Origin of the sequence: Pseudomonas saudiphocaensis, assembly GCF_000756775.1 — a bacterium.
Classification (GTDB): domain Bacteria; phylum Pseudomonadota; class Gammaproteobacteria; order Pseudomonadales; family Pseudomonadaceae; genus Stutzerimonas; species Stutzerimonas saudiphocaensis.
The window spans coordinates 3,399,310-3,456,214 of sequence record NZ_CCSF01000001.1 but is presented as its reverse complement, the minus strand read 5'-3'; the positions used below and the strand labels follow the sequence as shown (position 1 = coordinate 3,456,214).

Annotated in this window: 51 protein-coding genes (2 of these 51 running past the window's edge); 22 read left to right on the top strand and 29 right to left on the bottom strand. The window is 61.7% G+C overall.

Going from position 1 to position 56,905, the window contains the following annotated elements; genetic code table 11:
* From BN1079_RS16065 to BN1079_RS16055, 3 genes are all read right to left on the bottom strand, one after another.
* Positions 1–1,173, bottom strand: partial view of a 2-isopropylmalate synthase gene (locus BN1079_RS16065; protein WP_037026165.1) — the 5' portion only. Its footprint begins 372 nt before the window's first position; 1,173 of the gene's 1,545 nt are visible here — the first part of the coding sequence; its start codon is at positions 1,171–1,173; the stop codon falls past the left edge of the window.
* Positions 1,174–1,521: 348 nt separating this feature from the next.
* Positions 1,522–2,760, bottom strand: coding sequence for a saccharopine dehydrogenase family protein (locus BN1079_RS16060; protein ID WP_037026161.1), 1,239 nt, complete (start codon positions 2,758–2,760; stop codon positions 1,522–1,524).
* An 88-nt stretch (positions 2,761–2,848) separates the two neighbouring features.
* On the bottom strand, positions 2,849–3,946 hold the full coding sequence (locus tag BN1079_RS16055; RefSeq protein WP_037026159.1) for a carboxynorspermidine decarboxylase: 1,098 nt from the start codon (positions 3,944–3,946) through the stop codon (positions 2,849–2,851).
* 355 nt (positions 3,947–4,301) lie between these two features.
* On the opposite strand from BN1079_RS16055, the gene mksB reads away from it, so the two are divergent.
* The 3 genes from mksB (at position 4,302) to mksF (ending at position 9,244) form a co-directional block, all read left to right on the top strand.
* Positions 4,302–5,543, top strand: coding sequence for an Mks condensin complex protein MksB (gene mksB, locus BN1079_RS16050; RefSeq protein ID WP_052114502.1), 1,242 nt, complete (start codon positions 4,302–4,304; stop codon positions 5,541–5,543).
* Between the two features lie 180 nt (positions 5,544–5,723).
* Entirely contained in the window at positions 5,724–6,416 is a 693-nt protein-coding gene (gene mksE, locus BN1079_RS16045; RefSeq protein ID WP_037026155.1) for an Mks condensin complex protein MksE, read from the top strand.
* Positions 6,413–9,244, top strand: coding sequence for an Mks condensin complex protein MksF (gene mksF, locus BN1079_RS16040; RefSeq protein ID WP_037026153.1), 2,832 nt, complete (start codon positions 6,413–6,415; stop codon positions 9,242–9,244). The genes mksE and mksF overlap by 4 nt, the downstream gene beginning before the upstream one ends.
* A 107-nt stretch (positions 9,245–9,351) precedes the next feature.
* On the opposite strand, the gene xerD is transcribed toward mksF, so the two are convergent.
* Entirely contained in the window at positions 9,352–10,248 is an 897-nt protein-coding gene (gene xerD / locus BN1079_RS16035) for a site-specific tyrosine recombinase XerD (RefSeq protein ID WP_037026152.1), read from the bottom strand.
* A 182-nt stretch (positions 10,249–10,430) separates the two neighbouring features.
* On the opposite strand from xerD, the gene BN1079_RS16030 reads away from it, so the two are divergent.
* Together BN1079_RS16030 and BN1079_RS16025 are read left to right on the top strand one after the other, a co-directional pair.
* Positions 10,431–13,172, top strand: coding sequence for a cation-transporting P-type ATPase (locus BN1079_RS16030; RefSeq protein ID WP_037026151.1), 2,742 nt, complete (start codon positions 10,431–10,433; stop codon positions 13,170–13,172).
* A 180-nt stretch (positions 13,173–13,352) separates the two neighbouring features.
* On the top strand, positions 13,353–15,410 hold the full coding sequence (locus BN1079_RS16025; RefSeq protein WP_037026149.1) for a putative bifunctional diguanylate cyclase/phosphodiesterase: 2,058 nt from the start codon (positions 13,353–13,355) through the stop codon (positions 15,408–15,410).
* A gap of 8 nt (positions 15,411–15,418) precedes the next feature.
* Here BN1079_RS16025 and BN1079_RS16020 read toward each other — a convergent pair whose 3' ends face one another.
* Together BN1079_RS16020 and BN1079_RS16015 are read right to left on the bottom strand one after the other, a co-directional pair.
* Complete coding sequence (locus BN1079_RS16020; protein WP_037026148.1) at positions 15,419–16,303, bottom strand: GIDE domain-containing protein; 885 nt, start codon at positions 16,301–16,303, stop codon at positions 15,419–15,421.
* Between the two features lie 12 nt (positions 16,304–16,315).
* Positions 16,316–16,888 carry a LemA family protein gene (locus tag BN1079_RS16015; RefSeq protein WP_037026147.1) on the bottom strand — a complete coding sequence of 191 codons (573 nt, stop codon included), beginning with the start codon at positions 16,886–16,888 and terminating at the stop codon, positions 16,316–16,318.
* Positions 16,889–17,072: 184 nt separating this feature from the next.
* On the opposite strand from BN1079_RS16015, the gene BN1079_RS16010 reads away from it, so the two are divergent.
* The 4 genes from BN1079_RS16010 to BN1079_RS15995 all read left to right on the top strand — a co-directional run bounded on the left by BN1079_RS16010 (position 17,073) and on the right by BN1079_RS15995 (position 22,196).
* Positions 17,073–18,413, top strand: coding sequence for an imelysin family protein (locus tag BN1079_RS16010; RefSeq protein WP_037026144.1), 1,341 nt, complete (start codon positions 17,073–17,075; stop codon positions 18,411–18,413).
* Between the two features lie 169 nt (positions 18,414–18,582).
* Positions 18,583–19,998: a di-heme oxidoreductase family protein gene (locus BN1079_RS16005; protein WP_037027021.1), complete on the top strand. Its 1,416-nt coding sequence runs from the start codon at positions 18,583–18,585 to the stop codon at positions 19,996–19,998.
* Between the two features lie 29 nt (positions 19,999–20,027).
* Positions 20,028–21,101 carry an imelysin family protein gene (locus BN1079_RS16000; RefSeq protein ID WP_052114501.1) on the top strand — a complete coding sequence of 358 codons (1,074 nt, stop codon included), beginning with the start codon at positions 20,028–20,030 and terminating at the stop codon, positions 21,099–21,101.
* Complete coding sequence (locus tag BN1079_RS15995) at positions 21,102–22,196, top strand: DUF1513 domain-containing protein (protein WP_037026142.1); 1,095 nt, start codon at positions 21,102–21,104, stop codon at positions 22,194–22,196. It begins immediately after the preceding gene.
* A gap of 40 nt (positions 22,197–22,236) precedes the next feature.
* On the opposite strand, the gene BN1079_RS15990 is transcribed toward BN1079_RS15995, so the two are convergent.
* The 6 genes from BN1079_RS15990 to ffh all read right to left on the bottom strand — a co-directional run bounded on the left by BN1079_RS15990 (position 22,237) and on the right by ffh (position 26,122).
* A complete protein-coding gene (locus tag BN1079_RS15990) occupies positions 22,237–22,467 on the bottom strand; it encodes a hypothetical protein (protein WP_037026140.1) in 231 nt (76 codons plus the stop codon).
* A gap of 153 nt (positions 22,468–22,620) precedes the next feature.
* Positions 22,621–22,971 (bottom strand): 50S ribosomal protein L19, encoded by a 351-nt coding sequence (rplS, locus tag BN1079_RS15985; protein ID WP_037026139.1) that lies wholly within the window; start codon positions 22,969–22,971, stop codon positions 22,621–22,623.
* A gap of 45 nt (positions 22,972–23,016) precedes the next feature.
* Entirely contained in the window at positions 23,017–23,769 is a 753-nt protein-coding gene (trmD, locus tag BN1079_RS15980) for a tRNA (guanosine(37)-N1)-methyltransferase TrmD (protein ID WP_037026138.1), read from the bottom strand.
* Positions 23,770–23,774: 5 nt separating this feature from the next.
* Complete coding sequence (gene rimM / locus BN1079_RS15975; RefSeq protein WP_037026137.1) at positions 23,775–24,311, bottom strand: ribosome maturation factor RimM; 537 nt, start codon at positions 24,309–24,311, stop codon at positions 23,775–23,777.
* 5 nt (positions 24,312–24,316) lie between these two features.
* On the bottom strand, positions 24,317–24,568 hold the full coding sequence (gene rpsP / locus BN1079_RS15970; RefSeq protein ID WP_037026136.1) for a 30S ribosomal protein S16: 252 nt from the start codon (positions 24,566–24,568) through the stop codon (positions 24,317–24,319).
* 177 nt (positions 24,569–24,745) lie between these two features.
* Entirely contained in the window at positions 24,746–26,122 is a 1,377-nt protein-coding gene (gene ffh, locus BN1079_RS15965) for a signal recognition particle protein (protein WP_037026135.1), read from the bottom strand.
* A gap of 214 nt (positions 26,123–26,336) precedes the next feature.
* Between ffh and BN1079_RS15960 the strand changes: the two genes are divergently transcribed.
* Entirely contained in the window at positions 26,337–27,137 is an 801-nt protein-coding gene (locus BN1079_RS15960; RefSeq protein ID WP_037026134.1) for a cytochrome C assembly family protein, read from the top strand.
* Between the two features lie 96 nt (positions 27,138–27,233).
* On the opposite strand, the gene purT is transcribed toward BN1079_RS15960, so the two are convergent.
* Genes purT through BN1079_RS15940 form a run of 4 tightly spaced genes read right to left on the bottom strand, consistent with a single transcriptional unit; the run spans position 27,234 to position 29,780 of the window.
* Positions 27,234–28,415 (bottom strand): formate-dependent phosphoribosylglycinamide formyltransferase, encoded by a 1,182-nt coding sequence (gene purT, locus BN1079_RS15955; RefSeq protein ID WP_037026133.1) that lies wholly within the window; start codon positions 28,413–28,415, stop codon positions 27,234–27,236.
* A 27-nt stretch (positions 28,416–28,442) separates the two neighbouring features.
* The gene (locus BN1079_RS15950; protein WP_037026124.1) at positions 28,443–28,640 is read right to left on the bottom strand and encodes a DUF1289 domain-containing protein; all 198 of its coding nucleotides are present in this window, start codon (positions 28,638–28,640) and stop codon (positions 28,443–28,445) included.
* Complete coding sequence (locus BN1079_RS15945) at positions 28,637–29,161, bottom strand: gamma carbonic anhydrase family protein (protein ID WP_037026122.1); 525 nt, start codon at positions 29,159–29,161, stop codon at positions 28,637–28,639. Before BN1079_RS15945 ends, BN1079_RS15950 begins: the two co-directional genes overlap by 4 nt.
* 4 nt (positions 29,162–29,165) lie before the next feature.
* Positions 29,166–29,780: a CoA pyrophosphatase gene (locus BN1079_RS15940; RefSeq protein WP_037026120.1), complete on the bottom strand. Its 615-nt coding sequence runs from the start codon at positions 29,778–29,780 to the stop codon at positions 29,166–29,168.
* A gap of 251 nt (positions 29,781–30,031) precedes the next feature.
* Here BN1079_RS15940 and BN1079_RS15935 point away from each other — a divergent pair, with 251 nt between their 5' ends.
* Complete coding sequence (locus BN1079_RS15935) at positions 30,032–30,535, top strand: L,D-transpeptidase family protein (protein WP_037026118.1); 504 nt, start codon at positions 30,032–30,034, stop codon at positions 30,533–30,535.
* Positions 30,536–30,702: 167 nt separating this feature from the next.
* Here the strand turns inward: BN1079_RS15935 and BN1079_RS15930 are convergent, their stop codons facing one another.
* From BN1079_RS15930 to BN1079_RS15905, 6 genes are all read right to left on the bottom strand, one after another.
* Positions 30,703–31,020, bottom strand: coding sequence for a YqfO family protein (locus BN1079_RS15930; protein WP_037026116.1), 318 nt, complete (start codon positions 31,018–31,020; stop codon positions 30,703–30,705).
* Positions 31,021–31,207: 187 nt separating this feature from the next.
* A complete protein-coding gene (purL, locus tag BN1079_RS15925) occupies positions 31,208–35,104 on the bottom strand; it encodes a phosphoribosylformylglycinamidine synthase (protein ID WP_037026113.1) in 3,897 nt (1,298 codons plus the stop codon).
* 157 nt (positions 35,105–35,261) lie between these two features.
* Positions 35,262–36,029: an amino acid ABC transporter ATP-binding protein gene (locus BN1079_RS15920; protein ID WP_037026111.1), complete on the bottom strand. Its 768-nt coding sequence runs from the start codon at positions 36,027–36,029 to the stop codon at positions 35,262–35,264.
* A gap of 9 nt (positions 36,030–36,038) precedes the next feature.
* Positions 36,039–37,136, bottom strand: coding sequence for an amino acid ABC transporter permease (locus BN1079_RS15915; protein ID WP_037026109.1), 1,098 nt, complete (start codon positions 37,134–37,136; stop codon positions 36,039–36,041).
* Positions 37,137–37,146: 10 nt separating this feature from the next.
* Positions 37,147–38,331: an amino acid ABC transporter permease gene (locus tag BN1079_RS15910; protein WP_037026107.1), complete on the bottom strand. Its 1,185-nt coding sequence runs from the start codon at positions 38,329–38,331 to the stop codon at positions 37,147–37,149.
* 94 nt (positions 38,332–38,425) lie between these two features.
* Complete coding sequence (locus BN1079_RS15905; protein WP_037026106.1) at positions 38,426–39,454, bottom strand: amino acid ABC transporter substrate-binding protein; 1,029 nt, start codon at positions 39,452–39,454, stop codon at positions 38,426–38,428.
* A 355-nt stretch (positions 39,455–39,809) separates the two neighbouring features.
* On the opposite strand from BN1079_RS15905, the gene BN1079_RS15900 reads away from it, so the two are divergent.
* From BN1079_RS15900 to BN1079_RS17750, 3 genes are all read left to right on the top strand, one after another.
* Complete coding sequence (locus tag BN1079_RS15900; RefSeq protein WP_037026105.1) at positions 39,810–40,466, top strand: alpha/beta hydrolase; 657 nt, start codon at positions 39,810–39,812, stop codon at positions 40,464–40,466.
* A gap of 266 nt (positions 40,467–40,732) precedes the next feature.
* The gene (rhlB, locus tag BN1079_RS15895; protein WP_037026104.1) at positions 40,733–42,151 is read left to right on the top strand and encodes an ATP-dependent RNA helicase RhlB; all 1,419 of its coding nucleotides are present in this window, start codon (positions 40,733–40,735) and stop codon (positions 42,149–42,151) included.
* 128 nt (positions 42,152–42,279) lie between these two features.
* Entirely contained in the window at positions 42,280–42,447 is a 168-nt protein-coding gene (locus tag BN1079_RS17750; protein ID WP_171819308.1) for a hypothetical protein, read from the top strand.
* Positions 42,448–42,457: 10 nt separating this feature from the next.
* On the opposite strand, the gene moaE is transcribed toward BN1079_RS17750, so the two are convergent.
* The 4 genes from moaE to BN1079_RS15875 all read right to left on the bottom strand — a co-directional run bounded on the left by moaE (position 42,458) and on the right by BN1079_RS15875 (position 45,296).
* Positions 42,458–42,910: a molybdopterin synthase catalytic subunit MoaE gene (gene moaE / locus BN1079_RS15890; RefSeq protein WP_037026103.1), complete on the bottom strand. Its 453-nt coding sequence runs from the start codon at positions 42,908–42,910 to the stop codon at positions 42,458–42,460.
* 2 nt (positions 42,911–42,912) lie between these two features.
* Positions 42,913–43,161 (bottom strand): MoaD/ThiS family protein, encoded by a 249-nt coding sequence (locus BN1079_RS15885; RefSeq protein ID WP_037026102.1) that lies wholly within the window; start codon positions 43,159–43,161, stop codon positions 42,913–42,915.
* On the bottom strand, positions 43,158–43,628 hold the full coding sequence (moaC, locus tag BN1079_RS15880) for a cyclic pyranopterin monophosphate synthase MoaC (RefSeq protein WP_037026100.1): 471 nt from the start codon (positions 43,626–43,628) through the stop codon (positions 43,158–43,160). The genes BN1079_RS15885 and moaC overlap by 4 nt, the downstream gene beginning before the upstream one ends.
* Positions 43,629–43,904: 276 nt before the next feature.
* Entirely contained in the window at positions 43,905–45,296 is a 1,392-nt protein-coding gene (locus tag BN1079_RS15875; RefSeq protein WP_037026098.1) for a PhoH family protein, read from the bottom strand.
* Positions 45,297–45,820: 524 nt separating this feature from the next.
* Between BN1079_RS15875 and yaaA the strand changes: the two genes are divergently transcribed.
* From yaaA to BN1079_RS15860, 3 genes are all read left to right on the top strand, one after another.
* Positions 45,821–46,597, top strand: a complete 777-nt coding sequence (yaaA, locus tag BN1079_RS15870) for a peroxide stress protein YaaA (protein WP_037026096.1) — start codon at positions 45,821–45,823, stop codon at positions 46,595–46,597.
* A 252-nt stretch (positions 46,598–46,849) separates the two neighbouring features.
* Positions 46,850–48,295, top strand: a complete 1,446-nt coding sequence (locus BN1079_RS15865; RefSeq protein ID WP_037026094.1) for a mannose-1-phosphate guanylyltransferase/mannose-6-phosphate isomerase — start codon at positions 46,850–46,852, stop codon at positions 48,293–48,295.
* Positions 48,296–48,513: 218 nt separating this feature from the next.
* Positions 48,514–48,723 (top strand): hypothetical protein, encoded by a 210-nt coding sequence (locus tag BN1079_RS15860; RefSeq protein WP_037026093.1) that lies wholly within the window; start codon positions 48,514–48,516, stop codon positions 48,721–48,723.
* A gap of 21 nt (positions 48,724–48,744) precedes the next feature.
* Here BN1079_RS15860 and BN1079_RS15855 read toward each other — a convergent pair whose 3' ends face one another.
* Together BN1079_RS15855 and purU are read right to left on the bottom strand one after the other, a co-directional pair.
* Complete coding sequence (locus BN1079_RS15855) at positions 48,745–50,205, bottom strand: helicase HerA-like domain-containing protein (RefSeq protein WP_037027017.1); 1,461 nt, start codon at positions 50,203–50,205, stop codon at positions 48,745–48,747.
* Positions 50,206–50,286: 81 nt separating this feature from the next.
* On the bottom strand, positions 50,287–51,138 hold the full coding sequence (gene purU, locus BN1079_RS15850) for a formyltetrahydrofolate deformylase (RefSeq protein ID WP_037026092.1): 852 nt from the start codon (positions 51,136–51,138) through the stop codon (positions 50,287–50,289).
* Between the two features lie 396 nt (positions 51,139–51,534).
* Here purU and mvaT point away from each other — a divergent pair, with 396 nt between their 5' ends.
* Positions 51,535–51,909 (top strand): histone-like nucleoid-structuring protein MvaT, encoded by a 375-nt coding sequence (mvaT, locus tag BN1079_RS15845; RefSeq protein ID WP_037026090.1) that lies wholly within the window; start codon positions 51,535–51,537, stop codon positions 51,907–51,909.
* Between the two features lie 108 nt (positions 51,910–52,017).
* Here the strand turns inward: mvaT and sbcB are convergent, their stop codons facing one another.
* The gene (gene sbcB, locus BN1079_RS15840; protein WP_037027016.1) at positions 52,018–53,442 is read right to left on the bottom strand and encodes an exodeoxyribonuclease I; all 1,425 of its coding nucleotides are present in this window, start codon (positions 53,440–53,442) and stop codon (positions 52,018–52,020) included.
* 165 nt (positions 53,443–53,607) lie between these two features.
* Here sbcB and BN1079_RS15835 point away from each other — a divergent pair, with 165 nt between their 5' ends.
* The 4 genes in view from BN1079_RS15835 to BN1079_RS15820 are tightly spaced (each overlapping or abutting the next) and all read left to right on the top strand, a layout consistent with a single transcriptional unit that may run on beyond the window.
* Entirely contained in the window at positions 53,608–54,312 is a 705-nt protein-coding gene (locus BN1079_RS15835) for an RDD family protein (protein ID WP_037026088.1), read from the top strand.
* Entirely contained in the window at positions 54,309–55,286 is a 978-nt protein-coding gene (locus BN1079_RS15830) for a stage II sporulation protein M (RefSeq protein ID WP_037026087.1), read from the top strand. The genes BN1079_RS15835 and BN1079_RS15830 overlap by 4 nt, the downstream gene beginning before the upstream one ends.
* Complete coding sequence (locus BN1079_RS15825) at positions 55,273–56,802, top strand: DUF4129 domain-containing protein (protein ID WP_037026086.1); 1,530 nt, start codon at positions 55,273–55,275, stop codon at positions 56,800–56,802. The genes BN1079_RS15830 and BN1079_RS15825 overlap by 14 nt, the downstream gene beginning before the upstream one ends.
* A protein-coding gene (locus tag BN1079_RS15820) for a DUF4350 domain-containing protein (protein ID WP_037026085.1) crosses the window boundary here: on the top strand, positions 56,799–56,905 show its start. It continues 1,051 nt past the right edge of the window; the window shows 107 of its 1,158 coding nt (coding positions 1–107); its start codon is at positions 56,799–56,801; its stop codon lies off the right edge, out of view. The genes BN1079_RS15825 and BN1079_RS15820 overlap by 4 nt, the downstream gene beginning before the upstream one ends.

Genomic DNA, 56,905 nt, shown 5'->3' with positions numbered 1-56,905 from the left:
CTCGGGGGCTTCCTCGGCCAGGGTATCTGAGACCAGAGCCTGCAGGTCTTCATCGAAGATCTCGTGCTTCTTGTCTGCCAGCTCCTTGAAACGGGCGAAGGCTGCGTTGAGTTCCTCGCCTTCCAGAACGATGCCCAGCTCTTCCAGACGCGAGCGGAAGGCGGCGCGACCGGAGTGCTTGCCCATGACCATCTTGTTGGCGTGCCAGCCAACCGACTGCGCGGACATAATCTCGTAGGTTTCGCGATGCTTGAGCACGCCGTCCTGGTGGATGCCCGACTCGTGGGCAAAGGCGTTGGCGCCGACGATGGCCTTGTTCGGCTGCACCGGGAAGCCGGTGATGCCGGATACCAGGCGCGAAGCGGCGAGGATGTGTTCGGTTTCAATGCGGGTGTGCACGCCGAGCAGGTCCTGGCGGGTCTTGATCGCCATGACGATTTCTTCCAGCGCGGCGTTGCCGGCCCGCTCACCGAGGCCGTTTATGGTGCACTCGACCTGGCGCGCACCAGCCACTACGGCGGCCAGGGAGTTGGCCACAGCCAGGCCCAGATCGTTGTGGCAATGCACGGAGAACACCGCCTTGTCGGCGTTGGGAATGCGCTCCAGCAGCTGGCGGATGGTATCGGCGTACTGGTGCGGAATCGCGTAGCCGACGGTGTCCGGGATATTGATGGTGCGCGCACCGGCATCGATAGCCGCCTCGATGATGCGGCAGAGGAAATCGATCTCCGAGCGCCCGGCGTCCTCGCAGGAGAACTCAACATCGGCGCACAGGCTGCGTGCCTTTTTCACCGCGCGCACGGCCTGCTCGATCACCTGCTCCGGCTGCATGCGCAGCTTGTATTGCATATGGATCGGGCTGGTGGCGATAAAGGTGTGGATGCGCCCGGAGTTGGCATAGGCCAGGGCTTCGGCGGCGCGCTCGATATCGGCGTCAACTGCACGCGCCAGGCTGCACACGGTGCTGTCCTTGATATTGTCAGCGACCAGTTTTACGCCGGCGAAATCACCGGGGCTGGCGATGGCGAAGCCGGCTTCGATCACGTCCACCTTCAGCCGCTCCAGCGCGCGGGCGATGCGCAGCTTCTCTTCGCCGGTCATGGAGGCGCCAGGGCTTTGCTCGCCATCGCGCAGGGTGGTGTCGAAAATGATGACGCGATCGTTGCTGCTCATAGGATTTCCTCACGGCTGTGCGCAAGCACGGGCCCGACATGGGGGCCGGTGTCGATAGACTGGTGATTGTCGCGTGAAAAGAGCGGGGCGGGAAGCGTGGCCGTCAGCATGCCTGAAGGAACGGCGAAACGCTGATCGCCGCCACCGATCAAAAGCTTCGCGCCGAGAGCTGCGCTCCCATGACGACACAAGCCGCGCAGGGTGGTAAACGCCGAAGGCTTTTCCACGAATGGGAACGCCGGTGGAAAACGCTTCGCGGTTTTCCACCCTACAAACCTGCGCCCGCCAACGAAAAAGGCCCCGCTACCTATGCAGAGGGGCCTTTGGTTTTCACCTGCGGCTTATGCCTTATTCATACCAGGGACGGTCGCCGTGCTCGTCTTTGATTCGAGTGGGCAGGCCCATCTCGTCAAGCAGCGTCAGGAACGGCTTGGGCGGCAGTTCCTCGACGTTGACCATGCGCTTGGCGTCCCATTCGCCGCGGGCGACCAGCAGCGCGGCGGCTACCGGCGGTACGCCGGCGGTATAGGAGATGCCCTGGCTGTCGGTCTCGGCGTAGGCTTCCTCGTGGTCGGCGACGTTATAGATGAACAGCTCGCGCGGCTGGCCGTCCTTGGTGCCCTTGACCAGGTCACCGATGCAGGTCTTGCCGGTGTAGCCCGGCGCCAGCGAGGCAGGATCAGGCAGCACGGCCTTGACCACCTTGAGCGGCACCACTTCCAGGCCTTCTGCCGTGCGCACCGGCTGTTCGGAAAGCAGGCCCAGGTTCTTCAGTACGGTGAAGACGTTGATGTAGTGATCGCCGAAGCTCATCCAGAAGCGGATGTTCGGCACGTCGAGGTGCTTGGAGAGCGAGTGCACCTCGTCATGACCGGTCAGGTAGAGGTTCTGCTGGCCGACCACAGGCAGGTCGTCGGTGCGTTTGACCTCGAACATCTTGTTGGTGGTCCATTGGCTGTTCTGCCAGCTGTAGACCTGACCGGTGAATTCGCGGAAATTGATTTCCGGGTCGAAATTGGTGGCGAAGTACTTGCCATGGGAGCCGGCGTTGACATCGAGGATGTCGATCGACTCGATCTTGTCGAAGTGCTCCTGATGCGCCAGCGCCGCATAGGCGTTGACCACACCCGGATCGAAGCCCGCGCCGAGGATGGCGGTCACGCCCTTCTCTTCGCACTCGGCCAGGTGCTTCCACTCGTAGTTGCCGTACCACGGCGGGGTTTCGCAAATCTTGCCCGGCTCTTCGTGGATGGCGGTATCCAGGTACGCGGCGCCGGTATCCATGCAGGCGCGCAGCACCGACATGTTGAGGAAGGCGGAGCCGACGTTGATGACGATCTGCGATTCGGTCTCGCGGATCAGTGCCTTGGTCGCTTCAACGTCCATGGCGTCCAGGGCATAGGCCTGGATTTCAGCGGGCTGTTTGAGGCTGCCCTTAGCCTTCACGCTATCAATGATGGCCTGGCATTTGGAGATGCTGCGCGACGCGATAGCAATACGACCGAGTTCGTCGTTGTGCTGCGCGCACTTATGGGCCACCACCTTGGCGACACCTCCTGCACCAATGATAAGAACGTTCTTCTTCAATTTGTTTAACTCTCCTTGCTACCGCCAGTAGTCAGAACTTGTTCACGATCTTGCGAGCTAGAGGACACGCAGCTGATCGTGGGCAGGTTTACGACAGACTGGACAGGTAATCGTCAAAGGTAAATTCGCGAACCACCTCGACGCTGCCGTCGAGCTGTTTAACCACGATGGACGGCATTTTCACGCCGTTGAACCAGTTTTTCTTGACCATGGTGTAACCAGCTGCGTCGATAAACGACAATCGATCGCCGATGGCCAGCGGACGATCAAAATGGAATTCGCCGAAGATATCCCCCGCCAGGCAGGATTTACCGCACACCATCCAGCTGTGCTCGCCGTCATTGGGCGCCATCTTTGCGTTCTGACGGTAGATCAGCAGGTCGAGCATGTGCGCTTCGATGGAGCTGTCGACAACGGCCAGGTTCTTGCCGTTGTACAGGGTGTCGAGCACTGTCACTTCCAGCGAGGCGCTCATGGTGATCGCCGCCTCGCCCGGCTCCAGGTAGACCTGCACGCCGTATTTTTCGGAGAAAGCCTTGAGCCGCGCGCAGAAGGCATCGATCGGATAGCCCTCGCCGGTGAAGTGAATACCGCCGCCCAGGCTGACCCAGTCGACCTGCGCCAGCAGGTGGCCGAAGCGCTCCTCGATGGTGGTCAGCATTTCGTCGAACAGATCGAAGCGGCCGTTCTCGCAATTGTTGTGGAACATGAAGCCGCTGATCTTGCCGATCACCGCCTCAATCTTCGCCGGATCGTGCTCGCCCAGGCGGCTGAACGGACGTGCCGGGTCGGCCAGCAGGTAGTCGGAGCTGCTTACCTGAGGGTTCACGCGCAAGCCGCGGATGGTGCCCTCGGTCTGGCTCTCGTAGCGTTCGAGCTGGCCGATGGAGTTGAAGATGATCTTGTCGCAGTTGGCGACCATCTCTTCGATCTCGTCGTCGGCCCAGGCCACGCTGTAGGCGTGGGTCTCGCCGGCGAATTTCTGCCGGCCGAGCTTGAGTTCGTAGAGCGACGACGAAGTGGTGCCGTCCATGTACTGCTGCATCAGATCGAACACCGACCAGGTAGCGAAGCACTTGAGCGCCAGCAGCGCCTTGGCACCGGAGTGTTCACGCACGTAGGCGATCTTCTCCAGGTTGCCCAGCAGCTTCTGTTTGTCGATGAGGTAATACGGCGTATTGATCATTAATAAGGTGCCCCTGCGAGGTCGCCTGGCAGGAAGCCGGCGGGCTTCCTGTGTGCAAAAGGGCGGATTCTGCCGTCAATCGCCGCATATCGAAAGGCCGTCGACGCATTTCGTCCGACAGAATGTCCTACGGCGACTCCGCAGCGCCGAATTCAGTCGGCCAAATATCCTGCAAAGCCGCGTCAGTTCAGCGCTACAAGCCGCCGCCGAACAGCTAACCCAGCGCGGATGACAACCAGGTGACTGTGCCCACATTTGCGACATTTACGAACGGCACCGATCGTCTGATCGCAAATACCGGCGCGCCAATGCAGTACAATTCGCCCCTTTTTCACTGGCTGGAACCGGCGCCTCGATGATCGAACCCAAGCGCGTATTGCGTGCCCTTGCCGAACACTGGACCCTGCTCGAACCGCTGTGCGAACGCTTCGATGCCGGCACCCTGAGCCTGATGGAACTGCGCCACCAGCTCGCCGCGCAATTGCCCGAAGGCACGCCGACCGATATCACCGCCCTGCTCGACCAGTGGATCCGCCTGGATATCCTGGTGCCGGTGGCCAAGAGCCCCAACCGCTTCGAGCTGAATGCACAAATCCACGACTTCCTCGCCTACCTGCGCCGCGAGCATCGCCTCGGCCTGTGTCTGGAGATCGAGGCCTACCTGCGCCATCTGGAACGCCTGGCCGGGCATATTCTCGATGCCTTCGAGATCCGCGACGGCAATGACCTCGCCCGCCAGCTGCGCCTGCTTGACATGCGCGTGCGCGACGTCCTGAAGAAGCTCGACAACGACGAGCAGGCGCTGGTGGCCGTGGCCGACCGAGCCAAGACCAGCGACCGTCAGATTCCGCTGCGCCAGCGCTACGCCGAGGTCCTCGCCACCTGGGACGAATACGTCGAGCCGATGATCCAGCTGGTCGCCGCCGACGGCGCCTTCGAGCAGGGCGTGCACCGCGTCGAGCAGGTGCTGATGAAGCTGCTCGGCGAACAGCAGCGCCTCGGCCAGTTGGTGGACGACGACCTACTGCTGCGCACCCACGCGCGCATCTTGGAGATGCAGACCACCGCCCAGCTGACCCTGCGCAAGGCCCGCGAGCTGTTGCTGCCGCTGCGCGAGGAGGCCCGCCGGCACAACGCCGTGACCCGGGGCGCGGCGCTGGCACTGTCGGCGATCCGCAAGAAAGGCCTGGACGCCGTGCCGCAAGCCTCGCTGCCGCTGTTCACCCGGCCGCAGACGACCTTCCTCGGCACGGCCAGCCAGGTCGAGGCGTATGTCTATGCCCTGGCCCGCTTCGAACCCAAGCCGGCGCAGTTCCCCCGTGCTGGCAGCAAACGCAGGACCGACGCGCCGCGCACCCCGCGCACCGCTCGCGAAATGGTCGAACGCTGCCAGCAGGCACTGCCACTGCCGGACCTGATGGCCTGGCTGCTGGAACAGGAGCCGGAGGGCGCCACTGATGAATTGCTTTATTGGTTCTCCCGCCTGTCGCGCGACGGCCGCTTCCAGCGCGACCGCCTGGAACGCCGCGAATACCTGACCCGCGAACACCGCGTCAGCCTCAGCTCCTTTGCGCTGGTGGCCAATGCAGATGGTTGAGCCAACCCTGTCGCCTACGGGAGCCGGTGGAAAATGCTTCGCAGTTTTCCACCCTACGTTGGCGGCCAAGCACGACGTAGGGTGGACAACGCGAAGCTTGTCCACCTTTGCCAACACCGAACTCTCCGGTGGAAAAGCCTCTGGCGTTTTCCACCCTACGATTGCCTGTGAGCCACGTTTATGAACATCGACCTCAAGGAAATGACCCAGCTGGCGCCGATCTTCCGCGAGCTGTTCAAGGGCTATCACCTTTCGCGCAGCGAACCTGAGCCCTACGCGCAGCTGTCCAACCTGCAGGACCAGTACCGCGCGCTGTTCAAGGCGCTGGGCTTCGAGCTGGTCTGTGACCCACGCGGCTTCTATTACTTCGTGCCCGAGCAGATGGGCGCGCAGGTGAACAAGACCGCCCAGCGCCTGGCGCTGTTCACCTTCATCCTGGTCGAGCACCTGGCCGACCAGGGCCGCGATCCGCTGGCCGTGCTCGACGGCGGCAGCCTGGGCCGCGACGAGCTGCCAGCACTGCTGGACAAGTACCGCGATCTCTTCCAGCAAGCCGAAGTCACCACCCAGGACGAGCTGGAAGAAAAGATCATCCGCCGCCTGACGCAACTCGGTTTCGCCGAGGACAGCAACGGCGTCTACCGCTTCCTGCCGCCCATGCACCGCTTCCTCGACGTCTGCCTGTCGGTGCAGCAGGACCGCGATCTGGCCGCAAGCCTGCACAGCAGCGACCTGCCATTGCCGGCTCCGGAGCTGATCGCCGAAGACGACAGCGAGGATGACGACATCATCCTTATCGAAGAAACCACCGAAGAATCCGAAGAAGACGCCCTGTCCCGCGCCATCGCCGCAGAAAAGGAGCTTGAAGCATGAGCCAGGAACGCTACGGCATCCGCCGCTTCGCCCTGCTGAACACCGCCGGCTACAGCCTCGGCATCTTCCCGCTGGAGAATCCGCTGTCGGTCTATGGCGCCAACAACCTGGGCAAGTCCGCCTCGATCAACGCGCTGCAGTTCCCGATCCTGGCGCGCATGTCGGACATGAGCTTCGGCAAGTACAGCCTGGAGCAGTCGCGCAAGTTCTACTTCGCCTCGGACACCAGCTACATCCTCGTCGAGGTGATGCTGCCCCACGGCCCGCACGTGATCGGCGTGGCCGGGCGTGGCCCAGGCGGCGGCTTCGGCCACCAGTTCTTCGTCTACCAGGGCTCGCTGGATCTGGACCACTACCAGCAGAACGGCACCTGCCTGCGCCAGCGTGAGCTGTTCGCCAACCTCGAGCGCGCCGGCATCAAGGCCTACGAGGCCAAGCCGGACGAGCTGCGCCGGTTGCTGGTGGGCGGCCACACGTCAATCCCGCTGGACATGACGCTGATCCCGCTGCGCTCGACCAGCGAGCAGAGCCTAAAGACCTTCCGCGCGCTGTTTATCAACCTGCTGCACATGCGCGAGATCACCGCCGCCAAGCTCAAGCAGCTGTTCCTCGACGCCTTCGAGCACAGCCTGCGTTCGGGCAGCGTCGACTACATCGCCGCCACCGAGGAAGCCTTCCGCGACGTGCGCCGCATGGAACAGGATTATCAGGCGCTGGTCGCTGCCGGCCCGCTGGTCGAAGCCCTGGCCGCCGGCGTCGCCCAGCGCGAGCTACTGCGTGGCAAGCTGCATCGCCTCTCGCCGCTGCTGGATAACCTGCTGGGCACCTGGCACGACTACGCCGATGCGCGCAAGGAAGAGCTGGTGATCCAGGCCGATCACTACCGGCGCGAGCAGGACGGCCTGCAGAACGAGCAGCGCGGCAGTACCTCCGAGCTGATGCGCCTGGAACGCGAGATCAGTGAAATCCAGCGCTGGCTGGGCGAGCTGGCGGTGCTGAAGAACCGCTTCGCCCTGGTCGAGGATGCCCATGTGCTGGAGCAGCAGCTGCTCGCCGCCAAGGACGCCCACGATGAGCTGGCCGGCGCCCTGGCGCAGTCACGGCAGTTCTCCAGCGAGGATCTGGACGAGCGCCTGCGTGATCTGGAGAAACGCCTGAAGTCGGTGAAGCAGCAGCTCGACCACGCCGACAACAACAGCTATTCGCGGCTGCGCGAGGAATTCTCCCAGGCCGACGTCGACCGCCTGATGCGCCTGTTCAACGGCCAGCTGTTCAGCCTGCCGCTGGGAGAGAAAGGCATCAGCGCCGAGGGCGACGACTGGGTCAAGGCGGTAGAAGCCGTGCTGGATCGCTTCAAGGGCGACACCTTCTCGGTGCCGGGGCTGTCCATCGACCTCTCGCACATCGAGCCGCCGGCGCTGCAGGCGCTGGCCGACCGCGCCGCCCTGCGCGACCAGAAGGACCGTCTGGAGCGCGAACTCAAGCAGCTCAAGACTCAGCACGCGGTAGCCGTAGACCGTAATGCGAGCAAAGCCCAGGCCGAAGCGCTCTACCAGCAGGTGCTGGATGCGCAGAAGGCGCTGGAGGACTTCCGCCGCAGCCAGACCCTGGCCGCCGAGGAGCCGGCCAAGTTGGAACAGCTGGCCCAGGCCGAAGCCGCCCAGGACGAACTCAAGCGCACCAGCGATGCCTTCGCCGAGCGCGTCCAGCACCTGTCCGCCAAGCTGCAGCTGGTCGGTCGCCAACTGGCCGATCTGGAAGCCAAGGAACGCACCCTGGAAGACGCCCTGCGTCGGCGCCAGCTGCTGCCGGCCAACCTGCCCTTCGGTACGCCCTTCATGGACCCGGTGGACGATTCGCTGGACAACCTCCTACCGCTGCTGCACGACTACCAAGACAGCTGGCAGGCGCTGCAGCGCGTCGACGGCCAGATCGAGGCGCTCTACGCCCAGGTGCGCCTGAAGGGCGTGGCCAAGTTCGACAGCGAGGAAGACCCCGAGCGCCGCCTGCAACTCCTTGTCAACGCCTACGCCCACCGCCAGGATGAGGCGCTGACGCTGGCCAAGGCCCGCCGCGCGGCGGTCACCGACATCGCACGGACCCTGCGCAACATCCGCAGCGACTACGAAAGCCTCGAGCACCAGCTGGCGCTGTTCAACCGCGAGATCAACAAGCGCCAGGTGTCGAACCTGGAAAGCTTCCGCATCGTGCTGGCGCCGAACAAGGAGGCGCTCAAGCACATCGACCAGATCATCCACAGTGCCGGCCAATATGAAGAAGGCGAGACGCTGTCGGTGTTCGACCTGTCGCAATCGGCCGAGCAGGACGCGAAGAACGAGGAGGCCAAGGAATACCTGGCGCGCCTGGTGGCGGCGAACAGCAACCAGCTGGGTCTCAAGGACCTCTTCGAGCTGGCGTTCGAGATCACCAAGGTCGGTGGCCAGCCGGTGATCCACACCGACATCGACGGTGCGGCCTCCAACGGCACCACCATGACCATCAAGGCGCTGACCAACATGTACCTGCTGCTGCACCTGATGGACCGCGAGCAGGCTGGACGCATCCGCCTGCCCTACTACCTCGACGAGGCCGCGGACATCGACGAGCGCAACCAGCAGGCGCTGATCGAGACCAGTCTGCAGCTGGGTTTCGTGCCGATCCTCGCCTCGGTCAAGCCGCAGGTCTCCGCCCACGTCGCCATCGACCTGGAAGGCGGCAGTGGACCAGCCGGCATCTATATCGACGAGGCGGACTGGAAGTTCATAGAGCGCCGGGACACCGCAGTCTCGACCAGCCAGAAGTCGATGGCTACTGCCGAACCTGCCTGAGTCTTGGGGCCGGGGTCAGTGCCCTCTGTAAGCGGCTGTAAGTATTGCGAGCAGCTAACAGGGACCTCTGGTCCCATTCGGCGCAAGGGCGCACCCACAAAAGCGGCTCACCCCCGCGGATGATGCTTGGCGTGCAGCTCCTGCAAGCGCGCCCGGGCGATATGGGTGTAGATCTGCGTCGTCGACAGATCGGTATGACCGAGCAGCAACTGCACGGTGCGCAGATCGGCACCGTGGTTGAGCAGGTGCGTGGCAAAGGCATGACGCAGCGTGTGCGGCGAAATCGATGAGGCGATTCCCGCAGTCCTGGCATGCAGCTTGATCCGATGCCAGAAGGTCTGGCGCGTCATCTGCTCGCCACGCCGGCTGGGAAACACCACGTCACTGGCCTTGTCGCCCAGCAGCAGTCCGCGCCCCTGTCGCAGGTATCGTTCGAACCAGTGCATGGCCTCGTCGCCCAGCGGCACCAGCCGTTCCTTGTTGCCCTTGCCGAAGGTGCGCAACACGCCCTGGCGGGGGTTGATCTGCTCCAGACGCAGGCTGACCAGCTCGGTTACACGCAGGCCAGTGGCATAAAGCACTTCCAGCATCGCGCGGTCACGCAGCCCCAACGGATCACCGATATCCGGCGCCGCCAACAGCGCTTCCACATCGGCCTCGGACAGGGCCTTGGGCAGCGGACGGCCCAGACGCGGCATTTCTACCCGCAGCGTGGGGTCGACCTCGATCAGTCCTTCGCGCAGCAGGAAGCGGTAGAAACCCCGCAGCCCGGACAGCAGCCGCGCAGTCGAGCGTGCCTTGTAGTCGTTGGCCAGGCGCCAGGCCAGGTGATCGAGAATTACCTCGCGGCCTGCCTCGGCCAGCCGCACCCCGCGCTCGTCGAGCCAGCCGTTGAACAGCGCCAGATCACTGCGATAGGCCTCGCGGGTATTGTCCGACAGACCCTTTTCCAGCCAGAGGGCATCGAGGAAGCGGTCAATCAGGGGATCATCGAGAGCAGGCATGGGCATCCATCGGCGCAATGGGCCGCCTAGTCTTCCACAAGCGCCCTCTCAAGCAAGTTTTTTGTTTACGACTACAAAGGCAACTGCCCCGGAAATCATCCGTTTTCTGCTTGAAGTCAATGCTTCCCGGAACCGCTTGGCTAGGCTCATACAACCAGCCTGCCGCAAACGAGGAAGTCACGATGAGCCACCGCTCAGACACCAAAACCAGCGCACAGGACCAGCCGGCCTGGCACACAATGGAGGCGGTTGAGGTCGAGCAGCGCTTGCAATCGGCTGCGGCAGGCCTGAGCGAAGCGGAGGCCGTAGCACGGCGCAGCGTATACGGTGAAAACCGCCTGGCGCCGCCGAAGACTCGCGGCCCCCTGATGCGCCTGCTGGCGCAGTTTCACAACATCCTGCTCTACGTGATGCTCGCCAGCGCAGTGGTCACCGCTGCGCTCGGTCACTGGGTCGATACCGGCGTGCTGCTGGGCGCGGTGGTGATCAATGCCATCATAGGCTTTATCCAGGAAGGCAAGGCCGAAGCCGCGCTGGTCGCCATTCGCGCAATGTTGCCGACCCACGCCACGGTAATTCGCGGCGGCAGCCGGCGACAGATCGATGCCAGCGAGCTGGTACCCGGTGACCGTGTGCTGCTGGCGTCCGGTGATCGCGTACCGGCGGACCTGCGCCTGATCACGGTGAAGGAGCTGCGCGTGGACGAGGCGGCGTTGACCGGCGAATCGTTGCCCGTGGACAAGACGGTTGATCCCGTTGCCGAACACGCCGCTCTGGGTGATCGCCACGGCATGGCCTATTCCGGGACCCTGGTGGTGTTCGGCCAGGCCACCGGCATCGTCGTCGCTACCGGCGCCGCCACCGAGCTGGGCAGGATCAACCAGATGCTCAGCGGCATTCGCCAGCTGGCCACGCCGCTGCTGCGCCAGGTGGATCGCTTCGGTCGCATCCTGGCGCTGGTGATCCTCGCCCTGTGCGCCGCCACCTTCATGCTCGGCACACTCTGGCGCGGGCACCCGGCCGCAGAGATGTTCATGATGGCCATCGCCCTGGCTGCCTCGGCGATTCCCGAGGGTCTGCCGGCGATCATGACCGTTACCCTGGCGCTCGGTGTGCAGCGCATGGCCCGACGCAACGCCATCGTTCGACGCCTGCCCGCGGTGGAAACCCTGGGTTCGGTGACGGTGATCTGCTCGGACAAGACCGGCACCCTCACCCGCAACGAGATGACCGTGCAGCGTGTGGTCTGCGCCGAGCAGCACTTCGAGGTCAGCGGCGTCGGCTATGCACCGCAGGGCGAATGCAACCTCGGCGGCCAGCCGGTCGCCCCCGAGCAATATCCGCCGCTGGCGCTGGCGATCCGCAGCGGCGTGCTCTGCAACGATGCCCGGCTGCACGAAGAAAACGGCCAGTGGCACATCGACGGTGATCCCACCGAAGGCGCGCTGCTGGTATTGGGCGGCAAGACCGGACTGACCGCGAAGCTCGCCGCTGAAGCCTGGCCGCGCCTGGATTCGATCCCCTTCGAATCGCAGCACTGCTTTATGGCGACCTATCACCAGGACCAGGACGGTGCACCCTGGATTTTCGTCAAGGGGGCGCCCGAGCGCGTCATGGACATGTGCGATCGTCAGCTGAGCACAACCGGCGACCAGCCGCTCGACCCCGACTACTGGCGGCGCATGGCCACCGACATCGCCGCGCGCGGCTTGCGCCTGCTGGCGCTGGGTTACAAACAGGCGCGACCGCTGCATGGCCAACTCGGCATGGAGGATATGCAGTCCGGTTATTGCCTGCTGGCGCTGGTGGGCATCATCGACCCGCCGCGTGAGGAGGCCATTGCCGCCGTTGCCGACTGCCACCGTGCCGGCATCCAGGTGAAGATGATCACCGGCGACCATGCCGAGACGGCCCGCGCCATTGGCGCGGCGCTGGATATCGGCATCGGCAAGCCGGCCATCACCGGCGCCGAAGTCGCCCTGATGGACGACGCCAGCCTGCGCCAGGCAGTGCAGAACGTGGACGTCTTCGCCCGTGCCAGCCCCGAACACAAGTTGCGCCTGGTGCAAGCGCTGCAGGACTCGGGTCAGGTGGTGGCCATGACCGGCGATGGGGTCAACGATGCCCCGGCGCTAAAGCGGGCCGATGTCGGCATCGCCATGGGTCTGAAGGGCACCGAGGCGGCCAAGGAAGCCTCCGACATGGTGTTGGCCGATGACAACTTCGCCACCATCGCCACGGCGGTGCGCGAAGGCCGTGCAGTCTACGACAACCTGAAGAAGTTCATTCTCTTCATGCTGCCCACCAATGGCGGCGAGGCGCTGGTGATCATCGCTGCCATTCTGTTCGAGCTGACCCTGCCGCTGACCCCGGCGCAGGTGCTGTGGATCAATATGGTGACCTCCGGCACCCTGGGCCTGGCACTGGCCTTCGAGCCCGCCGAGCGCGGCATCATGACCCGCCGCCCGCGCCCACCGGGGCAAGCGCTGCTCTCGGGCTTCTTCGTCTGGCGAGTGCTGATGGTCTCGGTACTGATGATGACGGGCGCCCTTGGCCTGTTTCTCTGGGAAATGAACACCACAGGCGATCTGCAAACCGCGCGCACCCTGGCGGTCAACGCGGTGGTCATGGCCGAGATGTTCTACCTGCTCAACAGCCGCTCGATCTTCGCTCCGGTGGTCAACCGCGCCGGCCTCACCGGCAATCCCTATGTGCTGCTGGCCATCGGCACTTGCGTGCTGCTGCAGCTGTCCTTCACCTATACGCCGCTGATGCAGGACCTGTTCGGCTCGACCGCACTGACTCCCGTGGAGTGGCTAAAGGTAATCGGCGCCGGGTTGCTGGTGTTCTTCGTCGCCGAACTGGAGAAGGTTGTGATGCGCCGCACGTCGCTGGCGTCCAGCGACTGCAGCAGCGCCTACTGAATGATGGGCATTTGCCATATCCCGCTCCGGCATGCCACGCTTCTGCTACTGTCAATGCAGGTCATGAAGCGTTGGAAGAGGTGCGAGGCAGGCGAGGCGAGCCTCCTTTAACGACACATTGCCCAAGCAGGTGGCTTTTCAACGGCCAGACGAGTACCGGCCCGGAAAAAGGATTCTCTCTTGACCGAACTGCGCAACAGACTCTCGCGAAAACTGCTACGTGTGGTCTTGCTGTCGGCGCTGGCCGTCGGGCTGGTGCTGAGTTGTGTACAGATCGTTTTTGACGCCTATAAAACCCACCAGCTGATCGAAGCCGACGCACAGCGCATCCTGCGCATGAGTCGCGACCCCTCCACCCAGGCGATCTACAGCCTGGACCGGGAAATGGGCAGGCAGGTCATGGAGGGCCTGTTTCAGCACGAGTCGATTCGCACGGCCTTCATCGGTCACGCTGACGATGATCCCCTGGCCTACAAGACCCGCCCACCGATAGAGGCGTCAACACGCTGGCTGACTGACATGATCCTGGGGCAGGAGCGGGAGTTTTCCGTCTCGCTGGTGGGCCGCCCGCCAGCCAGCGAGCACTACGGCGACCTGCATATCACCCTCGATACAGCACCCTACGGCCAGACACTCGTTGAAAATTCTGTGTTGCTGTTCTGCCTCGGCCTGCTGCGTGCCGCGACGCTGGGCCTGGTGCTTTACCTGATCTACGAGTGGCTGCTGACGCGACCACTGACCAAGATCGTCGAGCATCTGGCGCGCATCAACCCCGACCATCCGGGTGAATACAAACTGCCGATGCTCAAGGGCCACGAGAAAAATGAGTTGGGGCTGTGGGTGGAAACCGCCAACGGGCTGCTCTCGGCTATCGAACACAACATGCGATTGCGCCACGCGGCCGAAAGCAGCCTGCAGCGTATGGCGCATTATGACCTTCTTACCGGCCTACCCAACCGCCTGCAGTTGCAGCAGCAGCTTGGCCATATCCTCAGCGAAGCCGATCGGCTGCAACGGCCGGTAGCGGTGCTGTGCCTGGGGCTGGACGACTTCAAGAGCATCAATGAGCAACACAGTTACCAGAGCGGCGACAAGTTGCTGATTGCCATGGCCGATCGCCTGCGCAAGCTGAGCGGCCAGACCAGTGCGCTGGCGCGCCTTGGTGGCGACCAGTTCGTGCTGGTGATGACCGGTTTCAAGCAACCTGACGCAGTCGCCGAACTGGCGCAGACAATCCTCGACAACCTGGACACCCCGTTCATCCTCGACCAGAAGCCGATCCGCTTACGCGCCACCATCGGCATCACGCTCTACCCCGAAGACGGCAACAGCACGGAGAAGCTGCTGCAGAAAGCCGAGCAGACCATGACGCTGGCGAAGAGCCGTTCGCGCAACCGCTACCAGTTCTACATTGCCAGCATCGACAGCGAGATGCGCGAGCGTCGCGAACTGCAGAAGGACCTGGCCGAGGCCGTCAAACGCGGCGAATTTCATCTGGTCTACCAGCCGCAGGTCGATTATCGCCTCAAGCGCATCACCGGCGTCGAAGCCCTGTTGCGCTGGTCGCACCCAAGCGGCAAGTTCATTCCACCGGATGTCTTCATTCCACTCGCCGAGCAGAGCGGCAGCATCATTGCCATCGGCGAGTGGGTCTTGGACCGGGCCTGCCGGCAACTGCAGGAATGGCATCAGCTGGGCTTCAGCGATCTGCGCATGGCGGTCAATTTGTCTGCCGTGCAGCTACACCATGCCGAACTGCCGGGAACCATCCGCGGGCTGCTGGAAAACTATGGCCTGCCGGCCGAGAGCCTTGAGCTGGAAGTGACCGAAACCGGGCTGATGGAGGATATTGTCGCGGCCAGCCACAACCTGCATAGCCTGCGCCGCTCGGGAGCACTGATCGCCATCGACGACTTCGGCACTGGCTACTCTTCCCTCAGCTATTTGAAGAATCTGCCGCTGGACAAGATCAAGATCGACAAGAGTTTCGTGCGTGACATGGGCACCGACGAGGGCGATGCAACCATCGTCCGGGCCATTATCCAGCTGGGCAAAAGCCTGGGCATGCTGGTCATTGCCGAAGGTGTGGAAACGGCAGAGCAGGAACGCTATCTCATCGAAGAAGGTTGCAACGAAGGCCAGGGCTACCACTACAGCAAGCCGCTGCCTGCAACAGAGCTGCTCGGCCTGTTGCAGCACTCATTCTTCGAACAACCCGTCAATCCCGAAATGCTGTGAGTCGCTGCTCAGGCCAGCCTGGAAGCCAGGAGCAGTGCGCCGCACAGGCACAGCAAGGCACCGCCAGAAGCCTGCCAACGATAGCGCCGCGCCAGAACTTCCTCGCCATGGCTGGATAACACGAACGGCTGGCGCTGCGCCGGGCGCGCCAAACGGTGTTGCGCGGGGCGGGTGCTGGCCAGACGGTGACGATCCTCGGCTTCAAGTCTCGCGGCCAGGCGCACGCGCTGCCATTCGGCCAGGTCGAGCTGGCCGTCACCGTTGCTGTCGAAACGTTTCAGCAGGCCGGCGTAATCGCCCTTCCACTCCCGGAGAATCTGCATCTTGGAGGCCTGCCGATCGAAGCCCTGCCGGCCGCCACCTACGGTGGAGAAATCACCGATGGCGTACAGCGGCTCACCGGCGTGCAGACGTTCCTCGGTGTAACGATAGCGGCGTCCGCCGGTGAGCCAGGCCAGCACGCCCGTCGGCGGCAGCCCCCTGGGATGGCGCAGATTGCCGCTCCAGCGCTGACGCCGCGCAGGCCACACTTCGGCGCCGCGCGGATCAATCAGGCATTCGCCCGTGGCATCGGCCAGGCGCAACGGGCGTTCGCTGCTGCCCTGCTCGAGGACGCGCCAGCTGCTCTGCTTGCCGTTGGAGTGATATTCCTCGATGCGATAGCGCCACCAAAGACAGGGGCTGCCGGTCAGTGGTCCCTGAAGCGGCGGAACCTCGGCAAGCTCATGAAGAATACCGCTCAGCTCGACATAACCCTGCGCCGCCGAGCGAATTCGTGAAGTGGGCGTATCCAGCAAATGGCGCACCTTCGACCAGCGGCTTACCCAAAGCCAGCCACCGGCCAGACATATCGCCACACCGAACCCCACCAGCAGCAGCTCTCCGCTGTCCATGCCCGCTTCTGCCTAGCCGAACAGCGTCTTGAGATCGACGTCGGCCTTTTCCGTCTCGCTGAACTGCAGCAGCTCTGCCGAACCGAAGCCGAACGCCCGCGCCAGCAGCACATCAGGGAACTGCTCGATGCGCACGTTGTTCAGGTTGACCGATTCGTTGTACAGCTCGCGGCGGTCGGCGATGCCGCTTTCCAGGCCACTGATGCGCTGCTGCAGGTGGCGAAAGCTCTCGTTGGCGCGTAGCTCCGGGTAGTTTTCGGCCAAGGCGAACAGGCGACCAAGCCCGGCCCGAAGTCCCGTTTCCGCCTGCCCCAGAGCACTGATATCCCCTTGCTGACGCGCATCGGAAACGGCGTTGCGGGCGCTGATCACCTGCTCCAGCGTGCTGCGCTCGTGCTGCATGTACTGTTTGCAGGTCTCGACCAGCTTGGGCAACTCCTCATGGCGCTGGCGCAGCAGCACATCGATATTGGCCCAGGCCTTGCCGACGCCATGCTTCAGGCGCACCAGGCCGTTATAAAGGATCACCGCATACGCGGCAGCGAGAAACAGCACAACCAACACGACTACTGCGCTCAGGCTCATCAGGCTTCTCCATGAAGTCCGGATTTGAAAGACGAGCATTCTAGCGGCGTCGGCCAAAGCGAAACGATGCGCGAAGCACAGCACGCAATTTCTTTGTACAAAATGAAAATCTTTCGCATTATGATCGGCTTCCGATGGTCATATTGCGAACATCGAGCCCCTACCGCAAGCAAAGGAACCCGCCATGCTACGTACTCCTCTCTGGGCCACCGCCAGCCTCCTGGCTGTCGCTATTTCACTCGCAGGTTGCGGCGACGACAAAGCGCCAGCCCAACAGGCTGCCACGCCGCCCACGACGTCCCAGAGCGAGCCCGCGGCAAAGGCGGCCAAGGCCCTGAACGAGGAAGCAGCACAGGCGGTGGTCAGCCATTACGCTGACCTCGCCCATGCGATCTTCAGGGATGCCCACAGCACCGCCGTGCAACTGCAGAAAGCCATCGATGCCCTGCTCGCCAGCCCCAGCGATGAAACGCTGCAGGCTGCAAAGGACGCCTGGCTGGCCGCACGCGTGCCCTACATGCAGACCGAGGTGTTCCGTTTCGGCAACCCGGTTGTGGATGATTGGGAAGGTCAGGTCAACGCCTGGCCGCTGGATGAAGGCATGATCGACTATGTCGAGGGTGACTATCAGCACGCCTTGGGCAACCCCGGCGCCACCGCCAACATCATCGCCAACCAGCAGCTGCAGATCGGCGAAGACACCCTTGACGTGAGCGAGATCACCGGCGAACTGCTCGCCAGCCTGAACGAGCTGGCCGGCTCCGAAGCCAACGTCGCCACTGGCTACCACGCCATCGAATTTCTGCTCTGGGGCCAGGACCTGAACGGCACCGAAGCCGGTGCCGGCAACCGCCCAGCCAGCGACTACCTCGAAGGCGAAGGCTGCACTGGCGACAATTGCGACCGCCGCCGCACCTACCTCAAGGCCGTTACCGAACTGCTGGTCAGTGACCTCGAAGAGATGGTTGCCGAATGGGCTCCGAACACCGCCGGCAACTACCGCGCCAGTCTGGAGAGCGAGCCTGCCGAAAACGGCCTGCGCAAAATGCTGTTCGGCATGGGCAGCCTGTCCCTCGGCGAACTGGCCGGCGAGCGCATGAAGGTCGCCCTGGAAGCCAACTCGCCGGAAGACGAGCACGATTGCTTCAGCGACAACACCCACAACTCCCACTACTACAACGCTCGCGGCATCCGCAACGTTTACCTTGGCGAATACCAGCGGGTCGACGGCAGCCTGCTTAGCGGCCCGAGCCTCGCCTCGCTGGTCGACGGCATAGACCCGGAGGTGAACTCCACGCTGAAGACCGATCTGGAAACCACCGATGCCAAGCTGCAGGTGCTGGTGGTCAGCGCAGAGAACGGCGAAGCCTTCGACCAACTGATCGCGCCGGACAACAGCGAAGGCCAGGACAAGGTCCGTGCTGCCATTGCCGCTCTGGTGCAGCAGACCGCATCCATCGAGAAGGCCGCAGCCGCGCTCGGTATCAGCGACCTGAACCCCGATACTGCCGATCACGAGTTCTGATCCTATTCTGCATCCGGAAGGGCGGCGCAATGCCGCCCTCTCTGTCTTTCTTGCCGCACCAGCTCTACAAGCAAACCCCCATTCGCCCGCGCCGCTTAAATGCAAATCCCTCTTATTCAGATTTGAGTGAGCTGCTAGAATGCCGGCCTTCAAGGCCCAGGATCTCCCGATGCACCCGCTCTTTCGCTCCACTGCCGCCCTGCTTCTGGCGCTGGGTCTTGTCGCCTGTGAAGAGCAGACGCCGCACTTCGAGCAAGCTGAGCCCGGGGAAGCGCTCTCAGCGGGCAGCGCCACGGTGATGAAGTTCGACCAGAACGCCTTCTCCATGCCATCGGCCAACCTTTCGCCAGTGCGGCGGCTGGACTTCAGCGTCGGCAACAGTTTCTTCAGAAACCCCTGGGTCATCGCGCCCGCTTCAACCACCGCTCGCGACGGTCTGGGCCCGCTGCTCAATACCAATGCCTGCCAGAACTGCCACATCAAGGACGGCCGCGGCCATCCAGCGCAGGCCGGCAGTGGCAATGCCGTCTCCATGCTGGTGCGGCTGTCGATTCCCGCCGGCCCGGAACACGCTAAAGTGCTCAGGCAGCGTGGCATTGCACCGGAACCTGTCTATGGCGGCCAGTTACAGGACATGGCGATCCCTGGTGTGGTACCGGAGGGCAAGGTCCGCCTCAGCTATGGCACCCATACGCAGCGCTTCGCCGACGGCTTCGAAGTGGAGTTACGCACCCCGCAGCTGGAAATCAGCGAGCCCGGCTACGGCCCGCTGCACCCCGACACCCAGTTTTCCATTCGTGTAGCGCCGCAAATGATCGGCCTCGGTCTGCTGGAAGCCATCCCCGAGGCTGCTCTGCTGGACAACGCCGACCCCGACGACCTGGATGGCGACGGCATTTCCGGTCGCCCAAACCGGGTCTACGATCAGCTCACGGGGGAGACGGTGGTCGGGCGCTTTGGCTGGAAAGCTGGCCAACCGAATCTCGCCCAGCAGAATGCCGACGCTTTCTTCAACGACATGGGCCTGAGCAGCAGCCTGTTCAGCGGCAGCAACTGCACCGAGCAGCAGGCCGGGTGCCGCGCCTTGCCTGACGGCGGTGAGCCGGAAGTCAGCGACCACATCCTCGCCCAGGTCACTTTCTATACCCGCAACCTCGGCGTACCGGCCCGGCGTAACGTGGACGACCCTCAAGTCCTGGCTGGCAAGGCTCTATTCCACCAGGCCGGCTGCCAAAGCTGCCACACCCCGACATTTACCACCGGCGAGGCCGAAGAGCCGGAACTGGCCCACCAACTGATCCGCCCCTATACCGATCTGCTGCTGCACGACATGGGCGAAGGTCTGGCCGACAACCGACCGGAATTCGAAGCCAGCGGCAGCGAATGGCGCACGCCGCCGCTCTGGGGAATCGGCCTGACGCAAGCGGTCAGCGGCCATACCCAGTTCCTCCATGACGGACGCGCGCGCAACCTGCTTGAAGCCGTGCTCTGGCATGGCGGTGAAGCCGAACGCTCGCGGCAGCTGGTACTCGGCTTCAACGCCGAACAGCGTAACGCCTTGCTTGCCTTTCTCGAGTCGCTCTGATGCTCCATTTCCAGAAGCCAAGGAATCCTATGTCCCTCAAACCGATTCTGCACACCACAGCCGCTGCCGCTTTCGGCCTGCTGCTCAGCGCCTGTACGCCGACCGATCCCTTTAGCGAAACCAGCGAGGCCCTGGCCAGCGGCGTGTTGCTGCCGGCCTACAGCCACTGGGCCGAAGCCAACCAGCGCATGGCGGCCAGCGGCAAGGCATTTTGCAGCGACAGCCAGAGCTTGGATGACGCGCGTCAGGCCTTTATCGAGGCACAGCTGGCCTGGGCTGAACTGCAGCCGCTGCTGGTCGGCCCCATGGGCGAAGGCAATCGCGCCTGGCAGGTACAGTTCTGGCCGGACAAGAAGAATCTGGTCGGGCGTCAGGTCACTGCGCTGTTGAAGAACAAGCCCGACCTGACCCGTGCCGATCTGGAAAACGCCAGCGTCGTCGTGCAGGGCCTTTCGGCCTACGAATACATCCTGTATGACCAGGCCGTCGATCTGAGCGACACCTCCACCAAGTCGCGCTATTGCCCGCTGCTACAGGCCATAGGCGAGCACCAGCAACAACTGGGCGCCGACATCCTGCAGGCCTGGCAGAGCAAGGACGGCATGCTGGCGCAGCTAAGCAACTTTCCCAATGAGCGCTATGCCGAATCGGCAGAGGCCATTGCCGACGTCCTTCGCGTACAAGTCACCGCGCTGGACGGCCTGAAGAAAAAGCTCGGCGCCCCGCTCGGCCGCCAGACCAAGGGCTATCCGCAGCCGTTCCAGGCCGAAGCCTGGCGCAGCGATGCCACGCTGGACAGCCTCGATGCCGCCATCGCAGGCGCTCAGCAGCTCTGGCAGGGTCAGCCTGACAAAGGCCTGAAGCACCTTGTTCCAGACGATCAGGCAGAACTGGCCAGCCGCATCGAGGCGGCCTATGCCACGACACGTCAACACCTGGCCGGGCTCGACCAGCCGTTCAGCGTCCTGCTTGCCGACGAAGCCGGACGCCAACAGCTCGATACCCTGTACCGCAATATCGACACCTTGCACCGTCTGCACCAAAACGAACTGGCCAAGGCGCTGGGTGTACAGATCGGCTTCAACGCACACGACGGTGACTGAGTGAAACGACGTGTTTTTCTAGGCCTTGGCGGTGCCTTTGTCGCAGCGTCCGCCATCGGCGGCTGGGCGCTGTCCAGTCATGGTGAACAGCCGCTTCTGCTGTCAGCACGCAACGATGCCGATGGCCGCCACTACGCGGTGGGTTACCGGCTCGATGGCAGCTGCGTGTTCGCTACCCTTGTGAACGAGCGCTGCCATGATGTGCACGCTCATCCCTATTTGCCCCTGGCAGTGTTCGTCGGGCGCCGCCCCAGCCGCGAGAGCTACCTGATCGACACCCGCGACGGCAGCCTGCTGCAGGTTCTAGCAACTCCTGATGATCGGCATTTCTACGGCCACGGCGTGTTCCATGCCAGTGGCGACTGGTTCTACACCACCGAGAACGACACTCGCGATGCCGGGCGCGGCGTGCTCGGCATCTACCGGTTGGAAGAGCAGCGCCTGGTTCGCACCGGCGAACACCCGACCCACGGCATCGGCCCGCATCAACTGCTTTGGATGCCCGATGGCGAGACGCTGGTGATTGCCAACGGCGGCATCCGCACCGAAGCCGACAGCCGCGATATGATGAACCTCGATGCCATGGAACCGAGCCTGGTATTGCTGCACCGCGACGGCACACTGATCAGCAAAGAGCAGCTACCTGAGCGGATGAATAGCGTGCGCCACCTGGCAGTCGCCGCCGACGGCACCGTGGTGTCCGGGCAGCAGTATGAAGGCGATCCCCTGGATCAGGCGCCGCTGCTGGCGATCAAGCGCCCTGGACAAGCATTCCAGCCCTTCCCCGTAAGCGAAGCGCAGCGTCTAACAATGAACCAGTACACCGCCAGCCTGGCAATCCACGACGAGCTGCGTCTGCTGGCAGTAACCGCACCGCGGGGCAACAAGGTTCTGCTTTGGGATCTGGACAGTGCCGAGTTGCGCCAGGAGATTCATCTACCCGACTGCGCAGGTGTCTCGGCAACGAAAGAGGGTTTCGTGGTGAGCGCCGGCCAGGGCCGCTGCAGATTGCTCGACTGCAGCAGCAAGCGTGTTGTCAGCACGCCGCTGGAGCTGCCAGCCGGCCTCTGGGACAACCATTTGCGCCTGGTTTGAGGATCTGCTGAGCGCTATAAGGTCGTTTTCAGCCTCAGCCTCAGCCTCGCCCAACCAGGCTTTGCGACATGCTGTAGATAAACAGCAGCAGATCATGGTCGGGCCGCGTTTCAACTGGGGAAGCCTGAATCAGACGCGGCACCGGACAGTAGCCTGCTAAATCGCCGCGCGCCACGACTCTGGCATCGGGCTCGCTCCAGGCGACCGCGCACAGCGTGACGACCCCCAGCGCACCGACAAAAAACAGACCTCGCGCCATTTCAAGCTTCATCACGCAACCCTTTGTTATGTAGTGAGTTGAGATCTCAACTTAGACCAGGGATTGCAGGTGCACCCGAGTAAATGACGAACGGTCACGCCGGCAAAATTGCAGGCATAAAAAAAGCAGCCCGAAGGCTGCTTTTTTCTTGCAAGGGAGCAGCCCTCAGGACAGCTTTTCCTTGATACGTGCTGCCTTGCCGGACAGCGCGCGGAGGTAGTACAGCTTGGCCTTGCGCACGTCACCGCGGCGCTTGACGATCACGCTGTCAACCATCGGGCTGTAGGTCTGGAAAGTACGCTCAACGCCTACGCCGCTGGAGATCTTGCGCACGGTAAAGGCGCTGTTCAGGCCGCGGTTGCGCTTGCCGATCACTACGCCTTCGAAGGCCTGCAGACGCTCACGATCGCCTTCCTTCACCTTGACCTGAACGATCACGGTGTCGCCGGGGGCGAACGGAGGCAGTTCTTTGGTCATCTGCTCGGCTTCGAGCATCTGGATAATCTTGTTGGTCATGCTGTGTGCTCCTGAGACAAGCCCTTCCGGCCTGCCATCGATACGTTAACTATCGTCCCGCTGACGGATGTATTCCTTCAGCAGCTTTTGTTCTTCCCCAGAAAGCGAGCGGCTATCCAGAAGATCGGCACGGCGTTCCCAGGTCCTTCCAAGGGACTGCTGCAAGCGCCAGCGCCGGATGTGTTCGTGATTGCCGCTGAGCAGCACCTCTGGAACACGTTTATCCGCATACACCTCCGGTCGTGTGTAATGCGGGCAGTCGAGCAGGCCGTCGGTAAACGAATCCTCCTCGGCAGAATCAGCATGACCCAGTGCTCCGGGGAGCAGGCGGGTCACCGCATCGATCAGCACCATGGCCGGCAGCTCACCACCGGACAACACGTAATCGCCAATCGACCATTCCTCATCGACATGCGCCTCGATAAAGCGCTCGTCGATGCCTTCGTAACGCCCGGCGATGAGGATGAGTGCTTCCTCCTTCGCCAGTTCACGGACATCGGCCTGTTTCAGCTGACGCCCCTGCGGCGACAGGTAGATCACCTTCGCCTTCTCGCCTGCGGCCTGCCTGGCATCTGCCAGTGCAAGCTCCAGCGGCTTGATCTTCATCACCATGCCTGGCCCGCCACCGAAGGGGCGATCATCCACCGTCTGGTGACGATCTTCGGTATAGGCTCTCGGATTCCAGCACTTCAGCTGGAGCAGCCCCTGCTTCACCGCGCGACTGGTAATACCGTAGTCGCACACAGCAGCGAACATGTCCGGGAACAGACTGATGACTTCAACGCGGAGACCGGACATATCGCTTAGAAATCCGCGTCCCACTCGACCTGCATCTCGCCTGCGTCCAAATCGACCTTCAACACGCAGTGGTCGGTATAGGGCAGCAGACGTTCACGATCATCCAGGCTGCCTTCGCACGGCTTGACCACCAGGACATCGTTGGCGCCGGTTTCAAGCAGATGGTCGACCTTGCCGAGCATTTGCCCAAGCTGGTTTATGACCGTCAGCCCTTGAAGCTGGTACCAGTAATACTCATCGCCGGCCAATGGCGGAAGTTCGCTGCGGGGGATGCAGATCTCGAAGTCCGCGTAGGTACGCGCCTCTTCCCGATCACTCAACCCTTTGAGCGTAGCCACCAGAATCTTGCCCTGGAGGCGCCCTTTGACCAGCTCAACCTGCTTGACCTCGCCACCTCGCCTGAGCGTCCAGTTGCGATAACCCAGCAGATTGTCGATGGGATCAGTAAAGGAATAGACCTTCACGTCACCACGCACGCCATGCACCGAAACGATTTTGCCGATTACGATCAAATCTTCGGCCGGAGCTGACGTTGTATTCATGCGCTTCAGGCAGCGGCCTTGGCAGCATCCTTCAGCAGCTGAGCAACACGCTCAGACGGCTGTGCACCCTGGCTCAGCCAGTAGTTGGCACGTTCCTGGTTGACGGACAGCTTCACTTCAGCACCCGAAGCAATCGGGTTGAAGAAACCGATACGCTCAACGAAGCGACCATCGCGCGGGTTGCGGCTGTTGGTCACGGTCAGGTGGTAGAAAGGGCGCTTCTTGGAGCCGCCACGGGCGAGACGAATAGTTACCATGTGAACATCGTTCCTGTAGTCGGTGCTAACTTAAGGCACACACTTAAAATGGGCCTATGGCCCGAAAGGCCGCGCATTTTACGAGTAAAAGCGGCAAGCATCAAGCCGCAGCCACAAGTAAATGCAAAAGCCGAATCAAGAAACCCTTCCCGCTGACTGCGCGGTTTGCGGCGCAGGTTAGAACTTGGGCATCCCGCCACCGGGGAACATACCGCTCATACCGCGCATCATCTTGGTCATGCCGCCCTTGCCGGCGACCTTCTTCATCATCTTCTGCATCTGCTTGTGCTGCTTGATCAGACGCCCGATATCCTGCACCTGGGTGCCGGACCCCATGGCGATGCGGCGTTTGCGCGAGCCACTGATGATGTCCGGATTGCGCCGCTCGCCAGGCGTCATCGAGTTGATGATGGCTTCCATCTGCTTGAACTGTTTCTCTGCCACACCCTGGGCGCCGCCCATCTGGGACAGGTTCATGCCGCCGATCGAAGGCAGCTTGTCCATCAGGCCACCGAGGCCGCCCATGTTTTTCATCTGCTGCAGCTGGTCGCGGAAGTCTTCCAGATCGAAGCCCTTGCCCTTCTTCAGCTTCCTGGTGAGTTTCTCCGCCTTTTCCCGATCCAGGGTCTGCTCGGCCTGCTCGATCAGGCTGAGCACATCACCCATTCCGAGGATGCGCGAGGCGATGCGGTCCGGATGGAAAGGCTCGAGCGCGTCGCTCTTCTCACCCATACCGAGGAATTTGATCGGCTTACCGGTCACCTGGCGCACCGACAGCGCCGCCCCCCCACGGGCATCGCCATCGACCTTGGTCAGCACCACACCCGTCAGCGGCAGCGCTTCACCGAAGGCGCGGGCAGTGTTCGCCGCATCCTGACCGGTCATGGCATCGACCACGAACAGGGTTTCAGCCGGGTTAATAGCCGCGTGCACGGCCTGGATCTCGGCCATCATCTCGGCGTCGATGGCCAGGCGGCCGGCGGTATCCACCAGCACCACGTCGATGAATTTGAGCTTGGCCTCGCGGACCGCTGCCTGGGCAATTTCCACCGGCTTCTGGCTGATATCCGATGGGAAGAAGGTCGCACCGACTTCGGCCGCCAGCGTTTCCAGCTGCTTGATGGCCGCAGGACGATAGACGTCAGCCGACACCACCATAACGGTCTTCTTCTTGCGCTCCTGCAGGAAGCGCGCGAGTTTGCCTACCGTAGTGGTCTTACCCGCACCCTGCAGGCCGGCCATAAGTACAACGGCGGGGGGCGCCACGTTCAACGCCAGGTCTTCGTTGGCCGCACCCATCAGCTCTTCGAGCTCGGCGCGGACGATCTTCACGAACGCCTGGCCTGGGGTCAGGCTCTTGGAAACCTCGGTGCCGACGGCCCGGTCCTTGACCCTGGCAACGAAATCCTTGACCACCGGCAGCGCGACGTCCGCCTCAAGCAGCGCCATCCGCACTTCGCGCAAGGTGTCCTTGATATTGTCCTCGGTCAGCTTGGCCTTGCCGGTGACATGGCGAAGCGTTTGCGAGAGGCGATCGGTTAGGTTTTCAAACATGAGCCGTTTTCCACGCTGAAATGTGGTTAAGGGGCGCGATTATAGAAGCTGCGGAGCCTGCGCCGGTACCCCATCATCGCCGCTATTGGTATAGATAGCCAAACCATGCACGGTAGCGAGTGTCGGATACAGCGACAATCGCGCCCTTCCCCTGTGCTTTTGAAGCTCAGGGGTTTGTGCCACACTCAGCAACTTTCGAGCCTGTTAAAAGACTATGCACCCTTTGCTACCGAGCCTGGCTGCCGCCTGTCTCTACGCTGGCATAACCGGATATCAGGGCCTGCGACTGGCGCAACAAGCGACGCCGGACAAACGCCTGTTGGCCGCCATCGGCGTGCTGGCATTGATCGCCCACAGCGTGAGCCTTTTCATTCAGCTGCTTTCGCCCAGCGGCCTGCACCTGGATTTCTTTACCGCCTCAAGCCTGATCGCAGCGGCAGTAACGCTGCTGATCCTGCTCGCGCTGTCTCGCATGCCGGTGGAGAACCTGCTGCTGCTGTTATTCCCGCTAAGTTGTCTGGCGGTACTTTTCGCCCAGTTCGCCCCCTCCGGCACGGCGCCGGCCATCAACGGCGATCCGGGCATTCTTGCGCACATTCTTTTCTCCATCCTGGCCTACGGGATGCTCACCATCGCCGTATTCCAGTCTCTGCTGCTGCTTCTGCAGGATCACCATCTCCGGCACAAGCACCCGTCAGGACTGATCAAGAACTTCCCACCGTTGCAAACGATGGAAACCCTGCTGTTCGGCTTCCTCCTGGCTGGCTGGATACTGCTATCGGCCTCGCTGCTCACCGGCTGGCTGTTTCTCGACAACCTGTTCGCGCAGCATCTGGTCCACAAGACGCTGCTCTCGGTGGTTGCCTGGATCGTTTTCGGCCTGCTGCTGTGGGGTCGCCACCGTCTCGGCTGGCGCGGCTACAAAGCCATTCGCTGGACGCTAGCGGGCTTCTGCCTGCTGATGCTTGCCTACTTCGGCAGCAAACTGGTTCGCGAATTTATCCTGCATATCTAAAAGCAATCGCTGCGAATCTCCCTCCTATCCGCTTGGAAATTCTCCAGGCGAATAGGAGGATGCAGGCCCGAGCCTATACTCTCGCCATCCAGCCAGTTACAGCTGAATATCGACTGCCTCTGCCGCCCGCAACGCCTTCGCACGGGCAGCCTCGATGGACTCATCACGCGCCAGGGCAACGCCCATGCGCCGCTGGCCACTGACCTCGGGCTTACCGAACAGGCGCAGTGCGGCATCCGGCTCAGCCAGCGCAGCAGACAGGTTGCCAAAGCTGACCTGCCTGCTCTCGCCCTCCACCAGCACCACCGCAGAGGCCGATGGGCCGAACTGGCGGATGGCCGGAATCGGCAGACCAAGAATGGCCCGCGCATGCAGGGCGAATTCGGACAGATCCTGGGATACCAGCGTCACCAGTCCGGTATCGTGGGGCCGCGGAGAAATCTCGCAGAACCACACCTGATCGCCCTTGACGAATAGCTCGACACCAAAAACACCCCGCCCACCCAGGGCCTCGGTGACTGACAGGGCAATGCGCTCGGCCTCGGCCATGGCGCCCGCAGTCATCGACTGGGGCTGCCAAGACTCCTGGTAATCACCTTTTTCCTGGCGATGCCCGACCGGCTGACAGAATGTGGTGCCACCGGCATGACGAACCGCCAGCAGGGTAATTTCGTAATCGAAGTCGATAAAGCCCTCGACGATCACCCGCCCCCTGCCGGCACGCCCACCCGCCTGGGCGTAGTTCCAGGCGGTCTCGATATCCGCCTCACTGCGCAGTATCGACTGACCCTTGCCGGACGAGCTCATCACCGGCTTGATCAGGCATGGAAAACCGATGGCCAGCACGGCGCTGCGGCAATCTTCCAAGGAGTCGGCAAAGCGATAGGGCGAGGTCGGCAATCCCAGCTCTTCAGCGGCCAGACGGCGGATGCCCTCACGGTTCATGGTCAGCTGCGCGGCGCGCGCGGTGGGAATCACGGTAAAGCCTTCGGCTTCCAGCTCGACCAGCGTCGCGGTGGCAATGGCCTCAATCTCAGGAACGATGTAGTGCGGCTTTTCCAGCTCAATGATCGCCCGCAACGCTGCGCCATCGAGCATGTCGATGACATGATGACGGTGCGCGACCTGCATGGCCGGCGCGCCGGCGTAGCGATCCACGGCGATCACCTCAACGCCCAGGCGTTGCAGCTCGATCACCAGTTCCTTGCCCAGTTCGCCGGAGCCACACAGCAGAACGCGAACAGCGCTGGCAGACAGCGGAGTGCCGATACGTGGCATGGAATTCCTCATTAGCAAATTTGATGTTTACAACAGCTGACCACGCTCGCGGGCCCGCTCATGACAGCGCTGCAACACTTCACGCCGCTCAGTGTTGTTCAGCCGGCTCCAGCGAATGATCTCGTCGACATTCCGCTGGCAGCCGATACAGATGTCCGTCTCGTCCAAGGCACAGATGCTCACGCAGGGCGAAGCAACCGGCTTCTCGCTCGTTTCAGAACTCAATCGTTCTGCTCCACCAACTCGCGCGCATAGCGCTGAGCGTTCTGCACGTAATGCGCGGCACTGGCTTCGAGCATTTTCTTCTGCTCCTCGGTCAGCTCACGCACCACTTTGCCGGGCGAACCGACTACCAGCGAGCCGTCGGGAATAACCTTGCCTTCCGGGATCAGGGTATTGGCGCCGATGATGCAGTAGCGGCCGATCTTCGCTCCGTTGAGAATCACGGCGTTGATGCCAATCAAGCTGTAATCGCCCACTTCGCAGCCGTGCAGCATGGCGTTGTGGCCTACGGTAACGCCGGTGCCGAGCGTCAGCGGATGGCCCATATCGGTATGCAGCACGCTTCCGTCCTGGACGTTGCTGTTCTCGCCGATATGGATCAACTCATTGTCGCCCCGCAGTACCGCGCCGAACCAGACGCTGGCACCGGCATCGAGACGAATCTTGCCGATCAAGGTGGCGCCGGGTGCAGCCCAGCTCTCGGGATGAGTTTCAACTCGGGACTCGCCAAGACGATATTTCACAGGCTTACCTCTTGTTTTTTGTTAGATGGATATAGGAAGCCGGCGCCTGTCGCAATTCGATACCGGCGTCGTACACCAGGTTGACCAGCTCGACGATCATGATCGCCGTCAGCCCCCAGATTTGATATTCGCCATAACGATAAGAAGGGACATACCAGGCGCCGCCCTGGTAATCGATACGATGCGTGAACTCGCGTGGGTCGTGACAGAAGAAATCCAGAGGTACGGAAAACACCGAGGCAATTTCCGCATCGTTGGCGCGGTACTCGACAAAGTCCGGCACGATGCCGACATAGGGCGTGACGTGGATGCCATGCAGGGAAATGACGCTGCTGAGCGGCCCAACGATCTCGACCATACCCGGCGCCAGCCCAACTTCCTCCTCGGCCTCGCGCAGAGCGGTTTGCGCCAGATCACCATCTTCAGGGTCGCGGCGACCACCCGGAAATGCCACTTCGCCGCCATGTGTAGACAGCCCGCTGGCTCGCAACGTAAGCACCAATTCGGGCGTTTCGCTGCGGGTTACCGGCATCAGCACCGCTGCTTCTGGCAAGCGGCCTTCCGGCTCCAGAAGGTGCGGGGAATAGTCACGCACTCGTCGGAGAATAGTGTCCAGCATGAAAAATCTCTTTGCGTATTTGTCCAACATCATGGCATGGATCAACGAGGCGCCCAAGACGGCCAAGGTCAAAAGAAGCTATGTCAGCAGCCACCACCGCAACCGGTAAACCGGCTCTGCGCCGCACAACAGCGCTCGCAGCGGAGCGGGAAAAGCCCCTAGAATAGCCCCTCGCCGACCTCAGGCCACCGACCAGCGTGGCGCCTGACAATATCTGCTGTGGCACACAACACACCCCAGGAAAACATCGAATGCGCTGGCTGTTAGCGATTGTCTGCCTCTCCTTTTCCCTGCTGTCGCATGCGTCGGCCACACCGACTTTGGAGGGCGCTTTTATCGACAAGGTTCTGGTAGTCAAATCGGAGCGCCAGCTATATCTGCTCAGCCGCGGTGTCCCGCTGAAAAGCTATCGCGTTTCGCTTGGCAAGCAGCCCGGCCCCAAACAACGCGAAGGTGATCAACGTACACCAGAAGGGTTGTACTGGATCGATTGGCGCAAGACCTCGGACAAATTCAACCTGGCGATGCACATCTCCTACCCCAACGCCCGGGACCTGGCCCGTGCTCGTAGCGAAGGCATTTCCTCTCCCGGAAGCATGATCATGCTGCACGGCACCCCGCTGGATGAGGAATACCCCGAGTGGTTCTTCCACACCCTCGACTGGACCGAGGGCTGTATTGCCTTGAAGAACGACGATATGCGCGAGGTGTGGAACCTGGTGAAAGACGGCACGCTGATCGAAATCAGGCCGTAGGGCCCGGGCCGTCGGCTAGCTCAGGAGCCGAAGCGGACTTGTCCACGAGCCTTTGTTTTCCATCCCGGTGGCCGTCCAAAGCTCGCAAGCCCGCCCCTACAAAAAGCATCTGCCTCGCGCAAAAGCATGTGATGCAACAACCCGAATGAGCTCTGGTTGTTCTGCGTTCAGAAAACCATATCCGACAGCCGCCAGACATCGAAAGCCGGCGTTTCATAGGGGTGTGCCTGCTTGAGCGCCTTGACGCAGTCGTGGATCAGCTCGTCGGCGACGACCAGCTCCACTTTCCACTCCGAAACCAGCTGCACCTGGTTCTCCTGGCCAAGAAACGGCTGACTGCCTTCCAGTGGTCGATACTGACCACGCCCAAGTACCTGCCAGCTGCAGCGGTCATAGTCACCGATGCGCCCGCCACCTGCGGCAAACACAGCGTCCTTGACCTCTTCCAGATGGCTCTCGGGCACATAAAAACAGAGCTTGTACATCAGTATCTCCATGAAAGCTTTGCAGGCTGCTCATTAAAAAGGCCGCAAGTGTTCCAAAAGCAGGCCCGACACTCCCTGCTGCGGGTCAATATAGGACGCTGCTGCCATTAGCTGGTTCAGCGCAGCGGCCACGAAAAAGCCCGGAGCGCTTTCACGCTGCCGGGCTTCGACTGCAACAGGGCCGGCCTTAGTCCACCCACACCCGGGCATTGCGGAACATGCGCATCCAGCCGCCGTCCTCCTGCCACTCATCAGGACGCCAGGAATTGGTCACAGCACGGAAGACCCGCTCCGGGTGAGGCATCATGATAGTCACGCGCCCGTCGCTATTGGTCAGGCCGGTAATCCCCAGTGGCGAACCATTGGGGTTGGCCGGGTAGCGTTCGGTCACCTTGCCGTAATTGTCCACGTAGCGCAGGGCTACGGTGCCGGAACGATCCGCTGCATGCAGCGCAAGCTCGCTGGCAAACTCGGCATGCCCTTCGCCGTGGGCGATGGCGATCGGCAGGCGCGAGCCAGCCATGCCCTGAAGGAAGATCGACGGCGACTCCTGCACCTGAACCATGGCCACACGCGCCTCGAACTGCTCCGAGCGGTTGCGCACGAAGTGCGGCCAGGATTCGCTGCCGGGGACCAGCTCGTGCAAGTTGCTCATCATCTGGCAGCCGTTGCACACGCCGAGGGCGAAGCTGTCGCTGCGCTCGAAGAAGGTCTGGAAACCCTCACGGGCACGGGCGTTGAACAGAATCGACTTGGCCCAGCCTTCGCCGGCTCCGAGCACGTCGCCGTAGGAGAAACCACCGCAGGCCACCAGGCCCTTGAAGTCTTCCAGGCTGATACGGCCAGCGAGGATATCGCTCATATGCACGTCCACCGCGGCAAAGCCGGCGCGGTCGAAGGCCGCGGCCATTTCCACCTGGCCGTTGACGCCCTGCTCGCGCAGCACTGCCACTTTCGGACGCACACCACGCTTGATGTAGGGTGCAGCGATGTCTTCGTTGACATCGAAGCTGAGCTTCACGCTGAGGCCGGGATTGTCTTCGTCCAGCAGCGCATCGAATTCCTGGTCGGCACAATCGACGTTGTCGCGCAGACGCTGAATGCGGTAGCTGGTTTCGCTCCACTGCTGCTGCAGCAGGCGACGGTCGCCACTGAATACCTCGTTGCCGGCTAGGCGGATCGAGATGTAGCCATTGTTGGCCGGCTGGCCAATCACCGCCACGCAGTCGCCAAGGCCGGCTGCACTGAACTGGGCCAGTACGATTTCGGTATCGTCCTGTCGCACCTGAATGACAGCGCCAAGCTCTTCGTTGAATAGCAGCGCGGGGATTTCATCGGCATCGCCGAGCAGGCCGTCGAGGCTCAGGTTCAGCCCGCAGTGACCAGCGAAGGCCATTTCCAGAACGGTGGTCAGCAGACCGCCATCGGAACGGTCATGGTAGGCCTGCAACAGACCATCGCTGTTCAGGCCCTGAATCACCGCGAAGAAGGCTTGCAGGTCTTCGGCATCATCGACGTCCGGCGCCTGGCGCCCGAGCTTGCCGTACACCTGCGCGAGGATCGAGCCGCCCATGCGGTTCTGGCCGCGCCCCAGGTCGATCAGGATCAGGTCGGTGGCGCCCTTGTCCAGGCGCAGTTGCGGGGTCAGGGTCTGACGCACATCGACTACCGGCGCAAAACCGGACACCACCAGCGACATGGGTGAGGTCACGCTCTTCTCAGCGCCCTCTTCATCCCAGCGGGTCTGCATCGACATCGAGTCTTTGCCCACTGGAATGGTCAGGCCCAGCTGCGGACAAAGCTCCATGCCTACCGCACGCACGGTGTCGTACAGCCGCGCATCTTCGCCGGGGTGGCCGGCAGCGGCCATCCAGTTGGCGGAAAGCTTGATGTCGGAGAGTTTTTCGATACGTGCGGCAGCGAGGTTGGTCAGCGTCTCGCCAATCGCCATACGGCCAGAGGCCGGGGCATCCAGCAGAGCCAGCGGAGTGCGCTCGCCCATGGCCATGGCTTCGCCGGTGTTGACGTCAAAACTGGTGGTAGTCACCGCACAATCGGCCACCGGCACCTGCCAGGGACCGACCATCTGGTCGCGCGCCACCATACCGGTGATGCTGCGGTCACCGATGGTGATCAGGAAGCTCTTGCTGGCGACAGCCGGATGGCGCAGCACTCGGCCAACAGCTTCATCCAGGTAGACAGACGCCGCACCGAAATCATCGCCAAGCTCGGCTTCGCGGGTGGCACTGCGGTGCATACGCGGGGTTTTGCCGAGCAGTACGTTGAGCGGCATGTCCACCGGCTTGTTGCCGAAATGGCTGTCGGCGACGGTCAGGTGCAGTTCTTCGGTAGCCTCGCCGACTACCGCGAAGGGGCAGCGCTCGCGCTCACAGATGGCCTTGAAGCGCTCGAAATCGGCGGCATCCACGGAGAGTACGTAGCGCTCCTGGGATTCGTTACACCAGATCTCATGAGGCGCCATGCCGGGTTCGTCGTTGGGAATGTTGCGCAGCTCGAAACGACCGCCACGACCGGCATCGTTGACCAGCTCCGGGAAGGCGTTGGACAGGCCGCCCGCGCCAACGTCGTGAATGAACTTGATCGGGTTCTGCTCGCCCAGCTGCCAGCAGCGGTCGATCACTTCCTGGCAACGGCGCTCCATTTCCGGGTTGTCGCGTTGTACCGAGGCGAAGTCCAGATCCGCCGAGCTGGCACCGGTGGCCATGGAGGATGCTGCACCGCCACCCAGGCCGATCAGCATGGCTGGGCCGCCAAGCACGATCAGCTTGCCGCCAACCGAGATCTCGCCCTTCTGCACATGATCTTCACGGATATTGCCCAGGCCGCCGGCGAGCATGATCGGCTTGTGGTAGCCGCGTACCTCTTCACCGCGCGGGGTTTCGACGCTCTGCTCGAAGGTACGGAAATAGCCGGCCAGCGCCGGACGGCCGAATTCGTTGTTGAACGCCGCGCCACCCAGCGGGCCTTCGATCATGATGTCCAGCGGCGTGACGATGCGCTCGGGCTTGCCATAGGGCTTTTCCCAGGGCTGCTCGAAGTCGGGGATGTTCAGGTTGGAAACGGTAAAGCCGGTCAGGCCAGCCTTGGGCTTGGAGCCACGGCCGGTAGCCCCTTCGTCGCGAATCTCACCGCCCGAGCCGGTAGCGGCACCAGGGAATGGAGCGATGGCGGTCGGGTGGTTGTGGGTTTCCACCTTCATCAGGATGTGCACCGGTTGTTGGTGCGCAGCATATTCGCCGGTCGCTGCATCCGGATAGAAACGCCCGGCCTCGTGGCCGACGATGACCGAAGCGTTGTCCTTGTAGGCAGAGAGCACGCCTTCGGAGTGCATCTGATAGGTGTTCTTGATCATGCCGAACAGGGACTTGTCCTGGCTTTCGCCGTCGATGTCCCAGCTGGCATTGAAGATCTTGTGCCGGCAATGCTCGGAGTTGGCCTGGGCGAACATCATCAGCTCGATGTCGTGAGGATTGCGCCCCAGTCCTTCAAAGCTGGTCACCAGATAGTCGATTTCGTCATCAGCCAGCGCCAGCCCCAGCTCGACGTTAGCCTTTTCGAGTGCGGCGCGGCCGCCACCCAGAACGTCCACTGCGGTGAGCGGCTTGGGCTGGGCGTGGCTGAACAGGTTGGCGGCATCTTCGAAACGATCCAGCACTGTCTGCGTCATGCGGTCATGCAGCGCGTTGGCGATCTGCTGTGCGGCGGCGGCGTCAAGCTCGCCCTGCACATAGAAAGCGATGCCGCGCTCCAGACGCTGGATCTTGCCAAGACCGCAGTTGTGGGCAATGTCGCTGGCCTTGCTCGACCAGGGCGAGATGGTGCCGAACCGCGGAACCACCAGGAACAGCCGCCCGACTGGCTCTTGAACTGGCACACTCGGGCCGTATTTCAACAGCCGGTCAAGAACCTGCTGCTCACCCGCATCCAGCGTGTCGGTTACTTCGGCGAAATGGGCAAACTCGGCATACAAGCCGCTTACGGCAGGGACCTTCTCGGTCAGTTGCGCCAGGAGCTTGCCGTGACGGAAAGCGGAAAGAGCGGGAGCGCCGCGCAGAATCAACATCGTCGGAACAGCCTCGAGGAGGGGAGCAGTCGGGGCGCGTATTCTAGCCCATGACGGCGCCCGAGGCTAAGGCTGTGCACTCGGTAAGCTGACGTAGGGCGGATGTCGTTTCTTTAACAACCACCGCCGGGCCGGTTAAGCGTCCCCCGAGCTGCCGCTAGTGCAATATCTGGCTCAAGAACAGTTTCGTGCGCTCATTGACCGGGTTGCTGAAGAACACCTCCGGATCGGCCTGCTCGACGATCTCGCCCTTGTCCATAAAGATCACCCGGTCGGCCACCGTGCGCGCGAAGCCCATTTCGTGGGTCACGCAGAGCATGGTCATGCCGCTTTCGGCCAGGCGGATCATGGTGTCCAGCACCTCCTTGACCATCTCCGGGTCCAGCGCCGAGGTAGGTTCGTCGAAGAGCATGATCTTCGGCTTCATGCACAGCGCGCGAGCAATGGCCACACGCTGCTGCTGGCCGCCTGAGAGCTGCCCCGGAAACTTGTCGGCCTGCTCGGGAATGCGCACCTTTTCCAGGTAGTCCATGGCGATTTCCTCGGCCTGGCGCCTGGGCATCTTGCGCACCCACATCGGCGCCAGGGTGCAGTTCTGCAGCACGGTCAGGTGCGGAAACAGGTTGAAATGCTGGAACACCATGCCGACTTCGCTGCGCACCGTCTCGATATGCTTGAGGTCGCTGGTCAGCTCCACGCCATTGATCACGATGCGCCCCTTCTGATGCTCCTCCAGCCGGTTGAGGCAGCGAATGGTGGTGGACTTACCGGAGCCGGACGGCCCGCAAAGCACGATGCGCTCGCCCTGGGTGACCTCCAGGTCGATGTCCTTGAGCACGTGGAACTGGCCGAACCACTTGTTCACGCCCTGCATCTGAATGACCGACTCGGCAGCCTGCCCGGTTTGCAGCTTTGCATCACTCATATGCCTCTCCTAGTGCCGATGGCCGGTATCGAGCTTGCGCTCAAGATGGATGGAGTAGCGCGACATGCTGAAGCAGAACATCCAGTAGACCAATGCGGCGAACACATAGCCTTCGGTGGACATGCCTAGCCAGGCCGGGTCGGCGGTGGCGCGCTTGATGCTGTTGAGGAAGTCGAACAGGCCAATGATGATCACCAGGCTGGTATCCTTGAACAGCGCGATGAAGGTGTTGACGATGCCGGGAATGACCATCTTCAGCGCCTGGGGCAGGATCACCAGGACCATGCTGCGCCAGTAGCCCAGGCCCATCGCCGCCGCCGCTTCGTACTGGCCGCGCGGGATCGCCTGCAGGCCGCCGCGCACCACTTCGGCGATGTAGGCGGCCTCGAAGAAGACCACCATCAGCATGGCGCGCATCAGCTTGTCGAGGTTCATCTGCTCGGGCAGGAACAGCGGCAGCATCACCGAGGACATGAACAGCACGGTGATCAGCGGTACCCCGCGCCAGAACTCGATGAAGGTCACGCACAGCACGCGAATCGCCGGCATATCCGAACGACGGCCAAGCGCCAGCAGAATGCCCAGCGGCAAGGCGCCAGCGATGCCCACTGCAGCGATGACGATGGTCAGCATCAACCCGCCCCAGCGCGAGGTCGGCACCGTTTCCAGGCCGAGGAAACCGCCGTGCAGCAGCCAGTAGGCCAGCAGCGGGTACAGCAGCAGGTAGGCGATCCCATAGCGCACCTTGTGCGGCATGCGCCGGATAAGCAGCGGCGCCGCGCCCAGGATTGCCAGCCAGGCGGCGGCATCCACACGCCAGCGCAGCTCCGTGGGATAGAAGCCGTACATGAACTGGCTGAAACGCGTCTGGATAAATACCCAGCAAGCGCCCTCGCGCGAACAGTCGGCGCGCGAGTCTCCAGTCCAGTCCGCCTTGATGATGGCCCAGTCGATGATTGGCGGCACCACCAGCCAGATCAGGTAGAGCCCCAGCAGGGTCAGCAGCGCGTTGAACCAGCTGGAAAACAGGTTGGCGCGCAGCCAGCCGAGCACGCCGATGTTGCGCGAAGGGGCCGGCAGGTCGGGCTTGAAGGTATGCGTCGTCATGGCTTTGCCCTCACCGCTCGATCAGCGCGATGCGCTTGTTGTACCAGTTCATCAGCAGCGAAATGCTGATGCTGATGGCCAGGTACACGCTCATGGTGATGGCCATGGTCTCGATGGCCTGGCCGGTCTGGTTGAGCACCGTGCCGGCGAACAGCGAGACCATGTCCGGGTAGCCGATGGCCGCGGCCAGCGAGGAGTTCTTCGCCAGGTTCAGGTACTGGCTGGTCAAGGGCGGGATGATCACCCGCAGCGCCTGCGGCACGATCACCAGCCGCAGTATGCGACCGGGCCGCAAACCCAGGGAGGCCGCCGCTTCGGTCTGGCCATGACTGACCGATTGGATGCCGGCGCGCACGGTTTCGCCGATAAAGGCTGCCGTGTAGATGGTCAACGCCAGCACGATGGACACCAGCTCGGGAATGACCACCCAGCCGCCGCGAATGTTGAAGCGCTGCAGCTCGGGGATCTCCCAGAGAAACGGCCCGCCGAACACCAGCGCAGCCAGCCAGGGCACAGCGATAAACAGCCCCAGGCTCACCCACAGCACCGGGAAGGCCTGCCCGCTGGCATGGCGCCTGGCACGCGCCCAGCGGTTGAGCAGGGCGATGGCTACCAGTGCCAATGCCAGCGCCAACCAGAACGGCCAGAAGCCCTCGCCCGCACTGGGCGCCGGCATCTGTACGCCGCGATTGTTGATGAAGATGATGTCCCACAGACTGAGGCTGTTGCGCGGGCCTGGCAAAGGGCCGAGCACGGCGAAGTAGACGAAGAAGATCAGCAGCAGCGGCGGGATATTGCGGAATATCTCGATATAGACAGTGGCGATCTGGCGGATCAGCCAATTCGGTGACAACCGTGCCACGCCCAGCGTGAAGCCGACGATGGTAGCCAGAATGATGCCGATCACGCTGACCAGCAGAGTATTGAGCAGGCCGATCCAGAACACCCGGCCATAGGTGTCACTTTCGCTGTAGTCGATCAGGTGCTGCGGAATGCCGAAGCCGGCGGCCTGATCAAGGAAACCGAAGCCTGAACTAATGCCCCGGTGGGCCAGGTTAGTTTGGGTGTTGTGAAACAGAAACCAGCCGAAGGCAACGACTGTTATAACGGCAAGAACCTGGAACACCCAGGCACGCACCTGCGGATCCCGAAGCAGCGACCCACGCGCTGCTCCCGATTTGGCGATGGTTCGCATCAGGAAACCTCATACGCAGGCGCCGGTGCCGGAACCTGCGCACCGGCAGCGGTCGTCCTTGAAACAAGGCCGGCTATGCGCCGGCCTCGCACGCTCAACGCACCGGCGGTGCGTACTGCAGTCCTCCGTTATTCCAGAGTGCGTTCAGACCGCGTTCGATCTTCAACTCGCTGCCAGAACCGACGTTGCGCTCGAAGATTTCGCCGTAGTTGCCGACCTGTTTGACGATCTGCACCGCCCAGTCCTTTGGCAGTTTCAGATCCTTGCCGTACTCACCTTCAGCACCGAGCAAGCGCGCGACGTCAGGGTTCTTGGTGGTTTTTGCGATTTCCTCGACGTTCTCCGAGGTCACCCCAAGCTCCTCGGCATTGACCATGGCAAACAGCGTCCAGCGCACGATATCGAACCACTCCTCGTCCCCCTGGCGCACCGCTGGGCCCAGTGGTTCCTTGGAGATGACTTCCGGCAGCACTACATAGTTATCCGGCCCGGCCAGCTTGATACGCTGCGCATAGAGCTGCGACTGGTCGGACGTGAGCACATCGCAACGACCGGACTCCAGTGATTTGGCGCTCTCGTCCGAGGTGTCGTAGGTAATGGGGGTGTACTTGAGGCTGTTGCTGCGGAAATAGTCGGAAAGGTTCAGCTCAGTGGTAGTGCCAGCCTGAATGCAGACCGTCGCGCCATCGAGTTCCTTGGCGCTGCTGACTCCCAGCTCCTTGTTTACCAGAAAGCCCTGACCGTCGTAGTAGGTAACGCCGGTGAAGTTCAGCCCCATTGCCGCATCCCGCGAGCTGGTCCAGGTGGTGTTGCGCGACAGCACGTCAATCTCGCCGGACTGCAACGCTGTGAAGCGCTCCTTGGCGGTCAGCGGGCTGAACCTGACCTTTTCAGCATCACCGAATACCGCAGCCGCTACCGCGCGGCAAACGTCGACATCGATCCCCCGGTATTGCCCCTTGGCATCGGCGTAGGAAAAACCCGGCAACCCGTCGCTGATACCGCACTGCACAAAACCCTTGTTCTTCACCGCATCCAGAGTCGCCCCTGCCTGCGCTTGGCCGCCAACGCTAAACAGCACCGCAGTAGCCAGCATGGTCAGTGTGGATTTAGCCCTAATCATCGAAACCTCCAGTTTGTTTTTATTCTGCGGGGTCGGGCCTTCCACCAACGTCAGAAAACACCAATCGAGCCATGTCGATCGGAACACTGGAAGAACCTGACCTGAGTCTAGTCGCCGATCGCTGATCAGCAACTTCTCCCGAAGAGCAGACCGCAGACATGCGGTGCCGTCGGCGCAGCAGCCGGAAACAAGCAAAGCAAGCGGCGTACCAGCACCGCCAAAGTTGCTCTGATGGCGGCAGCAGGCTTCAGGGAAGCGTCGACAACGGGTAATCTCGCGGCCTATTGCAACAAACCTCGAGCATTTTCCCCGCTGCTCGCACCAGCCCGGTGCAAGCCTTCAGACGGAGCCCCACATGACCGACCCCCTGATCATCGAGCCAGCGCAAACTGCCGATTCCTGCGTTATCTGGCTGCATGGCCTCGGCGCTGACCGCTACGACTTCCAGCCAGTGGCCGAAATGCTGCAACAGCGCCTGCTGCACACGCGCTTCGTCCTGCCCCAGGCGCCGACACGTGCGGTAACCATCAATGGTGGCTGGGCCATGCCGAGCTGGTACGACATCCAGGCCATGAGCCCTGCCCGAGCAATCGATCAGGCGCAACTGGAGCAGTCGGCACAGACGGTCATTGAGCTGATCGAGCAACAGCGTGACAGCGGCATCGATCCCCGGCGCATTTTCCTTGCCGGTTTTTCCCAGGGCGGCGCCGTGGTCTACCACACCGCTTTCCTGCGCTGGGCCGGCCCCTTGGGCGGTGTGCTGGCGCTGTCCACCTATGCCCCGACGTTCGGCGACGACCTTAAGCTCTCGCCCCTGCAGGCAGGCCTGCCGGTGCTTTGCCTGCACGGCAGCCGCGACGACGTGGTGCCGCCCGCCATGGGCCGTGCAGCCCATGACTGCCTGCAGCAGAATCAGGTTCAAACGCAATGGAAGGAATACCCGATGGCCCACGAAGTTCAACCCACCGAGATTCAGGACATCGGCGACTGGCTGGCAAGCCGCTTGGGCTGAACATTGCAATCGACGCAGACCGTTTAACGGTCTGTTGCGGCGCCGTGACGAAGCACTTCGAAGCCCTGACCGAGCGATTCGGACAGAGCTTCGAGCAACCCGAACAACAAGACGAAAGCGCGCTTGCGTACTGACTTTTGGCAACCTGCCATCGCCAAAAACCGTACCGGCGCACGAACCACTGCGCGCGGCAGTGGCAAGTCTTCGCCCTGTCTGTTTCTTGCATTACACTGGCGGGCGAATTTTGACAACCAGACGAGAAGACCGTGCTCAAAGCACTCAAGAAAATCTTTGGTAAAAGCCCGGCCGAACTAGCCGCCGCGCAACCTGCCAGCGACACGCTGGAAGATGCCCCGCCTCAGCAAAGCGCCCCGCGCGAAACGCAAACGGACCAGCGCAGCGAAACGCCGGCAGCCAGCAAGCCGCGCCGCGCTCGCACACGCAAACCTGCCCCGCCACCCGCTCCGGCCTGGAAGCTGGAAGATTTTGTGGTCGAGCCTGCCGAAGGCAAGACTCGCTTCCATGACTTCAAGCTCGCACCCGAGCTGATGCACGCCATTCATGATCTGGGTTTTCCGTATTGCACGCCGATCCAGGCGCAGGTGCTGGGCTTCACTCTCAAGGGCCGTGATGCCATCGGCCGTGCCCAGACCGGCACCGGCAAGACCGCGGCCTTCCTGATTTCCACCATTACCCAGCTGCTGGAAACGCCGCCGCCCAAGGATCGCTACATGGGCGAGCCGCGCGCGCTGATCATCGCGCCAACCCGCGAACTGGTGGTGCAGATCGCGAACGATGCGCTGGACCTGACCAGGTACACCGGTCTGAACGTGATGAGCTTCGTCGGCGGCATGGACTTCGACAAGCAGCTCAAGTCTCTTGAGGCCCGCTATTGCGACATTCTGGTGGCGACACCAGGCCGCCTGCTGGACTTCAACCAGCGCGGCGAGGTGCATCTGGATATGGTCGAAGTGCTGGTGCTCGACGAGGCCGACCGCATGCTCGACATGGGTTTTATCCCCCAGGTCCGGCAGATCATCCGTCAGACTCCGCCCAAGAGCGAACGCCAGACACTGCTGTTCTCCGCAACTTTTACCGACGACGTGATGAACCTGGCCAAGCAGTGGACCACCGACCCGGCCATCGTCGAGATCGAACCGGAGAACGTCGCCAGCGATACCGTCGAACAGCACGTCTATGCGGTGGCCAGCAGCGACAAGTACAAGCTGCTGTACAACCTGATCACCCAGAACGACTGGAGCCGGGTAATGGTCTTCGCCAACCGCAAGGACGAGGTGCGGCGTATCGAAGAGCGCCTGACCCGCGACGGCATCAGCGCCGTGCAAATGTCCGGTGATGTGCCGCAGCACAAGCGCATCCGCGCGCTGGAAGGCTTCCGCGAAGGCAAGATCCGCGTGATGGTGGCCACCGATGTCGCCGGTCGCGGCATTCACGTGGACGGCATCAGCCACGTGATCAACTTCACCCTGCCGGAAGTGCCGGACGACTACGTCCACCGCATCGGCCGTACCGGCCGCGCCGGCACCAGCGGCACCTCCATCAGCTTTGCCGGTGAGGACGATGCCTTCGCCCTGCCCCCCATCGAAGCACTGTTGGGGCGCAAGATCAGCTGCGAAACACCGCCGGCCGAGCTGCTGGCACCGGTGCCACACCGCTCGCGCTGACAGCACTGGAACAGGAAGGTCGAAGGGCCGTTTCGCCTTCCTGGTTCACCTCTCGCTGATCCCGGTCACTGCACCGGTCAGCAGCCTACCCTATAGTCCAGTGCATCGCTGGAAAACGGAGTGGTCCCATGCAGCATATTGATTGGCTGATCGTCCTGATCGGAACGGGCTTTGCTCTGTTGGGAATCGGCTTCAGCTATCGAGACAAGAACTGGGGCGTCGCCCTGATCGCCCTCGGCGTGTTGACGATGTTCTCGACCATCACCTTCAAGCTATACATCGCGTTCAATCACTGACCAGAGCGCCTCAATCGCTCCAGCGGCTAGCGGCGTTCTGATCGCTTTCGCGACCCTCGACCCAGCGCGGCCCCTGCTCTGTAGTTTCCTTCTTCCAGAACGGCGCGCGCGTTTTCAGGTAGTCCATGACGAAGCGACAGGCGTCGAAAGCTGCCTCGCGGTGCGCACTGGCTGCGCCGACGAAGACAATGGGCTCACCTGGCTCCAGTGCTCCGACCCGGTGCAGCACGTCCAGGCGCAGTAGCGGCCAACGCTGCTCTGCTTCTGCGACGATCTTCTCCAAGGCTCTCTCGGTCATGCCTGGCGCATGCTCGAGAAACATCCCGGCAACCTCCAGGCCGTCATTGAAATCTCGTACGTAGCCTACGAATCCGGCCACCGCGCCGATGCCCAGGTTGGCCGCATGCAAGGCATTAAGCTCCGCACCGGGGTCGAAGGCTTCATGCTGAACACGAACGCCCATGCTCAACCTCCAGTCACGGTGGGGAAGAAAGCCACTTCATCGCCGTCCTGCACGGGTTCATCGAGGCTGCACAGTTCCTGATTGCGCGCGCACATCAGGTTCTGCTCACCGAGCACCGCCCAGGCTTCACCTCGCGCCAAAAGGTGGCGGCGCACGTCATCGACACAGGTAAAGGACGCATCCCACGGCAACTGCTCGCCGTCACTGTCGAGGGCTTCTCTGTAACGCGCGTAAAACTGAATCGAAATCATGCCTGCACCTGCCAATCGCCACTCTTGCCGCCGCGCTTTTCCAGCAGCCGCACACCTTCAATGATCATGCCCTTGTCCACCGCCTTGCACATGTCGTAGATGGTCAGCGCAGCCACACTGGCAGCAGTCAGCGCTTCCATTTCCACTCCAGTCTGGCCGGCCAGCTTGCAGGTGGCTCGAATCAGCACAGCATCTGCGCCATCGGCCTGCAGCTCGACCTTGACGCTGGTCAGCAGCAATGGATGACAGAGCGGGATCAGATCATGGGTCTTCTTGGCTGCCTGGATGCCGGCGATGCGCGCCACGGCGAACACGTCGCCCTTGGGATGGCCGCCCTGTTCGATCATCTGCAGCGTCTGCGGCAACATCCGCACCCGCGCTTCGGCCACCGCCTCCCGCGCGGTTACAGCCTTGTCAGTAACGTCGACCATACTGGCGCGACCTTGGGAATCGAGGTGAGTAAGCATGAGAATCCTGCCGGGCCTGTATTAAGGACGGGCAGTTTAGCCCAGCTGCAGGCTGCTTTGCCCGCAAGGGCGGGATGGGTCCCGACGACCGATATAAAAGACCTGCCGACCAGATCCGCAGTCGACTGGAGCATTAACGGTTGCACTTCAGTACGAGCGGACTTGTCCGCGAACTCTCATGACTAAGCTGATCCGGCCATCTGCACGCCATGGGCGAACAAGTCCAACCCTGGCGCGCAGAGGCCACACGCAGCTCTCGGCAGATACCCCCTGCCTTTACATATTCGCCTCGGCATATTCGGCCAGCACCGAACGCGGGACGCCCTGCAGAGTCACGTGAACGCCGTGGGGAAAGTCCTTGAAGCGCTCGGTGAGATAGGTCAGCCCTGAGCTGGTGGCGGACAGGTAAGGCGTATCAATCTGCGCCAGGTTACCCAGGCAGACCACCTTGGAACCGGTACCCGCACGGGTGATGATGGTTTTCATCTGGTGCGGCGTAAGGTTCTGGCACTCATCGATCAGGATCAGGCTCTGCTGGAAGCTGCGCCCGCGGATATAGTTGAGCGATTTGAACTGCAACGGCACCTTTTGCAGGATGTAATCGACGCTGCCATGGGTATTCTCGTCATCCATGTGCAGCGCTTCGAGGTTGTCGGTGATCGCACCCAGCCACGGCTCCATCTTTTCCGCCTCGGTGCCGGGCAGGAAGCCGATGTCCTCATCCAGCCCCTGCACGCTGCGCGTCGCGATGATGCGGCGATAGCGTTTGCTGACCACCGTCTGCTCGATAGCGGCGGCCAGGGCCAGGATGGTCTTCCCCGAGCCAGCGGCGCCGGAAAGGTTGACTAAATGGATATCCGGATCGAGTAGCGCGAAGAGCGCCAGCGCCTGATGGATGTCACGCGGACGCAGCCCCCAGGCTTCCTGATGCATCAGTGGCTCCTGATGCATGTCCAGCAGCAGGAGCTCGTCGTCCTCGATGCCCTTGATCCAGCCGACAAAGCCTTGCTCATCCAGGATGAACTCGTTGAGGTGCACCGCTGGCAAATTGTCGATCAGCTGCACTCGGTGCCAGGTGCGACCGTGCCCCTGCTGGGTTTCCACCTTGCTGACGCGGTCCCAGAAGGCGCCGCTGAGGCTGTGATAGCCGCGCGACAACTGGCCGACGTCATCGACCAGCTTGTCGGTCTGGTAATCCTCGGAGGCCACACCACAGGCGCGGGCTTTCAGACGCATATTAATGTCGTTAGTGACCAGCACCACCGGGACACCGCCGCTGCGCTGCTGCAGCTCGACCACCTGATTGATGATCTTGTTGTCGTTGAGGTCTTCGGGAAGGCCCTTGCAGTCGGCGCCCTTGCTCATAAGGATCGACAGGCTGCCGCAAAATTCCCCCGTTGCCTCTCGCTTGATCGGCACCCCAAGCTCAACCTGCTCGGGCGTTGCGTTGCCCAACACCTTGTCGATCAGGCGAATCACCTGCCGGCATTCGGCGGCCACGCTGTGCTTGCCGCTTTTGAGCTTGTCCAGCTCCTCCAGCACGGTCATGGGAATGGCAACCTGGTGCTCTTCGAAGTTCAGCAATGCGTTGGGGTCGTGGAGCAGGACGTTGGTGTCCAGAACGTAGAGAGTGGGCTGAGTAGCGCGGGGTCTACCGTAGTCATCCATTCGCGGTCACCTTTTCCGTAGAACCGGTCGACGGAGCGTCTGAGCGCACCGCCATGAGGAACCTCCGATTGCGAGGGCAGCAGACGCGGGTAGCAGGGGCCTGGGGCCACCCAGCGGCCGCCACCTGTTTGCAGGGTTCGGCGGTCTGTTACAGGTAATACCGCAAAAAAGATGACAGGAAAAAGACTTTTCCGATTTGCGGAGGCTTTTTTCTCAACTGGACGGACAGCCCTTGGCGACCGCAGCGAGGCAAGCTAGTCTCAGCAGTCAGCCTGTGCGCTTTTGCCACAGTAACTGCTCCCGCCGTCACTTGAACCAGCCATCCCCGCACCCACCAGCAAATCGTCAGCGCTCACCGCCAGCAATGCTGTGCGGGGTAGCCGTCCGCAGCTCGGTTTTCCCACGCGGTCGAAGGGCAGCGCCAAGGCGAACGAGCGTCCCCTACAAAAGATCAATCGACCCCATAGCTGGAGCCCGGGGCGGCATAACGCCTAGAATCACTTCATATCAAAGGAGATTTTCAGATGCTGATGGTGATTTCACCGGCCAAGACCCTCGACTACGACACCCCTCCGGCAACCGAACGCTTTACCCAACCCCAGCACCTCGACCAGGCACAAGAGCTGATCACGATTCTGCGCGACTTTTCTCCGCAGCAGATCGGCAAGCTTATGAAGCTATCGGACAAGCTCGCGGCGCTGAACGTGGCCCGCTACGGCAGCTGGACGCCCCGTTTTACCCCGGAAAATGCCAAGCAGGCGCTGCTGGCCTTCAAGGGTGACGTCTACACAGGGCTGAATGCCGAGGACTTCTCAGAGCAGGACTTTGACTTCGCACAGCGCCACCTGCGCATGCTTTCCGGACTCTACGGCTTGCTCCGCCCGCTGGATCTGATGCAGCCCTACCGTCTGGAAATGGGCACGAAGCTGGAGAACCCTCGCGGCAAGGACCTCTACGCATTCTGGGGCGAGCGCATCAGCCGCTGGCTCAACGAAGCTCTGGCCGAACAGGGCGATGACGTGCTGCTCAACCTGGCCTCGAATGAATACTTCGGCGCCGTCAAACGCAAGGAGCTGAAGGCGCGAGTCATCAACGTCGACTTCAAGGACATGAAGAACGGCCAGTACAAGATCATCAGCTTCTACGCCAAGAAAGCCCGCGGGCTGATGGCGCGCTACGTCATCCGCGAACGCATCGACAATCCCGAGCAGCTGAAAGCTTTCGACAGCGAAGGCTACCGCTATAGCGCCGAGGACTCCTCGCCCGATCACCTGGTATTCCTGCGCGACGCACAAGCCTGACCCCGAGCCATTCGCGGCTGGCCCTCCAGTCGCGAAGCACCTCCCGCCCTGCCCTCCGCGATTTCCTGCCCCGTTCCGCCCTGCCAGCCCTTGCAAAGAGCCCTCCGATCAGCGGTAGCCCGGCCGGGAACTTACCCGAGCCAGCCACAATCATAAGCCCGTATCGGCGGTGCCTGGTGCACTCGGCAATCAGCCGCACGCCCAAATGGAACAAGAAGTACCCACCCTTCTCAACGATTCAGGAGATACACCATGATTCCGGTCATCCTCTCTGGCGGCAGCGGCTCCCGGCTCTGGCCACTCTCACGCAAACTGTTTCCCAAGCAGTTTCTAGCCCTCACCAGTGAGCAGACCCTGTTCCAGCAGACCATTGAGCGACTCGCTTTTGAAGGCATGCAGCCGCCGCTGCTGGTGTGCAACCAGGAGCACCGTTTTATCGTCAAGGAGCAACTGGCTGCCCGCAAGCTGAGCATCCAGAGTCTGATTCTAGAGCCCTTCGGGCGTAATACTGCACCGGCCATTGCCCTGGCTGCGATGAAGCTGGTCGACGACGGCCGCGACGAGCTGCTGCTGGTCCTGCCGGCAGACCATGTCATCAAGGATCAGAAAGCCTTCCAGCGTTCACTGGCGCTGGCCACCAACGCTGCCGAAAACGGCGAAATGGTCCTGTTCGGCATTCCCGCCACCAGTCCTGAAACCGGCTACGGCTACATCAAGTGCGACCTGACCGAACGCAACGGCCTGCCCGAAGGCATCAGCCGCGTTACCCGTTTCGTGGAAAAGCCCGACGAAGTCAGCGCCCAGCAATACGTCGACTCTGGCGACTACTACTGGAACAGCGGCATGTTCCTGTTCCGCGCCAGCGTGTTCCTTGAAGAGCTGAAAAAGCACGATCCCGATATTTACGACACCTGCAAGCTGGCGCTGGAGCGCAGTGTGCATACCGGCGACGAAGTGCAGATCGATCCGGCGACTTTCGCCTGCTGCCCGGACAACTCCATCGACTATGCCGTGATGGAAAAAACCGAGCTGGCCTGCGTGGTGCCGATGTCCGCCGAGTGGAGCGATGTTGGCTCATGGTCTTCGATCTGGGAGGTTCTGGAGAAAGACGAAAACGGCAACGTCATCCGCGGCGACGTGATTGCCGAAGACAGCCGCAACTGCCTGGTGCACGGCAACGGCAAGCTGGTAACCGTTCTGGGTCTGGACGACATCGTCGTGGTGGAAACCAAAGACGCCATGATGGTCGCCCACAAGGACAAGGTTCAGGACGTCAAGAAGCTGGTCTCCCGGCTGGATGACAAAAACCGCACGGAAACCCGTAATCACTGTGCGGTCTATCGCCCTTGGGGCTGGTATGACTCCGTGGATATGGGTGGTCGCTTCCAGGTCAAGCGCATCTGCGTAAACCCCGGTGCGGCGCTGTCGCTACAGATGCACCACCACCGCGCCGAACACTGGATCGTGGTCTCCGGCACCGCTCAGGTCACCTGCAACGACAAGACCTTCCTGCTCACCGAAAACCAGTCGACTTACATCCCGGTGACATCCGTCCACCGCCTCGCCAACCCGGGCAAGATCCCGCTGGAAATCATCGAGGTGCAGTCAGGCAGTTATCTTGGTGAAGACGACATCGAGCGTCTGGAAGATGTCTACGGCCGCGCCCACGAAGACAAGGCGAAACAGTCCGTACGCTGATAGCTCGAGCCCCAAAAAGAACCGCGCCCTGAGCGCGGTTCTTTTTTATCTGGAATGCAAAGGAACTCGCAAGGCAATGGAGTTGCCATAGCACTGGCTTGCAATCGCGCCAATCACCCCCATCTAATAGAAGACACTGCACTGCGCCCGCACACGAATGTAGGCGTAACAGCAGCTGTTTCTACCTACGTGCATATACAACAAGGAACAATCATTAAGTGACAAAAGAGGAACTACGCGCCGAGCTGGAACGACAGGCCAGTCGCTTTCAGAATATTTACGGCGGAGAAATAATTACTTACGCAGCGCAACCTGAACCCGAACGCAAACCCTGGCGTAAAAAGCCCACCATTCAAGATCAGGCGTTCGAAGCTGAGCTGCAAAAGATGGAAAAGGACCTGGCGCAACAAGCATCCCGCTCAGAGTAAGTTGACTGGCGGGCGATCGCCTCAGCGTTTATTGCCGAGCAAAGAACCCATCAACCCTCGTGCCAGCTGCCTGCCAAGCTGGCTTGCAGCCTGACGTATGGCGCTCTTGAACGCGCGACCAGCCAGATCACCGAGCATATCGCTATCCTTGCTGCTGGCTTTTCGCGTCTTCGGCACTTCAGGTTCGGCAGCCTGTTTGGCACGCTCAAGCAAGATTTCGTAGGCCGACTCGCGGTCGAAGGCTTTGTCGTAACGTCCTCGCAGGGCAGAGCGCGCAATCAATTCGTGTCGGGTCTGCTCATCGAGCGGACCAATCTGCGATTGCGGCGGTGCGATTGCCACGCGCTGCACCATGGCGGGTGTACCGTTGTCTTCCAGGCCACCGACCAGTGCCTCGCCGATACCCAGATCGACCAGAGTCTCCAGCGTGGAAAATTCAGGATTGGCGCGAAAGCCGTCCGCCACTGCGCGCAGGGCCTTCTGCTCCTTGACTGTATAAGCCCGCAGGCCATGCTGAATGCGCAGCCCCAGCTGAGCCAGGACTTCGTCCGGCAGATCCGAAGGCGATTGGGTGACGAAGTAGACGCCGACGCCCTTGGAGCGGATCAGCCGGACAACCTGCGTCAGTCGCTCCTGCAGAGCCCGCGGCGTACCGCGAAACAGCAGATGAGCCTCGTCGAAGAACAGCGCCAGCAGTGGTCGATCCGCGTCGCCACGCTCGGGTAGTTGCTCGAACAGCTCGGCCAGCAGCCAGAGCAGGAAGGTCGCGTAAACCTTGGGCGCCTCATGTACCAGCTGACTGGCATCCAGCAGGTGAATCTGCCCGCGTTCACCGTGCTTTTGCAGCAGGTCTTCGATAGCCAATGCCGGCTCACCGAACAGAGCTTCGGCACCCTGCTGCTCCAGGGTCGCGAGGCGCCGCAACAGCGCCTGAGCCGATGCACCGGTCAGCAACGCAGCGTCCTCGCCGAGCACGTCGGGATTTTGCCTCAGGTGACTGAGCAGCGCCTTCAGATCCTTGATGTCCAGCAACAACAAGGCCTCTCGGTCAGCGATCTTGAAAGCCGCATAAAGCGCCGCCTGCTGGCTATCGGTCAGCTCCAGGAGGTTGCCCAGCAGCAGCGGCCCCATTTCGGTCAGCGTGGTGCGCAGCGGATGCCCGCTTCGGCCCTGTATGTCCCACAGGGTGAGCGGACAGGCGCGCGGCTGATAGTCGAGCCAGGGCATGCTGGCGATACGCTCGGCGATCTTGCCCTTGGGTGCTGCTGGTGCCCCAAGGCCGCTGAGGTCGCCCTTGATATCCACCGCGAACACCGCAACGCCGGCGTCGCTGAACTGCTCGGCCAGGCGCTGCAGCGTAACCGTCTTGCCGGTACCCGTAGCGCCGGCAATCAGCCCATGGCGGTTGGCCAGACGCCATGAATGAGTGTTGGCAGCGCCTGTCGCGTCCGCACCCAGTACCAGGCAATCGCTGTATGACATTTCGGCCTCCGACATGCCGCGGCGCACCGGTTGTGGATCAACCGGTTTCCAATGGAACTACCCTAGCCCGCCGGTTGCCGATCAGTTGAAGACCAGCGTCTTGTTGCTGTGAACCAGCACCCGGTCCTGCAAGTGATAGCGCAGACCACGCGATAGCACCATCTTTTCCACATCTTTGCCCAGCCGCACCATGTCTTCGATGCTGTCACGGTGGCTGACGCGTACCACGTCCTGCTCGATGATGGGGCCGGCGTCCAGCTCCTCGGTGACGTAATGGCAGGTGGCACCGATCAGCTTCACACCACGCAGTGAGGCCTGGTGGTAGGGCTTGGCGCCGACGAACGACGGCAGGAAGCTATGGTGGATGTTGATCACGCGCTCAGCGAACTCCTCACAGAGCTCGGACGGCAGAATCTGCATATAGCGCGCCAGCACAATGACATCGGCGTGCTGCTCGCGAACCAGCCGTGCGACTTCGGCAAAAGCCTCGTCTTTGCGACCCGGCTCGACCGGCACATGGAAATAGGGAATGCCATGCCATTCGACCATGCTGCGCAGGTCGTTGTGATTGGAGATCACGCACGGAATGTCGCAGTCCAGCTCACCGCTGTGCCAGCGGTGCAGCAAGTCGGCCAGACAGTGGGATTCGCGGCTGGCCATCAAGACCACGCGCTTGCGCTCTTGCGAGTCGGTGATGCGCCATTCCATCGAGAACTCCCTGGCGATGGGCGCAAACGCCTGGCGGAAGCCGTCCAGATCAAAGGGCAGTGAGTCCGCGCGGATCTCATGGCGCATGAAGAACCAGCCACTCTGATGATCGGAGTGATGGTTGGCTTCGGTAATCCAGCCGTTGTAGGTCGCCAGAAAATTACTGACTTTGGCAACGATACCGACACCGTCGGGGCAGGCAATGACCAGCCTGAATGTGCGCATTGAAAAGAACTCCGGCTTGCAAAAAAAGACGCGCCATTCTATCCCAGCCGGGAAAAACACAACCAGTTGATTGGTAGAGCAAATACCTTGAGAGGCGTGCCGGCTCGCCTTTGAATGGGCATGACGCTTGAGCTCGCTCGACCAACACCTGAAAGCACGATGGCCGTTTAAACCCAGAGTAATGCCAGCTGCGTACGCCAAGCCTCACTTGGTGACTTAACAGCTCCGGAAAGATGGCTAATGCGTGGTAGCTGAAACAAATCGGGGAATAGTCTGACCACCGGCGCCTTAACTAATAAAAATGCTTACTCTTTAAATCAGCACTATATTTACTTGTGCAATGCAGCTGTCTATGATTGCCAACACTTGCGTTCATACCTATACCAAGGAAGTGACATGTCGCTCATCAATGAATACCGCGCCACCGAAGAAGCCATCAAGGAACTTCAGGAGCGTCTGAAGTCTCTTTCCGCAGACGACAAGCTGAAAAAGGAGCTTGAGTTCGAAGGCAAACTGCGTGAACTCATGGGCGAATACCAGAAGTCGCTACGCGACATTATCGCCCTGCTTGATCCTGATGCCCGCAACATCAAGACACAACGTCTGAGCCGCGCTCCAGCTGCCAAGCGTGCCCGTCGCGTTAAACAATACAAGAACCCGCACAACGGCGATGTGATTGAAACCAAAGGCGGCAACCACAAGACTCTCAAAGAGTGGAAAGCCAAATGGGGTTCCGAGGAAGTTGAAAGCTGGGCCACCCTGCTGGACTAAATCCTCTCGCATCACCGAAAGCCATCTGACGCAAACCTTGCATCAGATGGCTTTTTTGTTTGCCCCCTTAGAATCTCGCTAAAGAACGCATGCTAAGGCTGCCAGGCCTCAATTGCTTTGTATGTAGCGCTCACGAAGCCCCTGCGCATGCGCGGCCCACTGACGTAAAAGCTCGGTCTGTGCAGGGCTGGCCGTTTTCAACATCTCCTGCACGCCTGTGTCGAACTGCTCCAGCGTATTAGGAGCGCCGTATTCAGGATCGCTGAGCCGTTTGGCGCAAAATGCTTTCCACCGCGCCTTTTCCGCCTCTGAAAGGTACTCGGGGAAATTGCGCGCCCGGTAACGGGAATAAAGCTCCGGCAGGCGCTCGTCATCAAAAGCAAACATTTCATGGGATGACGCCATATTCCGTACCTGGTCGCATAGCCGGCGGTCCCGATCACCAAGGAAACCGGCATAGAGTTGCTGTTCCGGGTCAGTCGTATCCTCGAATGATTCTTCCTGATAGATAACAGCCAGCTTTTCCTGCCACTGCGCTCGACAACCCTGGAGTGTCCGAGCACTGGCGTTACAAGAATCCATATCAAGCCCCAGCCGTTCGATATCGGTTTCCCGCAAAACCTTTACTGGCGCAAGTACCGGGCAACGATTGACTTGTACAAGTTTCAACGGGACCGGAAGTTTTCCATCCAGATCTTCCCGGCGCGTATATAACCGCTCGCGCAGCTCCTCGGCGGGTGTATCCCACAAAGGTGAGCAATCGGCATTCAAGTCGCACACAATCAGTGCATTGCGATTGCGCGGATGCCAGGCCAACGGCAATACCACTGATAGATAATGACGCTCCGCCGAAAAACGGCCGGAAACATGTACCAGTGGTTTGAGCAGTTCAATCTGTTCTATTACCGCGTGCTTGCGGCGTAACCGGTATAGATAGTCGTAGAGTTTTGGCTGGCGCTCACGTATCAACCGGGCCAGGGCGATGGTGGCCCGCACATCGGAGAGTGCGTCGTGGGCCTGCAGATGTTCCAGCCCGTTGGCCTGACTCAGGCGTTCGAGCTTGAGCGTGACGCGCCCCTCTTCCTGCGGCCAGACTATCCCTTCCGGACGCAGTGCATAGGCAGTACGCACCAAATCAATAAGGTCCCAGCGGCTATTACCGCCTTGCCATTCACGGGCATAGGGATCGAAGAAGTTTCGGTACAGGCTGTGCCGCAGCACTTCGTCATCGAAACGCAAACTGTTGTAGCCGGCCCCGCAAGTGGCTGGCAGGGACAGTTCGCGATGCAGTCGCTCAATGAACTCGGCTTCGTACAACCCCTTTTCGGCCAGAACTGCCGGCGTAATGCCCGTAACCAGGCACGCCGCCGGGTGCGGCAGAATGTCGTCAGCCGGCCGGCAATAGATATTCAGCGGCTCGCCAATCTCCTCCAGCGCCTCATTGGTGCGTATACCCGCAACCTGAAGAGGGCGGTCTCGGCGTGTGGAGATGCCGGTTGTTTCGAAGTCGTACCAGAAGATGCTGGCTGTCACGGCGGATTCCTTCAAATTGCGGGGCGACGCGCATACGTCCGAGCGCATCGCGGCATTGTGCCCAAAATTGCCTGCCAGGTTCTGGTCGAACGCCGCATTCAATGCTTTCATGCGCGATTGCGAGCCGGAACAGGCCGCATTCAGTCATCTGTTTGGACACACTCATTGCCTTCCTCCAGCACCTCAGCGCTACTGGACAACAGCCACCGGATCAAAACGCCGGAAGGTATCGATTTGCAGCTACGCCCTGCTGGGCTGGTACCGCGTGCGCTGGCCTTTGCCGTGGACCTGCTGATTCGCGCGGTCCTGTTGCTGGTATTGGGGTTTGGTCTGGGGCTGCTGGGTCAGTTCGGACTGGGCAGCGGTGCGTTGCTGCTGTTCCTGGTGCAGTGGTGCTACATGGTGTTGTTCGAGGTTTTCAACCAGGGCCGAACGCCGGGCAAGCGTTGGCTGGGACTCAAGGTCGTCCACGACGACGGCACCCCGGTCGGCTGGGCCTCCTCGCTGACACGAAACCTGCTGCGCTTCGTCGATATTCTGCCGTTCGGTTATTTTCTGGGCGCCTTGTGCTGCCTGTGGAACCCGTCATTCAAGCGACTGGGCGATCTTGCCGGCGGGACCTTGGTAATTTATGACACACGCGCATCACAGCCGCAGCACCTACCCCAGGCCGAGCCTGATCCGGCGCCGTTCGCCCTGAAACTGGAAGAGCAACGCGCGTTGATCGCCTTCGCCGAACGCCAGGCCGCTCTTTCGCCTGAGCGCCGTCAGGAGCTGGCCGCGATCCTCGCGGAACCACTGCAGGTCTCGCCAGAACAAGCACCGGCACGTCTCAACGGGATCGCCCGCAGCCTGATAGGACCGGCATGAAGCAGAGCCACTTCGAAGCCCGCCATCAGGCCGAATGGCGCGCATTCAGCGAGAGTCTCGAGGCCCTCGAAAAGGGCCGTAAGACGACCTCCGGCATCAGCGACTTTCCGGCTGCATATCGACGCCTCTGCCAGCACCTGGCGCTGGCCCGCTCTCGGGGTTACAGCAGCCATTCGGTCGACTACCTCGAACATTTGGCCCAGCGTGGCCACCAGCAACTGTATCGCCACCGCAGCCCACTGGCCGGTCGCTTGCTGGGCTTTGTGCTGGGCGGTTTCCCTAGGCTGGTACTCGAAGAATGGCGTTATGTTGTTGCCGCCAGTCTGCTGTTCTTGAGCCTACTGGGCATGGCTGCCCTCGTATTAGCTTTCCCCGAACTCATCTATAGCCTGGTCAGTACAACCCAGGTCGAACAGATGGAAGCCATGTACGACCCTGCGGCCCGGCGCCTGGGCGAGTTCGGCACCCGCGGCTCCGGCGACGACTGGGTGATGTTCGGCTATTACGTAATGAACAATATCGGCATCGCCTTCCAGACCTTCGCCGGTGGCCTGCTGTTCGGCTTAGGCACCCTGTTCTACCTGCTGTTCAACGGCCTGATGATCGGCGCAATTGCCGGTCATCTCACCGGCATTGGCTATCACCAACCGTTCTGGTCATTCGTAATCGGCCACGGCGCCTTCGAGCTGACCGCGATTACCCTGGCCGGTGCCGCCGGGCTGAAAATGGGGGCAGCACTTATCGCACCGGGGCGTTTCACCCGGGGCGAAGCTTTGCGGATTGCCGCCAGTCGCGCCGTGCGCCTGATCGCCGGGGCTACGCTGATGCTGCTGATCGCTGCCTTCGTCGAAGCCTACTGGTCATCCATGACCTTCACTTCGCCACAAGTCAAATATGCTGTGGGGGCGCTGCTGTGGCTGCTGGTCGGCTTGTATTTCACTGTCTGCGGTAGGGGCCGGCATGCACCTGAATGATGCCAGCGTGGCCATCCGTCCGCGCAGTGCCTGGGAAGCACTGGATCTCGGCACCCTGTTGGCCCGCCGCCATGGCAGCCTGCTGATGCTCACCTGGGCCCTGCTGACGCTGCCGGTTTTCGCCCTGCTGAGCCTGGTCTTCTGGCAGTACCCGAGCCTCGCGCTATTGCTGTTCTGGTGGCTCAAGCCGCTCTACGAGCGCTTGCCGCTGTTCATTCTCTCGCGGGCACTGTTCGGCCATACCCCCAGCGTGGGCGAAAGCCTGCGTGCATTGCCCGGCCTGCTGCGCCAGCAGTGGCTGGCCAGCCTGACCTGGCGCCGCCTGAGCCTTACCCGCAGTTTTGACCTGCCGGTGCTGCAGCTTGAGCAACTGTCCGGCTCCGATCGCAATCAACGGCTGATAGTGCTGGGGCAGCGCAACACCGGCGTGGCTACCTGGCTGACTATCGTCGGCATGCATCTGGAGCTCGCCTTATGGCTGGGCGCACTGGCGCTACTCTATCTGCTGATCCCCGCCGAGCTCCTCAGCGAGTTGAAGTGGCAGGAACTTCTCTACGCCAGCGACGAGCTGCTCTGGCTGGAACACTTGTCCAACCTGCTCTACGCGCTGGTACTGATGGTCTGGGAGCCGATCTACGTCGCCAGTGGCTTCAGCCTCTATCTGAACCGCCGCACCCAGCTGGAAGCCTGGGACCTGGAGCTGAGTTTTCGCCGGCTGCGCGAACGCCTGCAAAGCTTGCTGCCGGTCCTGCTGTTGGGGGCCGGGCTGCTGCTCGTTTCACCAGTGCAAACTGCCTGGGCCGAAACCTCCGGGCCTGAGCACGAGCGCCTGCTGAACCAGCCACTGACCAGCGAAGAAGCCAGTACGGCGATCGCCGAGCTGCTGAATCAGCCCCCGTTCAAAAACGATGAAACGGTCACACGCTGGCGCTTCGGCGAAGCGCAGGCCGATGAGGAACCCGGTTGGCTGGCGCGCTTGCTCGAGCAGCTGGCGGGGATCAACAACCTTTGGAGTGCGCTGGATCACCTCGTCAATGCCCTCGAAGTTCTGCTCTGGGCGTGCCTCTTTGGCCTGATCGGCCTGGTGCTCTGGCGTTACCGCGAATGGATCAGTTTGCACGTGGGCCGCTTGGGCAATGCACCCATCGTCCGCCGGGACGCCCCTGAACTGCTGTTCGGCCTGGAGATGGTGCCTGAAAGCCTGCCGGCGGATGTGCTTGGCGAAGTGAACAGGCTTTGGCCTAGTGAACCGCGCGCGGCCCTGGGCCTGCTTTATAGGGCATTCCTCAGCCGCCTGCTGCATGAACAGAGACTGCCGCTGCGCGATGCACACACCGAAGGCGAGATCCTGCGGCTGGTGCGCGGCACAGGCCAGGCAGAGCTCAGCCGCTTCGCCGAGAACCTGACCGGTCATTGGCTTAACCTTGCTTATGGCCACCGCCTGCCAACCGATGCAGCAAGGCATGAGCTGTGCTGCCAGTGGCGCGAGCTGTTCGAGCCGCGGGTGAGCCCATGAAGCGCCACCATCTGCTCTTTCTGCTAGCAGCAGTCCTGGGCGCCCTGCTGCTGTTCGCCGGCAGCAAGCTGCAGCCGTATGACGAAGTGCTGGAGCACGGACC

What these genes read in the sequence shown, in the direction of transcription:
- BN1079_RS16055 (WP_037026159.1), bottom strand. Translation starts at nt 3,946, where the DNA reads ATGATCAATACGCCGTATTACCTCATCGACAAACAGAAGCTGCTGGGC.
- mksB (WP_052114502.1), top strand. Translation starts at nt 4,302, where the DNA reads ATGATCGAACCCAAGCGCGTATTGCGTGCCCTTGCCGAACACTGGACC.
- mksE (WP_037026155.1), top strand. Translation starts at nt 5,724, where the DNA reads ATGAACATCGACCTCAAGGAAATGACCCAGCTGGCGCCGATCTTCCGC.
- mksF (WP_037026153.1), top strand. Translation starts at nt 6,413, where the DNA reads ATGAGCCAGGAACGCTACGGCATCCGCCGCTTCGCCCTGCTGAACACC.
- xerD (WP_037026152.1), bottom strand. Translation starts at nt 10,248, where the DNA reads ATGCCTGCTCTCGATGATCCCCTGATTGACCGCTTCCTCGATGCCCTC.
- BN1079_RS16030 (WP_037026151.1), top strand. Translation starts at nt 10,431, where the DNA reads ATGAGCCACCGCTCAGACACCAAAACCAGCGCACAGGACCAGCCGGCC.
- BN1079_RS16020 (WP_037026148.1), bottom strand. Translation starts at nt 16,303, where the DNA reads ATGGACAGCGGAGAGCTGCTGCTGGTGGGGTTCGGTGTGGCGATATGT.
- BN1079_RS16015 (WP_037026147.1), bottom strand. Translation starts at nt 16,888, where the DNA reads ATGAGCCTGAGCGCAGTAGTCGTGTTGGTTGTGCTGTTTCTCGCTGCC.
- BN1079_RS16010 (WP_037026144.1), top strand. Translation starts at nt 17,073, where the DNA reads ATGCTACGTACTCCTCTCTGGGCCACCGCCAGCCTCCTGGCTGTCGCT.
- BN1079_RS16005 (WP_037027021.1), top strand. Translation starts at nt 18,583, where the DNA reads ATGCACCCGCTCTTTCGCTCCACTGCCGCCCTGCTTCTGGCGCTGGGT.
- BN1079_RS16000 (WP_052114501.1), top strand. Translation starts at nt 20,028, where the DNA reads ATGTCCCTCAAACCGATTCTGCACACCACAGCCGCTGCCGCTTTCGGC.
- BN1079_RS15990 (WP_037026140.1), bottom strand. Translation starts at nt 22,467, where the DNA reads ATGAAGCTTGAAATGGCGCGAGGTCTGTTTTTTGTCGGTGCGCTGGGG.
- rplS (WP_037026139.1), bottom strand. Translation starts at nt 22,971, where the DNA reads ATGACCAACAAGATTATCCAGATGCTCGAAGCCGAGCAGATGACCAAA.
- trmD (WP_037026138.1), bottom strand. Translation starts at nt 23,769, where the DNA reads ATGTCCGGTCTCCGCGTTGAAGTCATCAGTCTGTTCCCGGACATGTTC.
- rimM (WP_037026137.1), bottom strand. Translation starts at nt 24,311, where the DNA reads ATGAATACAACGTCAGCTCCGGCCGAAGATTTGATCGTAATCGGCAAA.
- rpsP (WP_037026136.1), bottom strand. Translation starts at nt 24,568, where the DNA reads ATGGTAACTATTCGTCTCGCCCGTGGCGGCTCCAAGAAGCGCCCTTTC.
- ffh (WP_037026135.1), bottom strand. Translation starts at nt 26,122, where the DNA reads ATGTTTGAAAACCTAACCGATCGCCTCTCGCAAACGCTTCGCCATGTC.
- BN1079_RS15960 (WP_037026134.1), top strand. Translation starts at nt 26,337, where the DNA reads ATGCACCCTTTGCTACCGAGCCTGGCTGCCGCCTGTCTCTACGCTGGC.
- purT (WP_037026133.1), bottom strand. Translation starts at nt 28,415, where the DNA reads ATGCCACGTATCGGCACTCCGCTGTCTGCCAGCGCTGTTCGCGTTCTG.
- BN1079_RS15940 (WP_037026120.1), bottom strand. Translation starts at nt 29,780, where the DNA reads ATGCTGGACACTATTCTCCGACGAGTGCGTGACTATTCCCCGCACCTT.
- BN1079_RS15935 (WP_037026118.1), top strand. Translation starts at nt 30,032, where the DNA reads ATGCGCTGGCTGTTAGCGATTGTCTGCCTCTCCTTTTCCCTGCTGTCG.
- BN1079_RS15930 (WP_037026116.1), bottom strand. Translation starts at nt 31,020, where the DNA reads ATGTACAAGCTCTGTTTTTATGTGCCCGAGAGCCATCTGGAAGAGGTC.
- purL (WP_037026113.1), bottom strand. Translation starts at nt 35,104, where the DNA reads ATGTTGATTCTGCGCGGCGCTCCCGCTCTTTCCGCTTTCCGTCACGGC.
- BN1079_RS15920 (WP_037026111.1), bottom strand. Translation starts at nt 36,029, where the DNA reads ATGAGTGATGCAAAGCTGCAAACCGGGCAGGCTGCCGAGTCGGTCATT.
- BN1079_RS15915 (WP_037026109.1), bottom strand. Translation starts at nt 37,136, where the DNA reads ATGACGACGCATACCTTCAAGCCCGACCTGCCGGCCCCTTCGCGCAAC.
- BN1079_RS15910 (WP_037026107.1), bottom strand. Translation starts at nt 38,331, where the DNA reads ATGCGAACCATCGCCAAATCGGGAGCAGCGCGTGGGTCGCTGCTTCGG.
- BN1079_RS15905 (WP_037026106.1), bottom strand. Translation starts at nt 39,454, where the DNA reads ATGATTAGGGCTAAATCCACACTGACCATGCTGGCTACTGCGGTGCTG.
- BN1079_RS15900 (WP_037026105.1), top strand. Translation starts at nt 39,810, where the DNA reads ATGACCGACCCCCTGATCATCGAGCCAGCGCAAACTGCCGATTCCTGC.
- BN1079_RS17750 (WP_171819308.1), top strand. Translation starts at nt 42,280, where the DNA reads ATGCAGCATATTGATTGGCTGATCGTCCTGATCGGAACGGGCTTTGCT.
- moaE (WP_037026103.1), bottom strand. Translation starts at nt 42,910, where the DNA reads ATGGGCGTTCGTGTTCAGCATGAAGCCTTCGACCCCGGTGCGGAGCTT.
- BN1079_RS15885 (WP_037026102.1), bottom strand. Translation starts at nt 43,161, where the DNA reads ATGATTTCGATTCAGTTTTACGCGCGTTACAGAGAAGCCCTCGACAGT.
- moaC (WP_037026100.1), bottom strand. Translation starts at nt 43,628, where the DNA reads ATGCTTACTCACCTCGATTCCCAAGGTCGCGCCAGTATGGTCGACGTT.
- BN1079_RS15875 (WP_037026098.1), bottom strand. Translation starts at nt 45,296, where the DNA reads ATGGATGACTACGGTAGACCCCGCGCTACTCAGCCCACTCTCTACGTT.
- yaaA (WP_037026096.1), top strand. Translation starts at nt 45,821, where the DNA reads ATGCTGATGGTGATTTCACCGGCCAAGACCCTCGACTACGACACCCCT.
- BN1079_RS15865 (WP_037026094.1), top strand. Translation starts at nt 46,850, where the DNA reads ATGATTCCGGTCATCCTCTCTGGCGGCAGCGGCTCCCGGCTCTGGCCA.
- BN1079_RS15855 (WP_037027017.1), bottom strand. Translation starts at nt 50,205, where the DNA reads ATGTCATACAGCGATTGCCTGGTACTGGGTGCGGACGCGACAGGCGCT.
- purU (WP_037026092.1), bottom strand. Translation starts at nt 51,138, where the DNA reads ATGCGCACATTCAGGCTGGTCATTGCCTGCCCCGACGGTGTCGGTATC.
- mvaT (WP_037026090.1), top strand. Translation starts at nt 51,535, where the DNA reads ATGTCGCTCATCAATGAATACCGCGCCACCGAAGAAGCCATCAAGGAA.
- BN1079_RS15830 (WP_037026087.1), top strand. Translation starts at nt 54,309, where the DNA reads ATGAAGCAGAGCCACTTCGAAGCCCGCCATCAGGCCGAATGGCGCGCA.
- BN1079_RS15825 (WP_037026086.1), top strand. Translation starts at nt 55,273, where the DNA reads ATGCACCTGAATGATGCCAGCGTGGCCATCCGTCCGCGCAGTGCCTGG.